The sequence below is a fragment of the Portibacter marinus genome, assembly GCF_021533195.1.
GTDB classification, from domain to species: domain Bacteria; phylum Bacteroidota; class Bacteroidia; order Chitinophagales; family Saprospiraceae; genus Portibacter; species Portibacter marinus.
In genome coordinates this window covers 57,672-115,342 of record NZ_JAJNKB010000006.1, presented here as the reverse complement: position 1 = coordinate 115,342, position 57,671 = coordinate 57,672, and the positions used below count along the sequence as shown (strand labels likewise).

General features: G+C 38.3%; 58 protein-coding genes and 2 tRNA genes (2 of these 60 cut by a window edge). 27 read left to right on the top strand and 33 right to left on the bottom strand.

Features of this window, described 5'->3' with window-relative positions; translation table 11 throughout:
• Positions 1-423, top strand: partial view of a recombinase RecA gene (gene recA, locus L2567_RS14465; RefSeq protein WP_235298510.1) — the 3' end only. It extends 612 nt beyond the left edge of the window; only the last 423 of its 1,035 coding nucleotides appear in the window; the start codon falls outside the window, past its left edge; it ends in the stop codon at positions 421-423.
• Positions 424-629: 206 nt separating this feature from the next.
• On the opposite strand, the gene L2567_RS14460 is transcribed toward recA, so the two are convergent.
• Positions 630-1,451 carry an endonuclease/exonuclease/phosphatase family protein gene (locus L2567_RS14460; RefSeq protein ID WP_235298509.1) on the bottom strand — a complete coding sequence of 274 codons (822 nt, stop codon included), beginning with the start codon at positions 1,449-1,451 and terminating at the stop codon, positions 630-632.
• Entirely contained in the window at positions 1,444-2,016 is a 573-nt protein-coding gene (locus tag L2567_RS14455) for a RidA family protein (protein ID WP_235298508.1), read from the bottom strand. Before L2567_RS14455 ends, L2567_RS14460 begins: the two co-directional genes overlap by 8 nt.
• A gap of 55 nt (positions 2,017-2,071) precedes the next feature.
• On the opposite strand from L2567_RS14455, the gene pdeM reads away from it, so the two are divergent.
• From pdeM to prfA, 4 genes are all read left to right on the top strand, one after another.
• Positions 2,072-2,731 carry a ligase-associated DNA damage response endonuclease PdeM gene (gene pdeM, locus L2567_RS14450; RefSeq protein WP_235298507.1) on the top strand — a complete coding sequence of 220 codons (660 nt, stop codon included), beginning with the start codon at positions 2,072-2,074 and terminating at the stop codon, positions 2,729-2,731.
• A gap of 249 nt (positions 2,732-2,980) precedes the next feature.
• Complete coding sequence (locus tag L2567_RS14445) at positions 2,981-3,574, top strand: sigma-70 family RNA polymerase sigma factor (protein ID WP_235298506.1); 594 nt, start codon at positions 2,981-2,983, stop codon at positions 3,572-3,574.
• Positions 3,575-3,681: 107 nt separating this feature from the next.
• Complete coding sequence (locus tag L2567_RS14440) at positions 3,682-3,921, top strand: hypothetical protein (RefSeq protein WP_235298505.1); 240 nt, start codon at positions 3,682-3,684, stop codon at positions 3,919-3,921.
• Positions 3,922-4,067: 146 nt separating this feature from the next.
• On the top strand, positions 4,068-5,138 hold the full coding sequence (prfA, locus tag L2567_RS14435) for a peptide chain release factor 1 (protein ID WP_235298504.1): 1,071 nt from the start codon (positions 4,068-4,070) through the stop codon (positions 5,136-5,138).
• A gap of 7 nt (positions 5,139-5,145) precedes the next feature.
• Here the strand turns inward: prfA and L2567_RS14430 are convergent, their stop codons facing one another.
• A complete protein-coding gene (locus tag L2567_RS14430) occupies positions 5,146-6,285 on the bottom strand; it encodes a CHAT domain-containing protein (RefSeq protein WP_235298503.1) in 1,140 nt (379 codons plus the stop codon).
• A gap of 190 nt (positions 6,286-6,475) precedes the next feature.
• Between L2567_RS14430 and L2567_RS14425 the strand changes: the two genes are divergently transcribed.
• Positions 6,476-9,445: a DNA polymerase III subunit alpha gene (locus tag L2567_RS14425; protein WP_235298502.1), complete on the top strand. Its 2,970-nt coding sequence runs from the start codon at positions 6,476-6,478 to the stop codon at positions 9,443-9,445.
• 460 nt (positions 9,446-9,905) lie between these two features.
• Here L2567_RS14425 and L2567_RS14420 read toward each other — a convergent pair.
• Positions 9,906-9,979, bottom strand: a tRNA-Met gene (locus L2567_RS14420).
• Positions 9,980-10,250: 271 nt separating this feature from the next.
• On the opposite strand from L2567_RS14420, the gene L2567_RS14415 reads away from it, so the two are divergent.
• A complete protein-coding gene (locus L2567_RS14415; RefSeq protein ID WP_235298501.1) occupies positions 10,251-10,589 on the top strand; it encodes a BlaI/MecI/CopY family transcriptional regulator in 339 nt (112 codons plus the stop codon).
• An 82-nt stretch (positions 10,590-10,671) separates the two neighbouring features.
• Here the strand turns inward: L2567_RS14415 and L2567_RS14410 are convergent, their stop codons facing one another.
• From L2567_RS14410 to L2567_RS14395, 4 genes are all read right to left on the bottom strand, one after another.
• Complete coding sequence (locus L2567_RS14410) at positions 10,672-11,274, bottom strand: ribonuclease HII (protein WP_235298500.1); 603 nt, start codon at positions 11,272-11,274, stop codon at positions 10,672-10,674.
• A 17-nt stretch (positions 11,275-11,291) separates the two neighbouring features.
• On the bottom strand, positions 11,292-12,386 hold the full coding sequence (locus L2567_RS14405; protein WP_235298499.1) for an OmpA family protein: 1,095 nt from the start codon (positions 12,384-12,386) through the stop codon (positions 11,292-11,294).
• Between the two features lie 107 nt (positions 12,387-12,493).
• Positions 12,494-12,877 carry a SnoaL-like domain-containing protein gene (locus L2567_RS14400; protein ID WP_235298498.1) on the bottom strand — a complete coding sequence of 128 codons (384 nt, stop codon included), beginning with the start codon at positions 12,875-12,877 and terminating at the stop codon, positions 12,494-12,496.
• 120 nt (positions 12,878-12,997) lie between these two features.
• Complete coding sequence (locus L2567_RS14395) at positions 12,998-14,479, bottom strand: tetratricopeptide repeat protein (RefSeq protein WP_235298497.1); 1,482 nt, start codon at positions 14,477-14,479, stop codon at positions 12,998-13,000.
• A 50-nt stretch (positions 14,480-14,529) separates the two neighbouring features.
• Between L2567_RS14395 and L2567_RS14390 the strand changes: the two genes are divergently transcribed.
• The gene (locus tag L2567_RS14390) at positions 14,530-16,263 is read left to right on the top strand and encodes an AMP-dependent synthetase/ligase (RefSeq protein WP_235298496.1); all 1,734 of its coding nucleotides are present in this window, start codon (positions 14,530-14,532) and stop codon (positions 16,261-16,263) included.
• A gap of 3 nt (positions 16,264-16,266) precedes the next feature.
• On the opposite strand, the gene L2567_RS14385 is transcribed toward L2567_RS14390, so the two are convergent.
• The 5 genes from L2567_RS14385 to L2567_RS14365 form a co-directional block, all read right to left on the bottom strand.
• Positions 16,267-16,641, bottom strand: coding sequence for a Dabb family protein (locus L2567_RS14385; protein WP_235298495.1), 375 nt, complete (start codon positions 16,639-16,641; stop codon positions 16,267-16,269).
• Positions 16,642-16,666: 25 nt separating this feature from the next.
• A complete protein-coding gene (locus L2567_RS14380) occupies positions 16,667-17,233 on the bottom strand; it encodes a 3-keto-disaccharide hydrolase (RefSeq protein WP_406626706.1) in 567 nt (188 codons plus the stop codon).
• A 242-nt stretch (positions 17,234-17,475) separates the two neighbouring features.
• Entirely contained in the window at positions 17,476-17,691 is a 216-nt protein-coding gene (locus L2567_RS14375; RefSeq protein WP_235298493.1) for a hypothetical protein, read from the bottom strand.
• A gap of 296 nt (positions 17,692-17,987) precedes the next feature.
• Positions 17,988-18,407, bottom strand: a complete 420-nt coding sequence (locus tag L2567_RS14370; protein ID WP_235298492.1) for a DUF2147 domain-containing protein — start codon at positions 18,405-18,407, stop codon at positions 17,988-17,990.
• A gap of 180 nt (positions 18,408-18,587) precedes the next feature.
• On the bottom strand, positions 18,588-18,917 hold the full coding sequence (locus L2567_RS14365) for an MGMT family protein (RefSeq protein ID WP_235298491.1): 330 nt from the start codon (positions 18,915-18,917) through the stop codon (positions 18,588-18,590).
• A 22-nt stretch (positions 18,918-18,939) separates the two neighbouring features.
• On the opposite strand from L2567_RS14365, the gene L2567_RS14360 reads away from it, so the two are divergent.
• Positions 18,940-19,506, top strand: a complete 567-nt coding sequence (locus L2567_RS14360) for a hypothetical protein (protein ID WP_235298490.1) — start codon at positions 18,940-18,942, stop codon at positions 19,504-19,506.
• Here L2567_RS14360 and L2567_RS14355 read toward each other — a convergent pair.
• Both L2567_RS14355 and rsmA read right to left on the bottom strand, forming a co-directional pair.
• Positions 19,503-19,952, bottom strand: a complete 450-nt coding sequence (locus L2567_RS14355) for a GatB/YqeY domain-containing protein (RefSeq protein WP_235298489.1) — start codon at positions 19,950-19,952, stop codon at positions 19,503-19,505. The two genes, L2567_RS14360 and L2567_RS14355, sit on opposite strands and share 4 nt — an antisense overlap.
• A complete protein-coding gene (gene rsmA / locus L2567_RS14350) occupies positions 19,942-20,715 on the bottom strand; it encodes a 16S rRNA (adenine(1518)-N(6)/adenine(1519)-N(6))-dimethyltransferase RsmA (protein WP_235298488.1) in 774 nt (257 codons plus the stop codon). Before rsmA ends, L2567_RS14355 begins: the two co-directional genes overlap by 11 nt.
• Before the next feature lie 166 nt (positions 20,716-20,881).
• On the opposite strand from rsmA, the gene pdxA reads away from it, so the two are divergent.
• Entirely contained in the window at positions 20,882-21,946 is a 1,065-nt protein-coding gene (pdxA, locus tag L2567_RS14345) for a 4-hydroxythreonine-4-phosphate dehydrogenase PdxA (protein ID WP_235298487.1), read from the top strand.
• Positions 21,947-22,023: 77 nt separating this feature from the next.
• Here the strand turns inward: pdxA and L2567_RS14340 are convergent, their stop codons facing one another.
• Complete coding sequence (locus L2567_RS14340) at positions 22,024-22,557, bottom strand: glycoside hydrolase family 73 protein (RefSeq protein WP_235298486.1); 534 nt, start codon at positions 22,555-22,557, stop codon at positions 22,024-22,026.
• A 160-nt stretch (positions 22,558-22,717) separates the two neighbouring features.
• Between L2567_RS14340 and L2567_RS14335 the strand changes: the two genes are divergently transcribed.
• The 4 genes from L2567_RS14335 to L2567_RS14320 are packed head-to-tail and all read left to right on the top strand — an operon-like array spanning position 22,718 to position 26,157.
• Positions 22,718-23,329: a DNA-3-methyladenine glycosylase family protein gene (locus L2567_RS14335; protein ID WP_235298485.1), complete on the top strand. Its 612-nt coding sequence runs from the start codon at positions 22,718-22,720 to the stop codon at positions 23,327-23,329.
• Positions 23,329-24,261, top strand: coding sequence for a M14 family metallopeptidase (locus L2567_RS14330; protein ID WP_235298484.1), 933 nt, complete (start codon positions 23,329-23,331; stop codon positions 24,259-24,261). The genes L2567_RS14335 and L2567_RS14330 overlap by 1 nt, the downstream gene beginning before the upstream one ends.
• Positions 24,248-24,721, top strand: coding sequence for a hypothetical protein (locus L2567_RS14325; RefSeq protein ID WP_235298483.1), 474 nt, complete (start codon positions 24,248-24,250; stop codon positions 24,719-24,721). The genes L2567_RS14330 and L2567_RS14325 overlap by 14 nt, the downstream gene beginning before the upstream one ends.
• Positions 24,722-24,753: 32 nt before the next feature.
• Positions 24,754-26,157, top strand: a complete 1,404-nt coding sequence (locus tag L2567_RS14320) for a hypothetical protein (RefSeq protein ID WP_235298482.1) — start codon at positions 24,754-24,756, stop codon at positions 26,155-26,157.
• Between the two features lie 129 nt (positions 26,158-26,286).
• Here the strand turns inward: L2567_RS14320 and L2567_RS14315 are convergent, their stop codons facing one another.
• A complete protein-coding gene (locus L2567_RS14315) occupies positions 26,287-27,579 on the bottom strand; it encodes an amidohydrolase (RefSeq protein WP_235298481.1) in 1,293 nt (430 codons plus the stop codon).
• Between the two features lie 238 nt (positions 27,580-27,817).
• Between L2567_RS14315 and L2567_RS14310 the strand changes: the two genes are divergently transcribed.
• The 4 genes from L2567_RS14310 to L2567_RS14295 all read left to right on the top strand — a co-directional run bounded on the left by L2567_RS14310 (position 27,818) and on the right by L2567_RS14295 (position 31,802).
• Positions 27,818-27,895, top strand: a tRNA-Val gene (locus L2567_RS14310).
• A 223-nt stretch (positions 27,896-28,118) separates the two neighbouring features.
• Entirely contained in the window at positions 28,119-28,679 is a 561-nt protein-coding gene (locus L2567_RS14305; RefSeq protein ID WP_235298480.1) for a tyrosine-type recombinase/integrase, read from the top strand.
• Between the two features lie 218 nt (positions 28,680-28,897).
• Positions 28,898-29,608 (top strand): hypothetical protein, encoded by a 711-nt coding sequence (locus L2567_RS14300; RefSeq protein WP_235298479.1) that lies wholly within the window; start codon positions 28,898-28,900, stop codon positions 29,606-29,608.
• A gap of 211 nt (positions 29,609-29,819) precedes the next feature.
• Positions 29,820-31,802 carry a T9SS type A sorting domain-containing protein gene (locus L2567_RS14295; protein ID WP_235298478.1) on the top strand — a complete coding sequence of 661 codons (1,983 nt, stop codon included), beginning with the start codon at positions 29,820-29,822 and terminating at the stop codon, positions 31,800-31,802.
• 227 nt (positions 31,803-32,029) lie between these two features.
• On the opposite strand, the gene L2567_RS14290 is transcribed toward L2567_RS14295, so the two are convergent.
• Positions 32,030-32,218, bottom strand: coding sequence for a hypothetical protein (locus tag L2567_RS14290; RefSeq protein ID WP_235298477.1), 189 nt, complete (start codon positions 32,216-32,218; stop codon positions 32,030-32,032).
• Between the two features lie 60 nt (positions 32,219-32,278).
• Here L2567_RS14290 and tnpA point away from each other — a divergent pair, with 60 nt between their 5' ends.
• From tnpA to istB, 5 genes are all read left to right on the top strand, one after another.
• The gene (tnpA, locus tag L2567_RS14285) at positions 32,279-32,515 is read left to right on the top strand and encodes an IS66 family insertion sequence element accessory protein TnpA (RefSeq protein ID WP_235298476.1); all 237 of its coding nucleotides are present in this window, start codon (positions 32,279-32,281) and stop codon (positions 32,513-32,515) included.
• Positions 32,512-32,862 carry an IS66 family insertion sequence element accessory protein TnpB gene (gene tnpB, locus L2567_RS14280; RefSeq protein ID WP_319942134.1) on the top strand — a complete coding sequence of 117 codons (351 nt, stop codon included), beginning with the start codon at positions 32,512-32,514 and terminating at the stop codon, positions 32,860-32,862. The genes tnpA and tnpB overlap by 4 nt, the downstream gene beginning before the upstream one ends.
• Before the next feature lie 40 nt (positions 32,863-32,902).
• Positions 32,903-34,339: an IS66 family transposase gene (gene tnpC / locus L2567_RS14275; RefSeq protein ID WP_235298474.1), complete on the top strand. Its 1,437-nt coding sequence runs from the start codon at positions 32,903-32,905 to the stop codon at positions 34,337-34,339.
• Between the two features lie 464 nt (positions 34,340-34,803).
• The gene (locus tag L2567_RS14270; RefSeq protein WP_235298473.1) at positions 34,804-35,082 is read left to right on the top strand and encodes a hypothetical protein; all 279 of its coding nucleotides are present in this window, start codon (positions 34,804-34,806) and stop codon (positions 35,080-35,082) included.
• A gap of 205 nt (positions 35,083-35,287) precedes the next feature.
• The gene (gene istB / locus L2567_RS14265) at positions 35,288-36,022 is read left to right on the top strand and encodes an IS21-like element helper ATPase IstB (RefSeq protein ID WP_235298472.1); all 735 of its coding nucleotides are present in this window, start codon (positions 35,288-35,290) and stop codon (positions 36,020-36,022) included.
• A 356-nt stretch (positions 36,023-36,378) separates the two neighbouring features.
• Here istB and L2567_RS14260 read toward each other — a convergent pair whose 3' ends face one another.
• The 6 genes from L2567_RS14260 to L2567_RS14235 form a co-directional block, all read right to left on the bottom strand.
• Complete coding sequence (locus L2567_RS14260) at positions 36,379-37,056, bottom strand: hypothetical protein (RefSeq protein ID WP_235298471.1); 678 nt, start codon at positions 37,054-37,056, stop codon at positions 36,379-36,381.
• Positions 37,057-37,164: 108 nt separating this feature from the next.
• The gene (locus L2567_RS14255; RefSeq protein ID WP_235298470.1) at positions 37,165-38,271 is read right to left on the bottom strand and encodes a hypothetical protein; all 1,107 of its coding nucleotides are present in this window, start codon (positions 38,269-38,271) and stop codon (positions 37,165-37,167) included.
• Positions 38,272-38,386: 115 nt separating this feature from the next.
• Complete coding sequence (locus L2567_RS14250; protein WP_406626705.1) at positions 38,387-38,815, bottom strand: tyrosine-type recombinase/integrase; 429 nt, start codon at positions 38,813-38,815, stop codon at positions 38,387-38,389.
• Positions 38,816-39,309: 494 nt separating this feature from the next.
• On the bottom strand, positions 39,310-41,532 hold the full coding sequence (locus L2567_RS14245) for a TonB-dependent receptor (protein WP_235298468.1): 2,223 nt from the start codon (positions 41,530-41,532) through the stop codon (positions 39,310-39,312).
• 26 nt (positions 41,533-41,558) lie between these two features.
• The gene (locus L2567_RS14240) at positions 41,559-41,906 is read right to left on the bottom strand and encodes a heavy-metal-associated domain-containing protein (protein ID WP_235298467.1); all 348 of its coding nucleotides are present in this window, start codon (positions 41,904-41,906) and stop codon (positions 41,559-41,561) included.
• 45 nt (positions 41,907-41,951) lie between these two features.
• Positions 41,952-42,293 (bottom strand): hypothetical protein, encoded by a 342-nt coding sequence (locus tag L2567_RS14235; protein WP_235298466.1) that lies wholly within the window; start codon positions 42,291-42,293, stop codon positions 41,952-41,954.
• A gap of 130 nt (positions 42,294-42,423) precedes the next feature.
• Here L2567_RS14235 and pyrE point away from each other — a divergent pair, with 130 nt between their 5' ends.
• The gene (gene pyrE, locus L2567_RS14230) at positions 42,424-43,074 is read left to right on the top strand and encodes an orotate phosphoribosyltransferase (RefSeq protein WP_235298465.1); all 651 of its coding nucleotides are present in this window, start codon (positions 42,424-42,426) and stop codon (positions 43,072-43,074) included.
• Between the two features lie 7 nt (positions 43,075-43,081).
• Here pyrE and L2567_RS14225 read toward each other — a convergent pair whose 3' ends face one another.
• The 8 genes from L2567_RS14225 to L2567_RS14190 form a co-directional block, all read right to left on the bottom strand.
• A complete protein-coding gene (locus tag L2567_RS14225; protein ID WP_235298464.1) occupies positions 43,082-45,370 on the bottom strand; it encodes a TonB-dependent receptor plug domain-containing protein in 2,289 nt (762 codons plus the stop codon).
• A 9-nt stretch (positions 45,371-45,379) separates the two neighbouring features.
• Positions 45,380-46,234 carry a hypothetical protein gene (locus L2567_RS14220; RefSeq protein WP_235298463.1) on the bottom strand — a complete coding sequence of 285 codons (855 nt, stop codon included), beginning with the start codon at positions 46,232-46,234 and terminating at the stop codon, positions 45,380-45,382.
• A gap of 87 nt (positions 46,235-46,321) precedes the next feature.
• Positions 46,322-47,173: a hypothetical protein gene (locus L2567_RS14215; RefSeq protein ID WP_235298462.1), complete on the bottom strand. Its 852-nt coding sequence runs from the start codon at positions 47,171-47,173 to the stop codon at positions 46,322-46,324.
• Between the two features lie 70 nt (positions 47,174-47,243).
• Positions 47,244-48,140: a hypothetical protein gene (locus L2567_RS14210; RefSeq protein ID WP_235298461.1), complete on the bottom strand. Its 897-nt coding sequence runs from the start codon at positions 48,138-48,140 to the stop codon at positions 47,244-47,246.
• A 49-nt stretch (positions 48,141-48,189) separates the two neighbouring features.
• Positions 48,190-49,263, bottom strand: coding sequence for a hypothetical protein (locus tag L2567_RS14205; RefSeq protein WP_235298460.1), 1,074 nt, complete (start codon positions 49,261-49,263; stop codon positions 48,190-48,192).
• 76 nt (positions 49,264-49,339) lie between these two features.
• The gene (locus L2567_RS14200) at positions 49,340-50,773 is read right to left on the bottom strand and encodes an O-antigen ligase family protein (RefSeq protein WP_235298459.1); all 1,434 of its coding nucleotides are present in this window, start codon (positions 50,771-50,773) and stop codon (positions 49,340-49,342) included.
• Complete coding sequence (locus L2567_RS14195) at positions 50,773-51,762, bottom strand: GumC domain-containing protein (RefSeq protein ID WP_235298458.1); 990 nt, start codon at positions 51,760-51,762, stop codon at positions 50,773-50,775. The genes L2567_RS14200 and L2567_RS14195 overlap by 1 nt, the downstream gene beginning before the upstream one ends.
• A gap of 43 nt (positions 51,763-51,805) precedes the next feature.
• The gene (locus L2567_RS14190; RefSeq protein WP_235298457.1) at positions 51,806-53,236 is read right to left on the bottom strand and encodes an oligosaccharide flippase family protein; all 1,431 of its coding nucleotides are present in this window, start codon (positions 53,234-53,236) and stop codon (positions 51,806-51,808) included.
• A 28-nt stretch (positions 53,237-53,264) separates the two neighbouring features.
• On the opposite strand from L2567_RS14190, the gene L2567_RS14185 reads away from it, so the two are divergent.
• Positions 53,265-54,356: a DUF2891 domain-containing protein gene (locus L2567_RS14185; protein WP_235298456.1), complete on the top strand. Its 1,092-nt coding sequence runs from the start codon at positions 53,265-53,267 to the stop codon at positions 54,354-54,356.
• A 21-nt stretch (positions 54,357-54,377) separates the two neighbouring features.
• Here L2567_RS14185 and L2567_RS14180 read toward each other — a convergent pair whose 3' ends face one another.
• Positions 54,378-55,820, bottom strand: coding sequence for an amidohydrolase family protein (locus L2567_RS14180; RefSeq protein ID WP_235298455.1), 1,443 nt, complete (start codon positions 55,818-55,820; stop codon positions 54,378-54,380).
• Positions 55,821-55,995: 175 nt separating this feature from the next.
• Between L2567_RS14180 and L2567_RS14175 the strand changes: the two genes are divergently transcribed.
• Together L2567_RS14175 and L2567_RS14170 are read left to right on the top strand one after the other, a co-directional pair.
• A complete protein-coding gene (locus L2567_RS14175; protein WP_235298454.1) occupies positions 55,996-57,423 on the top strand; it encodes a hypothetical protein in 1,428 nt (475 codons plus the stop codon).
• Positions 57,424-57,457: 34 nt separating this feature from the next.
• Positions 57,458-57,671 carry the beginning of a hypothetical protein gene (locus tag L2567_RS14170; protein ID WP_235298453.1) on the top strand. Its footprint extends 506 nt past the window's final position, so only the first 214 of its 720 coding nucleotides appear in the window; it begins with the start codon at positions 57,458-57,460; its stop codon lies beyond the right edge, outside the window.

Below are 57,671 nucleotides of genomic sequence, written 5' to 3'. Positions count from 1 at the left end.
AACCCTGAAACCACGACAGGTGGTAACGCACTTAAATTTTATGCATCCATGAGACTGGACATTCGACGCTCAGGTTCTGCTATAAAGGATAAGGAAGGGAATGTTGTTGGAAATCCGGTCAAAGTGAAGGTGGTAAAGAATAAATTAGCACCTCCATTTAAGATTGCTATGTTTGACATCATGTATGGTGAAGGTATTTCTAAAGTTGGTGAGATTGTTGATCTAGGTGTTGATGTAGAAGTAATACAGAAGTCGGGATCATGGTATAGCTATGATGGTACTAAGATTGCTCAGGGGCGTGAAGGTGCGAAACAATTTATGAGAGACAATCCCGAGTTGGCACTGGAAATCGAAAAGAAGATTAAAGCAAAATACAATGTTGGCGTAGAGAAGAAGGAAGCTGCTGCAGCACCTGCTTCATAAACGCGAACCGATCCTTTTTGAGAACAAGGAAAGCTGGGCTTTTTCGATTGGAAAAGCCCTATTTTTACATCCTCAAGTGAGATCTTAGTTTTTGTATTCAAAATATCACGGTGTATGTCGTTACAGTTTGTTCTGATTCTCGCACACTGACTGAAATACTAAAAACCTGGCTTGGCTTAAGGCTATTCAATGGCCATAACTAAGAACTACGGTAGAAGTTGAAATGTAACCAAGTAGGCACAGTGATCTGAAGCAAGCGTATCACAAATTATTCTTCGCTCTACGACGCTCCATTTTGTGGAAGGTTTAAACATGATGTAATCAATTTTTTTATGAGGTTTATCAGAAGGGTAAGTAGCTTGTGGTGAGGCGACATCGTATGTTGATGTCCACACGTTTTCAAGCAACTCAATTTCTTCTGATGCAGGCTCAGCGTTTAGATCACCTGCAAGAATTACCGGATATGAATAGCTTTGGTATACTGAAGCCAACTTTTTTGCCTGAATAATACGGCCTTGTGGACCTTCATGTGCAAAATGAGTGCCCACGATTGCAATGGTATCACCTGATGGTAGTTCGACCACAATTTCTATCGCAGCCCTTGGTTCCTGATTGCCTACTGCTGGGAGAGCAATGTTTCTGGTTGAAATAAAAGAGTATTTCGAAAGCATCCCTTCACCGTACTCTCCTCCATCATAATACATTGCTCTAGCAAAGATAGGGATCATGGATGTCCTAGATCCCAACTCCATCACCAAATCTCTTTTGCCCGAACGATTAACTCTAAAATCTACTTCTTGCATGGCCACAAAGTCAGGATCAGCCTCTTTGATCACATTGGCTACCAGATCCAAATCCATGCTTCCGTTCGTTGTTCTTCCACCTAAGATATTGAAGGTTAATACGCTTATTTGTACAGAACTATCAGAATACTGTTGACAGAAAAGTGGGTTGAAAATCAGTATAGCAATCAATAAGACAAAAGCTCTATCAATTAGCTTTACATTTTGAGATTTCTTTTTAGTCATAAACTTCGACGATCATTTCAATTTCTACACAAATGTTGCGAGGTAAAGAAGCCATGCCCACAGCTGCCCTGGCATGTTTTCCTCTTTCTCCAAAAACCTCTACCATCACATTGCTAAATCCATTGACCACCTCAGGCTGATTACCAAAATCATCCGTGCTATTCACCATGCCTAAAACTTTGACGACCCTCTTCACTCTATTCAAATCGCCCAAGTGATCTTTGAGTACTGAAAGTTGAGCACTTGCTACGAGCCTTGCTGCTTCATACCCCTGCTCAATGCTTAAGTCTTGCCCTACCTTACCAGTTACATAGTTCCCCTCAGAATCTTTAGGTCCTTTTCCCGCTAAAAACAAAAGGTTTCCTGTCTGAACAATATTTACATAATTCGCAACAGGTGGAGACACCTCAGCCAGCACAATACCCAAAGAGTCCAATTTGGATTCATAATCAATACCAGCCATTCTCTCTTTTGGAGCTTGCTCTTCATCATTGGTTGGGTCGGTTGAACCGGATGTTATGCAAGACAACATTGACATACACACTAAAACATAGAGAATTTTCATATATAATTTGATTTTACCTTCTTAAAACTATGAAATTCTATATTACCTTTGCACAATGCCACAAAGTTTATGCACACATTCTCAATTGGTGCTCGTCCAAAATGAAGAATTTGAATTGTTATGTGAACGTGCCATCTATTGGAAGAAGAAAAAAACCCTTCTTATAGCGGACTTACATATTGGAAAGGTGACACACTTTCGAAATAACAATATTCCTATTCCGCATCAAGCCGCTGAAAAAAACTTTCGAATTCTTGAGCATCTATTTTTGAAGTATCAACCTAAAACGGTCTATTTCTTAGGAGATTTGTTTCATAGTTATTACAATAAGGAATGGGATAGACTTTCCTTCTTACTTGCCAAATATCCCAAGATAAAGTTTGAATTGGTCACTGGTAATCATGATATTTTAAAAGATGAACACTATGTATTGGCAGGGATTTCATGTGTATCTGAAAAGGTAGTAGGTCCCTTTAAATTAACACATCATCCAGAGGAAGATTCATCCTACTATAATTTATGCGGTCATATTCATCCTGGAGTTAAAATGAGAGGTAGCGGCAGGCAGTATGTCAAGCTTCCGTGTTTTTACTTTGGAAAAAACCAGGGCATTCTTCCAGCTTTCGGAAATTTTACAGGAACGGCACCAGTTAAAATTCAGGAAGGTGATCGTATCTTCGCTTGTATCAAAGACCAGGTTTTATCAATAGTATAGAAAGTAAAAGCACTTCTCTACTAAGATCATTCACAACTACCATTTAAAATTTGAAGTTTTCATATGCTGAATCTTTGATGGAAGAGAGAATGTCACGAGGTAGACGCGATTTTCAATCCCTAATAAATTTCTATCTACGATTTTTTATCCTAATTTGTGAAGCCTTGGATCGGAACAATTATAAAATATAAAGGTTAGGTCTTCGAGAATTCATACAGAAAACATTGACCTTAAAAAGAAAAAAATAATTTGTCAGAAATAAAAGATAAAAATAACGTTTTCGAGAATGAGCTTCTTCCTCATATCGATTCCTTGAAAACCTTCGCCTTTCACCTTACCTACAATGAGAATGATGCCGATGATTTAGTGCAGGAAACCTATATGAAAGCCTATAGATTTATAGATAAGTACATCGAGGGAACTAATGCGAAGGCATGGCTGTTTAAGATTCTGAAGAACGCTTACATTAACGAATATCGTAAAAAAAGTAAGCGTCCTACAAAGGTAGATTTCGAAGATATTGTTAGCTATCACGATAGTGATGACAGTGGTTCGACAAGCTATTTGGACCTGAGAGAAGAAATCTTTCAGAATATGATGGGTGATGAAGTCACTATTGCAATCAATAGACTCCCCATAGACTTCAGAACCGTGATACTGTTGTGTGATGTAGAAGGATTCACATACGAAGAGATTTCCAAGATCATTAACGTTCCCATTGGAACGGTAAGATCTAGACTTTTTAGAGCAAGAAATATGCTCAAAGAAAAATTGAAAAGTTACGCTGAAAGCAAAGGTTATCGCGATGTTCGTGGAGCCAAAGCCGCAAGCCAGGAGGAATAAGTATTTAGGGATTGTTTGTGAAATTGCAGTCCCTGGTTCAAAATTTTTTTAATTTCTACTATTTATAGTAGAGCAGACTGTTATTATTTGTTATTAAATCTATACCAATGCAGAGCAGAACAAATGATCTTCAGGACTTCAGACAGCAAGTAGACTTGTATCTGGACAAAGCGCTTAATACTGAAGATGAAAGAGCGTTACTCGATAGAGTAAATCATGATCCGAATTATAGTCGGGTTCTTTCTAAAGAGCAAAATTTTAGGAAATTTATTAAGCAGAATGTCAAGCGCGCTGAAGCAAGCCCTGATTTCATTCAAGCCATTAAGAACAAAATTCGAATTGATTAGTTTTTAAGCCGATTTCGAATTTTAGACTTTATACCAAGAGCTACGCTGTTCTCTGGCATAGTACTTTACTTATTCAACAGTTATCTTCACTCCACTGTTAACTATTTGCTTATTTTTGCAGCCGCAAAAATAGAGAATACACAAATATGTTCGATAAATTAGAATCAATTCACCATCGCTTCAAAGGCCTGGAGGAACAAATGGCTGATCCTGAAATCATCAGCGATCAGAAACGCTTTATGAAAATCAATAAAGAATATAAAGACCTCAAGCCTATAGATGATGCCTACCATAGTTACAAGGAAATAAAAGAAGGCCTGGAAAGTGCGGAAGGATTATTAAATGACAAAGATCCTGAAATGAGAGAAATGGCCAAAATGGAATTGGAAAATCTCAAAGATCGTAAGGAGCAGTTGGATGAAGAAATTAAATTACTACTCATTCCTAAAGATCCAGATGACGATAAGAATGCGATCATGGAAATCAGGGCTGGAACCGGTGGTGACGAAGCTTCTATTTTTGCCGGAGACCTGCATCGAATGTATATGAAGTACTTCGAAACTATGGGCTGGAAGACGGAAACACTTTATGTCAATGAGGGCTCTGCAGGTGGGTTTAGCAAAATATCAGTTGAAGTAAAAGGTGAAGACGTATATGGCAAACTTAAGTTTGAATCCGGAGCTCATAGGGTGCAACGAGTTCCTAAAACAGAATCTCAAGGTAGGGTGCATACTTCTGCAGCTACCGTAGCAATAATGCCAATTTTCGAAATGGAAGACATTGACATCAATAAGGCAGATCTGAAGGTGGATACCTTTAGGGCCTCAGGAGCTGGTGGACAGCATGTCAATAAAACTGAATCCGGAGTTAGGTTTACTCACTTACCTACGGGAATTGTAGCAGAAAGTACAGATGGCCGGTCGCAAATCAAGAATAGAGAAATTGCCATGGGTCGCCTGTATCAAAAAATCCGAGAAGTTCAGCAGGCAGAATTTGACGACAAAGTGAGTTCTACCCGAAAGTCACTGGTAGGGTCAGGAGACCGGTCAGATAAAATCAGAACTTATAATTATCCTCAAAACAGAGTCACAGATCATAGGATAAATTTGACTTTATATAGCCTGGACAAGATCATTGAGGGCAGTATAGAAGAAATCATAGAGGCTTTGCAAGTTTACGAAAACACTGAAAAGATGAAAGAGGGGCTCACGATTTAATAGCGCTTTAGATTAAATTGTATTCTATTAATTTGCCTTTGATTTTCCTGCCAAAGTGAAAGCTTAACAGTGAAAAAGTTGTACACAGTGACAGGAAAATGGACATCAGTTTTCGAAAATCTACCTTACTAGAAGTTGTTACCGTTTGATCAGCACCATAATGTTGATAACCACCCCAATGAAAAGGATGATCTTCATTTTTTAATAAAACTTCATTCCTGTAGTTCAGTATTGCCTGTCTCAACGCTGCGCTGGTGCTACTTCCGGTGAGTAAACTTTCATAAAATTCATATGAAATAAATGAGGCTATTCGGTCATCTACTTGCCATAGATTAGCCACCGCAGAATTTACTCCGGCATCCAAAAAAGCTTGAACCACCTCCGCGCTATAGCAAGTATTGATAAAGGCCAATCTGGAATTAAGATCAAACTTTCTGATCTCTTCTGATCGCAGGATTTCCATATCATCATTAATCAATAGCCCTCCCGGTAAGCCATGGGAAGAAATATGTAAAATATCTGCCTCAGAATAGTTGCTACGGAAGTGATTAAATTGAAGCCTCAAATTTTCTTTTTCAAATTCACTATTGAGGGTTTTTAGACCTGTGAATTGAGGTGCGAAATGATATAATGACAACTCTTGTGGATCGATAAGTTCAAGCTTGGATCGGTTATGAAGCTTTCGGTCAGCAATAATCGATATTTGGTGATTCTCTATCAAATATTGTCCATGGTCATCTAGCAAAATATTCCAGGGAATTTGATGATGCAGTGCTCCTGGTATTAGGATTAAACGAGAGGTCAATGATTTTTCGATGGGTGAAATGAGCTGGTCATATAAATCTCTAAGTATCAACTGAAGCTGATCTGCATTGTGCCAGTAAGGATCTGTTTCAAACTCTAAATACTCCTTTCGAAGAAGGCCAATGGCAGAGTAAAGTTGACTGATATTCAGATCATAAACTTCTTTTTCTCTTTTGTTGACGAATTGGGCTGAGTCAAAAGTAAAAATGAGAATGGATTCCGTTGAATCCATTCCCGATAGAATCTCCGACAATTCTAACCTTGTTTCTCGGTTTTCAATGTGGTTAACGTTGGCGTGTGTGCTAATGGGTATCCATAGAAGCACGGTCAGTAGTCGGAGCATGTTTACAAAGGTTTTTTATCAAATACACTTCAAAAGTAATGTAGAGGTGGCCTACGGCTTTTTCTAATTACGAAGTTGACACATGTATATTTATCTAATATGTATAGGCGCGCAACATTTTTAACATGTTTGCTTGCAAAACTGTATATTTGTCGATATTTTAGTCATTTAATGTCGAATTTATCGTCTTATGTTTTTGAATTGCCACACCTATTATTCCCTGCGCTACGGCACCCTTAGCCCTCAGAAGCTGGTTCAAACCGCAGCTGAAATGAATCTAAAATCCTTAGTGTTGACTGATATTAACTCTGCCTCGGCTGCTTTTGCATTCGTCAGCGCCAGTCGGAAAGCGGGCATTAAGCCGATCCTGGGGATTGAATTTCGAAGTAATGAGCAGGGGGAGGTTCATACCAACTGTGCAGGGGCAAAATTCAGGTATGTTGGAATTGCCCGGAACCGTGAAGGCTTTAAGGAGCTTTGCGCATTGCTGACTCAGGCTTCCTTTAACAAAGGTGGATTACCGGAACAGCCACCTGTTTCCAAAAATGTAATTTACATCTATCGTAAACTCATCAAGCCTATTCAGCAATTCACCACCAATGAATACATAGGTGTCAGACCTGAGGAGGTCAACAGATTATATACCTCAGATCTAAAGGCCTATCAAGAAAAATTGGTGGTGTACAGTCCGGTGACCTTTCAGAGTGATGACGAGTTCAAAGCACATCGGATCCTGCGCTGTATCGATCTTAATATTGTCATAGGAAAACTAAAGGTCTCGGACTGCGCTAAATCATCTGAAAGACTGTTCAGTAGCAGTGAACTATTCGAACGTTTTCAAAATTTTCCTCAGATCATTCGCAATACCCAAATGATTTTGGAGGACTGTGAAGTTGAATTGGAAAGCACATACTTGAACAATAGAAGAAGTTTTACCAAAGATAAGCAAAGCGATTATACATTGCTTTGCAGACTGGCGGTTGAAGGGTGTTTTCAACGATATGGACGTGATCACGAGGGTGCATTGGACCGCACCTTGAGAGAACTAAAGGTGATCGACAATATGGGTTTTTCCTCTTATTTTCTGATCACGTGGGATATCATAAGGTATGCCCGAACCAGAGGCTATCATCATGTTGGAAGAGGTAGTGGCGCCAACTCCATTGTTGCTTACAACTTAATGATTACAGATGTAGATCCTCTGGAGCTGGATCTGTATTTTGAACGCTTTATTAATCCACACCGCAGTTCACCGCCAGATTTTGATATTGATTTTTCCTGGGATGAAAGAGATGATGTGACAGCGTATGTTTTTCGCAAATATGGACGACAACATACCGCCCTGCTTGCGACCTACAATACATACAAAGGAAAATCAATTGTTAGAGAACTCGGCAAAGTGCTAGGCTTGCCCAAAAGTGATATCGATTTGATTGTGGACCATCCCCTTGATAAGGAGAAGCACCATCCTTTCGCTGAACATATCTTTAAGTACGGAAAGATGATCGAGGGCTTTCCGAATTACCTTTCCATACATGCAGGAGGCATCATTATTAGCGAAGAGCCTATCAGTTATTTCACGCCCTTGCAACTCATGCCAAAAGGGTTTCCCATTACCCACTTCGATATGTATGGGGCAGAAGACCTGGGCTTTCATAAGTTTGACATTTTAAGTCAAAGAGGTCTGGGTCACATTAAGGATGCGGTGGACCTGATCTTCAAAAATAGGGGAGTGTCAGTGGATATTCACCAGATAGAAAGAATAAAGCGGGACCAAAAAGTTCGACAACAATTGCACAGCGGACAATGTATTGGTTGCTTTTACATTGAATCGCCGGCCATGCGAGGCTTACTCACCAAATTAAGGTGCGATAACTATGTACATCTGATCGCAGCCAGCTCCATTATCAGGCCTGGAGTGGCCAAGTCTGGTATGATGCGTGAATATATTCGCAGATTTCATAATCCCGATTCCTATGAACACATTCATCCGGTGTTTGAAAAACATCTGGGTGAAACCTACGGCGTGATGGTTTATCAGGAGGATGTCATGAAAATCATTCACCATTTTTCTGGGTTGGGCCTTGATGAGTCTGATGTTCTCCGTAAAATCATGACTGGTAAGAAAAAAAATTCGGCGACCTTTGAGCGGCTAAAGCAAAAGTACTTTAGGAATTGTTCTGATCGTGGATATCCAAAAGAATTAACAGCGGAGGTTTGGCGTCAGATTGAAAGTTTTAGTGGTTACTCTTTCTGCAAAGCACATTCTGCAAGTTTTGCAGTGGAATCCTTTCAAAGTCTGTATCTGAAAACTTATTATCCACTTGAATTTATGGTGGCTGTCATCAACAACTTCGGCGGTTTCTATTCTACAGAATTATATGTGCATGAAGCCAGGATGCAAGGTGCCGATATCGAGGCGCCCTGTATAAATCGTAGTGAGTACCTGACCAGCATCGATGGAATCACTATCTATATAGGTTTGGTACATATCTCAGACCTGGAAAAAAATCTTGCAGAGCATATTGTATCCGAACGAAATAGGAACGGTCACTTTAGTAGTCTACAAAACTTTGTACATAGAGTAGATGTAGACAAAAATCAATTGGAAATCTTAATCAGAATAGGCGCCTTTAGATTTACAGGACTTAACAAGTATCAGTTGATGTGGGAGAAAAACGCCGTGCATCAACCACAGAGAAAGCATATTGGAACGGGCTCCTTTTTCGAGCCACAGAAGGATACCTTTGAGCTACCCGTTCTTACTGAGGGTCCGTTTGAGCAGGCTTTTGATGAACTTGAACTATTAGGGTTTACTTTACGATCACCTTTCGATCTGTTGCAGACGGATTTTCGAGGTGAAATCATGACCAGGCATATGTCCCAATATGTTGGATCCACCGTTGATATGTTAGGCTATTTCGTCACGAGAAAGAATGTCACCACAGTCAATCGTAGATTGATGAATTTCGGAACCTGGATTGATTGTGAAGGGCAATTTTTTGACACTATCCATTTTCCACCATGCCTGGCAGAATATCCCTTTAAAGGCAAGGGATGCTACATTATAAGGGGAACCATCGTTGAAGACTTTGGTTTCCCCAGTTTAGAAGTAGAGAAAATGGATTTGTTGCCGTATGTAAAGGACACGCGGTATTGACTTGCAAAAGGATCTACTTCATGATTTCACTGGTCCTTTTAGTGTGATCTGTCTTTAATGGTCTAAAAAACTTGGCGCAATTTGTAGGATAGTCTTCTGTAAGGGTCGCCCACAGTTGTGGTTATATGGTATGGTCCAATGACTTAGTATTCAATTGAGTTTTCTCTGGTGTATTTCAATAAAATAAAAAAGGGATGCGGATTCTTTGTCAGTAGTACACCAAGAAATCTTTTACGAAATAGCTTTTGGGAAATTTATTCTAAATATTTCTGGTGGTCCTCCTCAATCAGTGGACAGCTATAAAATTCAGTATTGTAAGAGATGCAATCATAAAACTGAAGCTCCAGGGAACCTGAACTATAAATTGAACAGGGCCGGGAAAGGATGTCCGGGTTTTGGAAAGCTGCGGAAAAAAGAAACGGACTACCAGTTTATTCTGAAAGTCCGTTAAAGTTTGTTGTAGCGTGGGGGAGACTTGAACTCCCGACCTCAGGATTATGAATCCTGCGCTCTAACCAGCTGAGCTACCACGCCATTTTTTTATGTCACTTGTCTTCATCCTCGTGAAAACAAATAGTCGTCTTTTCATCGGCGACCCTTTGCTAAATTTCAAGGAAAAAGTTTCTTGGTGCTAATTGTAAGAAGCCAATCACTTCTGATTTAGCGGCTGCAAATATAATGGATTTTTCATTCTTGATTCAAACAATAGTGATATTTTCTTCGTTGGCTAATGACCTGGTGAATTAGTGTTGAACAATAGGATAAATGTCAGGGCATTTTCTATATTTAACTAAAACTTAGTTGAATGATTCGAAGATTTAATCCGAAAGAAGAAAAGGTCATGTATATTCTATGGAAACTAAAAAAAGCATTTGTTCAGGACATTTTAGATGAGTTTCCCGACCCCAAACCACACTACAATACTGTGTCATCCATAGTACGGAAGCTGAAAAGTGAGGGCTATATCGGTCACAGATCATACGGACGCTCACATAAATACTATGCAATTGCTAAGAAAAAAGCTTATAGGGCTGCCCTTTTCGAACACTTATACAAGGACTACTTTGGGTCCAAAAAGAAATTTGTGAGATACACTTGTGAGCAACTAGGCATTTCGAAAAGAGACTTGAAAAATATGATTTAGTAAAATAAGCGAAAGCTTAGCTAAGCTTTTAGTATAAGATTATGTGCTAAATCAAAAACATGGATCAACTTAAATATTCTCATTAAAACAATTGACCTTGCTCCCAGGAAGGGTGCAATCTGAAGGATTTCCGATGATGGATACATGGACCATTCTCTAAAACTGCTTTTCTATGACGCTCAGTCGGATAACCTTTATTATTTATCCAATCAAAATATGGATATCTCTTGTGAAAAGATTCCATATAAATATCCCTGTACGTTTTTGCCAAAATTGAGGCGGCGGCAATAGAATTATACTTACCATCACCTTTTATGATGCAGTTATAGGTGACCGACTGGTAGGGCTTAAAACGGTTACCATCGATCAACAAATGCTCTGGTCTACATGCTAACTTATCGATTGCCAAATGCATGGCTTTAAATGACGCATTAAGTATATTGATCTTATCTATCTCGGATGGGTTAACTTTAGCTACTGCCCAACTAACAGCCTCTTTCTCGATGACTGGTCTGAGCGCATCCCTCTGTTTGCGATTAATCTTCTTGGAATCATTGAGAAATTCGTGCCTAAAATCGGCTGGCAAAATGACTGCTGCAGCAAATACAGGACCGGCAATACATCCTCTGCCCGCCTCATCACATCCAGCTTCCAGGGCACCTTTTTTGAAGTAAGGTAATAACATGAAGACAAAGGTATAAATTACAATGCAGTGATCAGAATTTCAACCCTGCGATTAAGTTGTCGACCCTTTTCGTCTGCATTATTAGCAATAGGCATATTACTCCCGTATCCTTTAAAGTCAATTCTGTCTGACGAGACGCCATTGTTGATGAGGTATTTGGTAACTGATTTAGATCGTTGCAAGGAAAGCTCTTCATTATAATCCGATTCTCCTTGTATGTCTGTATGGCCATGAACTTCGATTCTCATATTCGGATGCTCTTTAAGAATCTGTCTTAATTTATTCAACTCCACATAACTTCTAGGGAGCAAATCACTTTTATCCAGATCAAAGTAGATGTTCTTTAATTGAATCTTTTTACCAACTTCCAATGATTGCAGGGTTATGTCATCTTCAGGAATTTCTTCCTCTATAAATGGAGGTTGCTTGTAAAGTGAAACTTTATCAATGTAGTAATAACTGAATTCATACTTCGCTTCATCTCTCAAAACGCTACATTGTTCATCACTGAAAAAGTTTCCTAAAGTGATATAATCATACGCCTCATCAGCCACAAATGTGTGTTTGATCTGAGCCCATTGACCCTTTATTGGCCTTACGATATCCGAGGAATAAATCTGTGGCTTTGCAGTTATGACCTGATCATCACTTTGACTTATATCCTGGTGCGTGAATACGGCCCCTAATCTGTCAATGTAGAGACTGCCTTCCAAATGGCTTACGTAGTAACTCAGCTCATATTTTTGACCCTTTACAAGAGGCTCACTCAACTGAATGTGTAAATATTCCCTGCAGTGCGGTTTTCCATCAGCACATCCAAAAACAGTAATGCCCACCATTGCACTTCCGTCAAATGGTTTGATGGCTCCGAAGCCTTTTTTCTGCCAATGTTTCGGAACGACAATCCCTGGACCGAATGCATCAGGAGAAGCAAGAGTAGGAGAAGACCAATATTTTACAAGCCTTGTAAATTGACCACCATTATAAAACCATCCAAGTGGAACACCACTAAATTCCTCAAAACTGGAATTAGGAACAATGTTATGCCTTTGGCCAGAGAGGCCCGACATGGTCATAAAAACCATCAGTAGTATTAGTGCATTGGTTTTCATAAAAATCTAACTATAAATCACTTAGATTATTGTTTGTAATTTCAATAACTTTCTATTACAATCAAAGGATTATCAGAGATTTATAGCCAGATGACGTCTAGTTTCCATTAACCCATTTGAGGAGGAGGACCCAATTGGTAGTAAAATTCTTCTTTCACAATTTGACCGTCGTCGTTCCAATGTTGGACGGCCACCTCTTCCATTTTCATTCTACCCTGACCCTTCATTGTCACATCTGTAGTTGACTGGACCATGGTAACTTTCGAATCTTCATCAGATGTAATCGCACCGATGGACCCACCATGATGTTCCTGTGTCATTTCAAACCAATCTTTAATGGCTTTTCTTTGCGCATCTTTCCCTTTTCTGACCTCGCCCGTCGGTTTCTCGATGATTTCACAATCTTCCGCATAATATTTCTCAAATGCTTCCATCACCTTTCCTTGTGCCATCATTTTATTCATTTCAGTAATTCTTTGCTTACAATTCATCCTATTTAGTTTTTAGTGTTAAACAATTCTGAAATTTAACTTAATTCTATTGAAATCACTTGAATTTTCGATCAGTAAATACGGCAAATAGACGATTGCCACACTTATCTCAAAATTGAATTAAAGGCGGTTTAATCCTGCTTTTGCTTTTTGATGGAGGCTACTTTTATATTCTGGGGGATCCAATTGCAGGCAATGCCTGAAATAATCTTCTGCCAGTCCATCCTGTTCTTTTGCTTCGTATAGTATGCCTAATTGAAGTGCAGAGCTGCAGCTATAATATTCATTCAATGCTTGGGCATTATTGACGCAATAACTAAAATGAACGATCGCCTGCTCCACTTGATTTATCTCTTGATAAATTCTGCCTTTTCGATAAGAGTGTTCCAGAACTTCTATTGAAGTGAGTGAATTAATATCAATATCTGAAAGGATTTTCAGTGCTCTGTCGAAATATCCTCCATCGAATAATATTCTGGCTTTTAAAAGAAAATGATTGGGAACCATCCCTGAATTTGCTTCTTCAGCTTCCTTGAGCGCAGACTTATCTTCGTCTATCCGATCCACTCCATTTTCTAAACACATGGTCATATACTGCTTATATAGGGATCTATTTTCAAGTACAACTAAGGCATGCCATGCCAATTTTCTATACGCGTCCTTGAAATAGTCCTGGCCTTCAAAATTTTGAATATAGGATTTCAGATATACATCAGCATCGGAATCCAACCGACTGAGTTTGGCGGAGCCCAACATTAAATCAAGGTAATAAAATGGAAAAAATCGCGGAGATCTGGTTCGTTTTCTTAAAATTTCAATAGCATGGTCATTCTTCTTGCAATTAATCGCTGCATTGGCCATTAAAAAAGTGGCCATCGGATTATCATCTCTTGCCAACTCAGAATGTACTAAGAAATTCCACGCTTTTTCTTTATCATTTTTGAGGTGTAGAGTAACCATGCCCTTAATTGCAATGGCTTCTTTACGAAAGAGATAGTTTTCATCAGTTTTTTCAAGTACCTCCGTAATTTCTCGAAGTCCCTGATCAATTGTTCCTGAAAAATTAGTCACCAGACTGATGATTCCTTTGTACTTGTCCGGTATAGTTCCTGCCACTGCATGCAGGATGCTAAGGCTTTTCTTATTAGATATAAAATCAGGAAACAACTCTTGATTTCTATTGAGCATGCCAATGGCCTTGTTCACCTCCCGAGCTGCAGTAAAATATTCCTGAAATTTAAGTCTTGTCATAGCCCATTGAAGATGAACTTCTGCCTGAGAGAACAAATAGTAAGGATCTGACGGGTCCCCCTGCTGAAGTTTTTTTAGTCTTAAATTTTTATTGGGCTCCTTTGCTCTAAATTCTTCCTCTTCTTCACTAATAAAGATGCTGATAAAATCAATGTAGTTTTCGATGTGATATACCAGTACATTTTCAGGTTGTTCTCTTTTAATCTTTGCGATCAGCTCCTTACCTTCCTCAAATCTCATTCCCACGATCAAGTCATAAGCTTCCTTATGATATGTTGTTATTTCAAAACCCGTCCGAGCCTGAAGGCTGAAAGTCATTGAAAATCCTATAAAGACTAAAACTGTTTTCATAGCTTTCTCAATATAAGCGATTTTTACATGCAATTTTTTACCTTAGGATTATGGAGCCATTAAAGTTCATCCACGATATTCCATTTTATCAAAAAGCAAAGTATCCTAACGAACGAGCTTTATGCACCTTTGAAAACGAAGAATGGGTAGAAATAAGTATTCATGAAATTTGCGACCAAATTTTAAGATTGAGTTATGGTTTGGCCAAAAAGTATAACAGAACAAATATTGGAATATTTGCAGGATATGGTTCACCGTATTGGAATATTGTAGATTTTGCCATCATGCATTCAGGAAACGTTTCCGTTCCTATTCATGGAAATGTATCTAAAGAAGACCTTGAGCATATCATTCAAGATGCACAATTGGAGGTCATTTTCGTTGGTGGAGATGAACAGCTATCCCAGCTAGACGAATCATTACTCACTTATAGTCTGGAAAGAATAGGAGGTAAAAAGCACTATTCTGCGTTGTTTTCGGAGGCTTCGGATACAGTTGCCCGACCTACTTCTGAAAATGACCTGGCTACCATTGTTTACAGCTCTGGTTCCACAGGACTTCCTAAGGGCGTGATGTTGTCGCACAATAACATCATCAGCAATATTAAATCTGTCATCTCACTGTTGCCGATTCACCATAGACATATCTCGGCAAGTTATCTACCACTTTCACATATCTTTGAAAGGACTGCAGTATTTACGTATATGACAGTGGGTGCTAGTGTTTATTTTATTAAAGACCCTAAAAATTTAGTAACCTCTGTTAAAGATATCAGACCTCATTATATGACTAGTGTGCCCAGGGTGCTTGAGAAGGTTTATACGCACATTTATCGTGGGATTAAGACTTCCGGTCCTGTTAAAAAACGAATCATCAAGTGGGCATTGAAAAGCAGCAAAAAAGGGAGAAAGCATAGTGCGAATCCTCTCAGAAGATTCGAGCTGCTCATATGCGACCTTTTAGTCTTCAGGCGCTGGAGAAAGGTGCTTGGTGGGCGACTGCAGGGAATTATTGTTGGCGCAGCTGCTATGCCCGCCCATATATCATACTTGTTCTATGATGCTGGAATTAAGATACGGGAAGGTTATGGATTAACTGAAACCTCGCCTATCGTTTCTTTTAATCGTTTTGAGGCTGGTGGAAACAAATTTGGCACTGTAGGAATACCCATCCCTTCTGTTGAGGTGTGTATAGAAAATCCGGATGAAACTGGAGCAGGTGAAATACTTGTCAAAGGTCCAAATGTAATGTTGGGCTATTACAATAATCAGGAATTAACTGATGAGAAAATTGATGAGCAGGGCTTTTTCCATACAGGAGATGTAGGCCGGTTTGTTAAAAAACGGTTTTTGCAAATTACAGATCGGCAAAAGAATATCTTTAAGACTTCAAGTGGACAATATGTTGCTCCTCAAGTTTTGGAAAACAACCTGAAGGTTATTGACCTGATCGATCAAGCTATGATCATTGGGTTTAACCGACCGTTCATCACTGCTTTAATCATTCCCAATTTCAAAGCTCTGGAAGATTGGTGTCAAGTTAACAATGTACATTGGACTGCTCCACAATACATGGTCTTACATCCAAAGGTGGTTGAAAAATATCTGGAACTAATAGATAGGGTCAATGCCAAACTAAAAAGACATGAGGCGATCAGAAGTTTTCATTTGCTGCACGAGGAATGGTCTGTAGACAGCGGAGAATATACACCAACTCTTAAATTGAAACGAAAAACAATTCTTGAAAAATTCGAGAAAGAAATAAACAGGATGTACGAAGTTTAATTCTTATTCCAGTATTGTATCATACACTTGTACCTTTGTCCAAAGATCACTTGATTCCTCAATAAATTTTACATGAATGGGGTCTTCTTGGTAAGCATCATGATCTTCTGTATTTGCGAATTCTACGATCCAGGCATAGGTATATGAATTATCAACAACATCACGAGGTGTACCTGCTGGTTTGCCCCATTTATAACTATGTATAGAAGGGGTCTGGCCAAGTTTCTCCATTCCCTCTTCGAAAAACTTAGCTTCCTCTTCGGTCAGATCATCTTTCATCCAAAAAAAGACAGTATGGACAAATGTGGGCTCTTCAACCTTTTGACTACAAGAAATCAAAAACAATAGTAAAGTGATGCAGGTAATTAATTTGCCCATTGTGTTTCGCATATTATTTTAAACATTATAGTTCTTTAATTTTAATATCCTTCCATTTTACTTTAATTCCACCCCCATCATGGATTTGCAAAGCTATTTGCCCTTGGGCATCACCTATTTTTTCGTCGGTGATAGATATCATTTCTGTACCATTTAGCCAGGTAGTGACTTGATCACCTATAGCTCGAATTTTCATTGTATTCCATTCTCCCATTTTTAAGGCAGAATCTTTAGCAGGGTCCGGCTTAATCAACCAACCTCTCCCATAGGATTCGTAAATCCCACCAGTATTCATACCGGGAGGAGCCACTTCAGCTTGCCAGCCTGTAATTTTGGTGCCCTCTATAGACGATCTTATAAAAATGCCGCTATTTCCTTCCGCCTCCTGTAAAAAGTCCACACTTAACTCAAAATCTTTAAAGGTTTCTTCTGTTCCTAAATAGCCATAAGCCTTATCCGGTCCACTTTCACACACCAGTTCACCTTCTTCATTAACATACCATAACTCTGTTCCATATTTAATCCAACCATCAAGGTTTTCACCATTAAATAAAGATTCCCATTCAGATGAGTGTGCATTCTTGCCAATCATTTCTCCTGAAATTGGTTTTTGTGTATTACATGCCAACAAAATGATTAATGCAAAGGCAGCTACCATAAATTTCATATCCTATTTTTTGCTAAAAATAGTAATTTTTATAGATCAATGCTAATTGATGAAATGCTTACATCATGCCGGATTGTATGAAAGGATAATATAGAAAATAAAAAGCCCTGAAACGTTATGTTTCAGGGCTTTCTTTACTACCCTTTTTCGGGCATTATTACGTTTTACTAAGCAACAGCATATCCTAAAATATTCTGAATGCTGATAGCGGATGGTTCGAATTTTACCTTCGGTAATTGATCTACTGTCGCTTTAAGGGCTTCGTAATCGTTGTGAAGGTTTGGATCTTCATTAATGGCGAAGTCCATTTCGAAGTATTCACATACCTCTACCTCTTTGTAAATAAAACGTAATAAATCTAGTTCGGTGTAAGATTGCATCATATAGTCTGGTTTGGTTTATATTATTCATTCCTATCTTAAACAGATCGAAAAAATATTTTATTGTGCGATACACGTGTGACAGACAAATAAAATTAATGATAATATATGGAGTAGTTTCAGAAGACAATCATGTTCGAAATTGACTTTTATAGACAATTAATCATTTCACCTACATAAAAAGGGAAAGATGATTGAAACCATCTTTCCCCATACGCTTATATACATCCCAAATTAATAGGAATTATATTCTATAAATATACGCTTAAATTGATAATTACGGTTTTTAATTTGGCAATTTATTCTACTCGGTACCAATTTTGATTCCTTCCAAGAACGGAAACTCCGACATATCCGCGTACCTTCAAAGTGTTGTCATCCTCTAACCATACACTGGCTTTATAAATCTTCCCCTTGGCCGGATCAATGATTGATCCATAACTCCAATAGTCTTTATATGGCTCTAAATCCCATAAAATATCCATATCAATCAAACTTTTGCCGGCTCTTTCTCCAGGGCATGGTCCACAAACCTCAGTAGTAGCTGCAGGAAGTAGTTTGACGACTTTCCCATAAAATTTTCCATCTTTTTCATAGATTTCTACATGTGATTTTGCGTCACCAGTCTCATCATCAATGGTTTTCCAAACGCCAACCGGGCTTTGTGCGGAAAGAGCCAGTACGAATAAGAAAGCAAATAAAAAACTTAATTTTTTCATTATTGTAATTTTAAATTTTGTTTTAATTCTATGCTGAATTGCTCAACATTTGTCCAAAGCTAAAAATATCAAATCTTAAAGAATAATTTCTCAAAACAACGCTTTAACACTATTTTAATCTACTCACAACTGGTTGTTTCCATCTTTGCTGAGAAAGGGTTCCACTGAAGTAGTCCATCTTCAATTGTAAATTTCTTGTGGGTGCCAAAATAGATCTTTGAAGTTAACAACCTTATTGTTTTCGACCTCTACGCCTTCTGACCGCAGTAGTTCTGCCATCATGTCCGGGTGCCCGAATGCATTTCTGCCACTCAATTCTCCTTTACTATTGACCACCCGGTGAGCAGGAACGATGTCTTCATATTTAAAACTATTCTTCATGGCCCATCCCACCATTCGAGCAGAACCCAAAGCAAGAAAGTCTGCGATTGCCCCATAGGTTGAAACGCGACCTTCTGGAATCAGCCTTGCAGTTTCTAAAACCTGATCAAAATAATGCGGTCTTTTCATAACAGTCATTTACATTTGCAACATGTTAAAAACAAAAGTAATTGCTTCTTCGATAAGCAACCTCACAGATGCCAGATATTTTGCAGCCTGGGATGTGGAAGCTATTGGATTTGATTTGCAGGAAATTTCGGTGATGCAGGTCAATGCTTTTAAAGAGTGGATCAGCGGACCTGTCATTATAGGCCAATTTTCCTCCATTCAAGACCCGGAATCTATTCAAAGTGTTGCAGACAACTTAGATCTTGATATCATACAACTGGACCATTTTTCAACATTAGATTGGTCTTTTAACAGGCCCGTATACAAAGAGGTGTTGATAGAGGAATGGCAACCCATAGAAGCCGATGCCCTAATTCTCAAATCGGGTAATCCCCATTTTTCAATCGAAAAAAATGAAGCGCTCCTTACTGACATCTGCGCAACATCTTCTTGTTACCTGGACCTTAACATAAGCGTCGAATCATTAGACCTTATTCTTACTGCTATTAAACCTATTGGCATTGTGTTAAGGGGCGGCGCAGAAGAGAAAGTCGGATTTAAATCCTATGATGAATTAGATGAAATCGTGGAAGCGTTGGAGATCAACTAATTGTTTAACTCTTCCTTCACTACACTGGCAATGGTCTTACCGTCTGCTTTTCCGGCTAATCTCTTGTTGGCCGCACCCATCACTTTGCCCATATCTTTCATTCCGGAGGCTCCTGTCTGTGCAATTACTTCTTTAACGTGAATCCTTATTTCTTCCTCTGACAATTGCGCGGGCAGATATTTTTCAATCACTTCTATTTCTTCCCTCTCTGTTTGAGCCAAATCATCCCTCCCCTGTTTTTCATAGATTTCTAAAGAATCCTTTCTTTGTTTAACTAATTTTTGGAGCAACTTAATCTCAGCAGCTTCATCTACTTCTTTTCCGCTACCATCGGTTTTCATTAATAATATGGCTGCTTTTATCGCTCTTATACTTCTAAGTGCAGGCTGATCCTTTGACTTCATGGCCGCTTTAAGGTCGGTCATCAACTTTGTTTCAAGACTCATGGTCTAAATTTTTTGTTAGATATATATAATCCTGAACTGATAATTGTTCCGGTCTTTTCATTAATAACTCATCATTTTGGAAATTGGTTTTTTGCACCATAGATTTCAGGGTATTTCTTAGCATCTTTCGTCTTTGATTGAATGCTGTTTTGACAATGTGCTTGAATAAGGATCTATTGTAGTCAAACTCTAAATTCTTTTTTCTGGTCAATTTGATGACTCCTGAATCCACTTTTGGAGGAGGATTAAAAACATTAGGGGGTACTTTAAAAAGTAATTCTCCTTCATAAATGGCTTGGGTTAAAACACTGATCACGCCATACTTCTTACTTCCGGGCTCACTGACGATCCTTTGAGCTACCTCCCATTGGAACATGCCCACCATTTCAGGAACCAGCTCAAAATATTTAATAATTCTGAAGACTATTTGAGAGGAGATGTTATAAGGAAAGTTACCGATAACAGCTAACGGTTCATGGTCGAATACTCTTCTAAGGTCAGCCTTTAGAAAATCAAAATGGATAATCTGACCCTCCATATCAGGAAACTTCTTATGCAAAACCGTAACCATATCCATGTCGGCCTCTATTAGCTTCAGGTTGATGCCTTTGCGCTTTAGCTTCTCAGTCAGTACACCTTGCCCGGGACCTACTTCTAAGACATTCATGCCGTCCGTATAAGTAAGTGCTTCTACGATCTGATCTGCGAGGTGCAAGTCTGTTAAGAAATGTTGGCCGTATGATTTTTTAGCCTTGTAACCCATTTACGATTTACGATTTACGATTTACGATTTACGATTAAGTAAATTGGCTTACAGTTGAATAGTTCATTCTTGTATTGTGAATTTCCCAATTTTTAAATTTGCAACGAAGATAAGAATTCATAAGGCTTTACATGTGAATTATAGAGAAATCGTTAAGTTTGCCGATATGGAGAATATCAAAGTAGGCATCAGCATAGGAGACATTAATGGCATCGGTCCTGAGGTCATCATAAAAGCGCTATCTCACCAAAACTTACTTAAAAACATAACCCCTATAGTATATGGCTCATCAAAGGTTATATCCTATTATAAGAACATTCTGAATTCTGACATTTCTTATTCCAATTGTTCAGATGTGGAAAGGGCTCAAGAAGAAAAGGTGAATATTATTAATTGTTGGCAGGACACTGTTCATATCAATCCAGGCCTACAGGAAGAAAATGGAGGCAAATACGCTTACATCGCCCTTGATAAAGCTGTCAAAGATTTGGTCGAAAGTAAAATCGATGCATTGGTTACCGCTCCGATCAATAAGAAAACGATGAAAATGGCAAACTTTCCTTATCCGGGCCACACCGAATATGTGACAGAAAGAGCCGGTGCTGAATCCTCACTAATGCTCATGGTTTCAGAATCTATGAGATTGGGCCTGGTCACCGCTCACATGCCTCTTGCTGAAGTAGCTGCATCCATCACACCAGAACTAGTCGAAGAAAAATTGATAGCACTCTATCACACATGTAGGAACGATTTTGGAATAACCAAACCTACTATTGCTGTTTTGGGACTTAATCCGCATGCGGGTGATGAAGGCTTATTGGGAGATGAAGAAGACAAAGTTATTAATCCTGTGCTCATCAAACTTAAGAAAAGTGGCCACTTGGTTTACGGGCCGTTTGCTGCGGATGGCTTTTTTGGTTCTGGAAAGTATAAAAAGTTTGATGCCATTTTGAGTATGTATCACGATCAGGGCTTAGTGGGGTTTAAAGCTTTATCCTTTGGTCAGGGTATCAATTACACAGCCGGTCTTAATGTCATCAGAACATCACCGGATCATGGAACAGGATATGAGATAGCCGGAAAATCGGAGGCCAATGAATCTTCTTTTGTAAATGCTTTAAAACTGGCTGTTGATATCGCCAGATACAGAAAAGAGTTTCAAGAACTAGAGGCCAATTCCCTGCACAAACAAAAACAGCAAAAGCGAACCGAAGAAGAAGAAAACAAATAAAATTTGCTCATCTAGGATAATTGCTCATCCTCAAGATTGGTTTATTGTCCTCCCCAGCCGCTTTGCTGCCGATCGAGTTAGTTAGCTCTTGAACTGACATTCCAGTTTCTTGGATCTTCCCAGGAATCATAGACTGCCAGATTATATTTTTCAATTATTCTTATCAATTTTTGCGTATACCGCTTGTCTGTAGCGTAACCACATTCCTTTAAACCGTTCGCCCAGCCAATGTGGTCATTTCTTTTAAGTTGAAACAACTTTTGATAGTGAGCGGAGTACTTTAAAAAGTTAGAGTGATCGATAAATGAATCCTCCACAAAATCATATGCTCTAAAGCACGATTCTATTAATTCACCACGATTGTTCCGGTCATCATCTACATGATAGTATGATCTACCTCTCCAGTAGGACTTGCACTTAATGCCAAAGTGATTATTAGAATTACTTGCCAGATTACTGGTTCCGCTTGCAGATTCATGGATGGCTTGAGCAAGTGTTATACTTGCAGGTACTCCTGTTCTATACATCTCTATAATCGCTAAATCTCTATAGGTATCGATGTAAGAATGAGTCACCGCATCTGTGACTTTAAAGCTGCAAATAGTTATCATTATTAACAGTAAACTAACTAACTTCATACTCTATCATGTTATGTTTACTTGAATTGCAAACCTTATGCCAAAATCTGTAAAGAGATGTAAGCATGCTTTTCATGCGGCACGGTAATCGTTGACTACCAATATGACTATTAGAGTATCAAAAAAAAAGATCATGGCTTCATTAGCACAAGCAAAGGAGGTTTTACAAAAAGATCCTGTCATGCGTAGGATCATCCACATTGAAATTGATGTACCCTTTTTCGATGGAGATGTGAACGCCTATCTTTACTCCTCGATCATATCTCAGCAGTTATCTACCAAAGCTGCCGATGCCATCTATAGCCGATTTTTAAATCATTTCGATGGTAATTCACCATCACCTGATCAATTATTAGCAGTTGATTTTGAAAGCCTCAGAAGCCTGGGGTTATCCAATGCCAAAGTCAGGTATATCAGTAATGTGGCGGAACATTTCAAAACCAATTCCGTAGAACCGCAGCATTGGCATAAGAAATCAAATGACCAAATTATTAAGGAGCTGACGGCTATCAAGGGTGTAGGAGTTTGGACCGTTCAAATGGTGCTCATTTTTTGCCTGGCCCGCAGAGATGTATTTCCTATACTTGATTTAGGTGTGCGGAACAGTGCTATTGATCTATATAATTTGACAGGAGAGAAACAGAAAATCAATCAGCAACTATTAGAAATAGCTGAAGCCTGGCGACCTTTCAGATCATTCGCTTCCTTATATTTGTGGCGCTGGAGAAATCTTGGAATGTCATAATGGAAAGAAAGATAGGGGAATATATCGGAGAAGATAGGGGACCACTGGTCATATGTATCGGTGGAATTCACGGAAACGAGGTGGCCGGTATCACTGCGCTTGAAAGGGTCTTGAAAATGTTAAGAAGAGAACCCATCAGAAATCCTGAATTCACCTATCGAGGCAAATTTGTGGCCATTCGCGGTAATTTGCAAGCAATAGAGGAAGGAAAAAGATTTATTGATAAAGATCTTAATAGAAATTTCCTGGGTGCACGATTAAATAAATTGGCGTTCCCTGAATTTGCCGAAGACAAAGAAGCCATCGAGATTATTCAGTTGGTAAAGAAAGAAATTACTGAATATCAACCAAATAAATTATTGATATTAGATTTACACACGACCTCCTCTCCAGGTGGGATTTTCACGATCGTACCAGAGCACAATAAAAGTCTTAAAGTAGCTTTGTCCATGCATGCCCCTATTATAAGGGGAATGGCCAAAAGGGTCAAGGGTACCACCATGCAATATTTTACTTCTGAAAAACTCGGCGTTCCTACCAAGGCTATTGTTTTTGAATCCGGACAACATGATGATCCCAATGCCGTTACGCTGGCAGTTGCAGCCGTGATTGCAGCCCTCAGATCACTTGGTTGTGTCAAGGATGACGATGTGGAAAGTCGACATGATCTACTCCTTAAAACCTTTTCTGAAGACCTGCCAGCCCTGGCAAGAATGGTGATGAAGCACTCCGTGAAACATGGGGATGGCTTTAGGATGAATCCGGGTTATGCTAATTTTCAGAGAGTTCAAAAGGGAGAAGTCGTCGCTACAGATGCGAACGGAGATATTATCATACCTGAGGATGGCTATATTCTTATGCCTTTATACCAAAGCCAGGGGGAAGACGGATTCTTTTTACTAAAAAAAATCGAAAGAAATGAAGTTCATTAGTGAAGACACCATCAATCCTGTGATCGATGAAATTTCTGATCAAAATGAGGTTTTCGAGGAAAAAATGCTCGAGTTTTCAGAAGCACAGCCTTTTCTACTTGCTTTTTTACTATCTGAGGGTTTTGACGTACTGGAAGAGCAGGAAAAAAGCATGCTCTTTTACCTTTCAATGATCATCTACCACAGCGTTACAAGGGAATATCCAGAAATCGATACCGTTACTTTAGAAGAAATTCAGGAAGTTGATGAGAAAAACTGGACCATCGTTGACCAAAATAAATTTAAGACCACTAAACAAATTGCAGACTTTTTCTTTGATGGTTACCCTCAGGAAGATTTACTCGCCTTTGTAGAAGATGCGTTGATGGAGGATGAAGAATACGAACTTTCCTCCATCGGCCGAAATGTGATTTTTGTTTCATTAAAATCATTTATCGACGTCCTTGACCAACAATATTAAGGGTTTCGACGTTTATTTTTTAACTTGATGATATGAAAGGCTTTTTTACATTTTGCTGCATTTTTGCTTTTTTTGGCTATGCCAATGGCCAAAGTGTAACCGTATCAGAAGATATCAGTTTAAGATCTGACTACTTATATGACATTCTAGGCAAGGTTGATGACAAAATCCTTTTATACAGAGACAAAGGTTTTAATCATGTTCTTCAAATCTTCGATGATAATCTGTGGCAAAAAGAAAGTGTTGAACTTCAATTCGAGAAAAAAAGAATTTCCGTTGTAGGGCTATTAAACAGTGATGACTACTTCACTTTTTACTATAGTTATAGACGCAAAGGGGATCAGGTCTTGGCTTGTAGAAAATTCGATGGAAATGGTGCTCTTTTGGACACCGCCACGATTAACGTTACCAATGCCTTACTAGACTTTCAAAAATATTATTTCACGGTTTCCAGGAATAAGCGGTATGCTGGGATATTTAGTTTTGACAACGATAATTCAATGAAAGTCCTAATATTTGATGCTGAAAACATGGAAGTCAAATGGGCAAATACGTATGCATTTGACTTTTCATATGTAAGACGTGATTTCAGAGAAATTCAGCTTTCGGATAATGGTGGCGGAGTAATGGTTTTTCAAAGAAACGAATTTACAGTTGGCAAGCCCAATGAAAGCATAGAGGCTTTTTATATGGATCCCAATAGTGGTGCAGTTACCCAATTAATCGTTCCTTTTGGTGATAAGTTTATCATTGACTACCAATTGGCCTATGATAATACCAACAGCCGATTAGTGTTGGCCGGGCTATATGGTGATAAGTTCCGGAGTAGGGCTGATGGTTATTTTATGTTGGTAGAGGGCGAATTAAAATTCAATGCATTTGGTCCTGATTTATTCAAAGAGTTAGAAAAGAACAGCAAGCGCAAAATCACCTTTTTAGAAGACTATGAGGTAGCAGATATTATCGTGAGAGAGGATGGTGGTATCTTGTTGGTTGCTGAAATGAGGCGTGAATTTTCCAGAAAATCAAATATGATTGAGGGTCGCAGACAGTCCTTTGATATCAGAGCCTATGTGGATTATTATCATGAAGATCTGGTTGTTTTTGCTATTAACCCCGATGGAAGTTTACATTGGCAGGAAGTTTTGCGGAAAAAACAATTCTCACAAGATGATGGTGGATTTTTTTCTTCTTATTTCGTTTTTAAGTCGCCAACGGAACTACGATTTATTTTTAATGATGAGATCAAGCAGGATAATACTGTCAGTGAATACATATTAAATCCTATTGGTGATAATGAAAGAAACATTGTCATGAATACAGAGTACCAGAAACTAAAGTTGCGTTTCCGCGAAGCAGTTCAAATTTCAACGAGGGATTTCATCGTTCCCAGTGAAAGAAATAGCAAGTTTAATCTAGTAAAGGTTAGTTTTTAGGTCAATTTTACATTCCAATATATCGCTGTAATTTTAGATTTGAAACCACAATAATATTTGAAGATTTTTTTAGCCCGTTGCTTTCTCTACTTAGATAAATCTTTACCTATTCCAATTAGTTTTAATTCATCAATTATTCATTTCGCCGTAATCCAATGCTAAATTGGTCAGTGTCTTCACACCTAAAATCAGACCTGATTCGTCAATAAAAAAATCGGGAGTATGATGTGGAAAAGCTTCATCTTCTCCAACATCGAGCGGTCTTCCTCCTACGAAGTAAAACAAGCTAGGCACTTTCTGAGCATAGAAAGCGAAGTCTTCGGCCCCTGTGATCGCTGGAATTACCCTCACATTTTCCTCACCTGCTGAGCGAAACAGGGTGGGGAGCATTTTCTGGGTTAGTTCTCTGTCGTTAAACGTCACAGGTGGGCCCTTGCTAATTTCTACTTCCACGGTCGCACCTTGACTTGCGGCAATATGCTCTGCAGTCGATTTTATTTTCTCATGTATTTTATCCTGCATATCGGTATCCAGTGTCCTTATGGTCCCCACGAGCTCTACTTGCTCAGGAATAATATTGTTTCGGACACCACCGGTGATCTTTCCTACGCTGATTACTGCAGCCTCTTTAGTGAGGTCTACTTGTCTGCTCACGATGGTCTGCAATCCTATAATGATCTGGGCAGCTGTAACTATCGGGTCCACTCCACTCCAAGGACGAGATCCATGCGTTTGCTTCCCATTCACTTTTATCACAAAGCGATCTGCTGCTGCCAAGATACCTGCAGGTTTATAATCGAGCTGGCCTACCGGCACACCAGAACTAATATGTTGACCGAACATCACTTCTATACCGTATTTTTCTATTAGTCCTTCTTTAACCATGAGCTTAGCTCCACCTTCTTCTCCCGGAGGTGCACCTTCTTCCGCAGGCTGGAAAACGAAGACTATTTTTCCTCTAATCTCATCCTTCATTTCAGTTAGGACTTTTGCTGTTCCGAGCAACATAGCTATGTGGGTATCGTGTCCACAGGCGTGCATGACGCCCACTTCGTTTCCGAGATATTCTGATTTCTCCTTACTTGCGAATGCAATAGGCGTGCGCTCTGTAACTGGAAGAGCATCGATATCCGCTCTCAAACCAATAGTTGGGCCCGGCTTTCCACCTTCCAGAACTGCTACTACCCCAGTTTTGGCGATTCCTGTATCTGGCTTCAAACCAAGTTTTCTTAGCTCTTCGGCAATACGTTCAGCAGTTTTGAATTCTCTATTTGATAGTTCAGGGTATTGGTGAAAGTGTCTTCTCAGTTCAATTACTTCGTTGTTGTATTTTTCGGCAAGTTGGTTTACTTTTTCATTGTCTTGAGCCGTCATCAGGGTGATGGTGGTCAATAAAAGGAGTACGTTGGTTAGAATACGCATAGTTTATCTTTTTATTTACCAATGTAACAAAAAGTTGACGACTTATGCGTCTAAGTTTTAGCTGTAATCATACCTTGATCATTGGTATGAAATTATCTGGATTACAGCTTTTGAATTCTTAAAATATTATTTGGTTAAGAAAAAAAGGAAGCCTATATTTGCAGTCGCTTAAGAAAAAGGGAAGCCTTTTTGATCAGCTTAAGTTGAAGTTTGGCTTCGTTTAAGCAATAGCAAATAAGGGAGATTAGCTCAGTTGGTTTAGAGCACCTGCCTTACAAGCAGGGGGTCACTGGTTCGAGTCCAGTATTTCCCACCATGGCTATAGGGGGTTTCAGCGTTTCGGCGTTGAGACCCCTTTTTCATTTTCAAACTATTTTCAAACAAAACATCGTATTGAATTGTAACACTATAAAGTATAGTGTTTCAACATCTCACAAATTCCTGACAGCTAAAAAAGAAAAAGAATGGGGTAGGGGGCTTGTTTTGAAACACTATTCATAAGTTTTGTTTCAATCGCTGTTTTCTGCTATATTTCGTCTATGGATTTATACACGGCCGACCGGCAAAAAAAATATCTGACTGCAGGTGAATGTGAGCAATTTAAAAAAGCTTGCGATAAGCTTGACGGGAAGAGTAGGGTGTTTGCCCTCATGCTTTATCATACCGGGTGCAGAATTAGCGAAGCTCTAAATTTGAGAAGAGGGGATATAGATCTGTCCTCCGGGTTCGTCCATTTTGAAACCCTCAAGCAACGAAAAAGCGGTAAAATCAGAAAAGTACCGCTTCCGCCGGCTTTTATTCGTTCCATAGATGACGTGTACGATATACGGTCCAGGAAAAACCTGAATACGCAACTCTATGGGCTTTCAAGAACCACAGGGTGGCGCATAATCGGTAAAGCCATGGAAAAAGCAGGCATTGAGGGCGCTCAAGCTTGCCCAAAAGGATTACGTCATGGCTTTGCGCTACGGTGTATCGAGAACAACATAAGTCTAACGATGATCCGGACGTGGATGGGACATGCTTCACTCGAGACAACAGCTATTTACCTAGACCTGCAGGAAAAAGAAGCTCGCGAGCTCATGGGGCGGATGTGGTGATAAAAGAATTTGTTATCCATAATTTGGTAAATGAGTTTTTTTTATTATTTTACAAAAACCATGAATTCCACAAATATCATTTCATTTTCTAGTAAATCTGTATTCTAGCCATTAGGCTATAAAGAATATCATCATAATAGTTTAAAACGACTTCTCATTAGTCAAGCTCTTGATGCTAAAGAGTTATTTCATTCATTTTTTCAGATAAACTTATTGATTTGAATACTTCTAGGAAAATATGCATTTTTCTTCTGCTAATAATTTCTAGCAATAGTATTGCACAAAAATTAATTGATGGTATTAAAATCGATTTTGCGCACTCAGAGTCGACAGTTGACACAAGGTTAACGCATTTAGAAAATAGATTTGGCCAGACAGTTTTAGAAATCATTCAAGAGAACGAGTTCACAAGAGACACAGAACTCTATTTAGGGGTATCTGCTCTGTTACGTATATATTCATTTTTAAGACTTGAGTCAGGGATAGGCTACTCCTTATTAAACCATGATTTTAAAATACCAATAAAAGCACAAGAATATTTTACTGTGGGGGATAAAAGGCTTTACCTTAATGAGTCCTATAATGACAATAGAATACAATTAAGTTTAGCACCTTATTTTTCGCATTCTTTTGGAAAATTCACGCCATTTATAAGCTTTAACTTCTTATACAATATCTCATTTCATAAGTCGATTAAGCCTTTAGGTATCCCAGAAAAAGTATCTAAAACTAAGATTAATTTATCTGGATATGAGCTTATTCCGGAGTTAGGTATTAAGTATGGTCGTATAAGCGTAAAATTTGGTTATCGATTACTAAATAGAGCCTTTAATGACCCTGCTATTTTTGATCCCGAAGTAGAAATAAGCAAGACCAACCCAACTAAATATAGAATGACAATGTCATTCTTTTTATATAATAAAAATTAATTATATGTTTAAATTTTCAACTTTCTTATTACTAATTCTTTTATTCCCAATCTCAAAGATTAAGAGCCAAGTCATCACCAAACAGGTCGCACAGTCAGAAAATATCCAAGACTATATCCCTTTCAACCTAGATTTGAGTGCTCCTAAATTCACGCAATCTCCAATTAATTTCACGAAGGTTCTGTTGGACGATATAAAAAATAATATAACATTGGAGCGAATTGCGGTCAAAGTAGAAACGGAATATCTAAATAATGACGGTCAATTCAAACAAAGTAGTAACGAACTCATTTGGAGCATCTACTTTGAAGCTCCACTTGCCAATTCCCTCAATATTACAATGAAGGATTTGAAGCTTCCTAAAGGAGCTTTGATGTACATATTTTCAATGAATACTGGTAAGAATATGGTACATGGTCCAGTAACAACCAATGATATATACGACGGTTACTATGCAACAGATATATTCAATGGACAGAATATTGGAGTGATAGTAAAAATGAATGTATCGCAAAGGGAGGAGTTCAGAATAAATATAAATAGTGTTAATCAAGGTATTCCAAATCAACAAAATAACCGAAACTATGGTAGTGCAGGAAGCTGTAATTATGATGTAAACTGTAGTATCGGATCTGGTTGGGAAGATGAAAGGGATGCCGTTGCACGCATGCTAATTGATGGATCTTTTACATGTTCAGGATCATTAATAAATAATGCAAATGAAGATTTCAAACCTTTCTTTTTAACAGCTAATCATTGTCTTGATAACAACCCTAACTTTAATACATTAGTTTTCAGATTTAAATATGAATCAGAAAATCCGAGATGTCCTGGAAAAAGTACCGGCGGTGAGGGTGATTGGTTCCAATTAACTGGATCTTATTTTAGAGCATCTCACGCACCCTCAGATTTTTCATTGGTAGAGTTGAAGCAACAAGTTAAAGGTATTGCAAGATTGTCAATGGCAGGTTGGAGTAGAAGCACAACACCGGCAACATCAGGTGTATCAATACATCATCCAAGAGGCGATGCGAAAAAAATTTCTGACTATAATACAACTGTCCAAAGTGATGATAATTACACTTTATCAAATGGAGGTAATGTTGTTGGAGATTTTCACTGGGTTGTTGACTGGAATATTGGTGTAACAGAGGGAGGATCTTCAGGGTCTCCATTATTTGATCAAAATCATAGAATTATTGGCCAGCTTGCGGGAGGAAATGCGGGATGTGGTTCATCGGTTCAAGACGATGGCTATGGCAGATTTCATAACTCGTGGACTGGAGGTGGAACAAATGCAACACGGTTAAGCAATTGGTTAGGTGGTTCATCTAATCCGATGACGACCAATACTGTAGAGGTTCCCTACATCGATCATGATCTCGGAGGTTCGATTTATTATTGTTCTGGTACAGAAGTTTTTACATTGATTAATACTCCACCAGGTCGAAGTGTATCTTGGTATGTGTCTCCTAGCAACTTATTCTCGACATCAGGAGGACATGCATCATCTGGAAGTGGAAATACTGCAACTATTGCTCCCGCCAACTCTAGTTCATCTGGCTTTAGTGCAATATATTTTACGTTATCAAAACCTGGATTTAATGATGTTGTATTATCAAGATTCTTTTGGTTAGGAAAGCCCAAAAGACCAATAACCTCACCTGTAAACAATTCAATTGAAGATCGCGATTTAGCATCAAGTTTTAACGTATCAATCAATACTTGCGAAGGTGTTGAAAATGGCGCCTGTAATGGTGTTTGGAGTGCTTCCGGTGCAATAAGTGAAAACAACCCATCCTATGTTGGACCGAGTCAATCTTACTATGCAGACTATCAAGGATTAGGCACGTGGTCTACTTATACAACAAATGTTTGTGGAAATTCTCCAACTGCGTCAGGTGATATAAATGTCAAGCCACCCTTTAATCCTGGACTTCAAGTGATAGACGTGAATAATCCAGTTCGTGATTTTGTTAATTTAAGTGTAACAAGTCAAAAGAAGAATGTTTCAGCGACATCTAAGTTCGACCTACAGATAATCGATCAAAACGGAAACATTCAATTAAGTAAATCTTACTTAATTGGACAAAATCATCAAATAAATGTGAGCAATTTGATATCAGGTATGTACTATTTGCGAGTGGCCAATGAAGGGCAAGTAACCACTACAAAAATCTTCATAACAAAATAATTATCGATGTCGATATAATGCTCTACGATATAAGCATTATATCGACATATTTTGATTTTATTTACAAGAGCTTCATTTTATCAAATTTACTCAATGAATCGCAAAAATACTAACTGGTAGGAATTTCTAGTTTTCCATACATCACGCCTATTGCGAAAAATGTGATAATATAGAATACGAAAAGTGATGTATAAAACTAGCGAGTAGGGCGCATAATTCTAAGAATGTTAATCCAAGATGTCTAATCGATTTTTGATTCTATCGACGTCGATCTCCACAGTGGCAAGAGCCTTTTCTTGTCTGAGAATATCGGATCTAAGTGAATGAACATCCTCTCTAACAGAAACAATATTCTCCATTACATCCTTAACCATGCGTTTTAATTCAGCGTTATCTTGCTGTAGCTTGGTATCCATCTCACTAACCCTATCTTGTCTATTTAGCTAGGAATAGAGAATTTGCGATTAAAAATAGTAATGGCAATAGACAGTGAAAAATTATATCGACAGTTTCAAGCTTCAGGAATGAGTAGGAAGGAGTTTGCACAGAAGGTTCGTATTCCAAAATCGACTTTAGATTACCATGTTTACAAAAACAGGAAGAAACAATCTGCACCTTCGCAGGCGGCATTTAAACCACTAAGAGTGGTTAATGAAAACAAAATCATTAAAATCACTCTGGCTAATGGTACATTGATTGAAATTCCATCGTGATTGGTCTCAGTGCGAAGCATCATTATTTTCTATACACCAAGCCTACTGATATGAGAAAAGGCTTTGATGGATTGAGTGGAATAGTATTAGAACACATGAATCGTAGTCCCTTGGATGGTAGTGTGTACATTTTCATCAATCGCAGGAAGAACAAAATGAAGATGCTTACTTATGAACCTGGTGGTTTTATGCTGTATTACAAGCGATTAGAGCAAGGCACTTTTGAGCTTCCGCTGGGAGATGATCATAGTCAAGAAGTAAGTCTTAGTTGGGAGTCCTTAATGCTCATTATCAGTGGCATCAGTCTTCAAAAAATAGTACGAAAAAAGCGATATAAAAGAGCCTAAAAACGATGATAAAGTCACACATTATTAGTATTTTTAATATGTGTTAAAGGATGAGATAATAGCTGAAAAAGATGCAAAGATTGCTAAGCTGGAACATGAGCTAGCAGAGATTAAACGACTCATCTATGGTTATAAAAAGGAACGCTTTATTCCTAATACTCCATCGGTAGAACAGCTCAATCTTTTTGGACAATCTGCTGAGGATGCCGCGGATGTTGATTCGGTAGTAAGCAATGAATCTTCTAATTCGACTAAACAGAATAAAAAGGTAAAGCATCCCGGCAGGAATCCTATTCCTGATCACTTTCCTTGTGAAGAAGAGACATTACATCCAGACGGCGATTTAGCTGATATGGTGGTTATTGGTCAGGATGTTACAGAAACGGTTGACTATACTCCGGCTAGTCTGGTTAAAAAGCGTATCGTCAGACCTAGATATATATCTAAAAATGGAGAACATGTGCTGATCGCTGCCTTACCAGATAGGCCAATGCCTAAATGCATAGCGGAGCCTAGCTTGATAGCGTGGATGCAAGTCAGAAAGTTTGTCGAACACATGCCTTACTACCGCCAGATCCAACAAATTAAGAGAGATTACCATTGGGAGTTATCTTCATCTACTGTAGGCAACTGGTTTGCTCAGTTATGCGAGCTGCTCACACCTTTGTACAATGAATTGAAAGCTCAGATACAAAACAGTACGTATTTACAAGTAGATGAGTCTCCTATTAAAGTTCTACAAAATGATAAAAAAGGGACTACTCACAGAGGCTATCAATGGGTTTATCATGATCCCGTAACGCGATTAGTATTATTCGATTATCGAAAAGGCCGAGGAAGGGCAGGTCCCAAAGAAATGCTGAATAATTATAAAGGAACTATTCAATGTGATATATGGCAAGTATATGATAACATTGCCAAATCAAATCCGGATATAGATCTGGCGGGCTGTTTAGCTCATGTACGAAGAAAGTTCTACGAAGCTAAGGACTCGAATAAGGAATTAGCAGAAGCGGCATTGAAGCAGATTCAAGAAATCTATGGTCAGGAGCGTTTATCCAGGCAGAGTCCAGATCGGAAACAATATCGAGATAAACATATCTTGCCACTGGTACAAAAACTTCGAGAATGGGTGGATGAGAAAAGCCTCGAGGTATTACCCAAAAGCCCAATTGGAAAAGCTATGACCTATTTGGTAAAACAATGGTCCAAAATCGAATTTATCTTCACAGATGCCAGGATCGAATTAGACAATAACTTCATAGAGAATAAGATTAGACCTTTGGCGCTAGGAAGAAAAAACTATCTGTTTGCCGGTTCCCATCAGAGTGCAAAACGAATAGCGATGATGTATTCCTTCTTTGGTACCTGCAAAGCCAATAAAGTCAATCCTTATGAGTGGTTAAAGTCCACAATCGAAGTCATCAATGAGACTAAAATGGATCAGCTAGAAGGTTTGCTACCAACGAAAGTGTAGTTGCTGGGATGGATACAGATAATCTAAAAAGTGCTGTGACTAAAGCAGGAAAATACCAGAGTGTTATTAACCTAAGCATTCAAGACATGGCTTTTCACTATGGGACGATCATAGACCCAACGTGTCGTTTTATACCGAAAGATAAAGCCATGGTAGAGGGAGCAGTGAAAATAGTTTACCCTTCGATATTCTATCGAGTAGAAAAGCACACGCATTTTACCATAGCGGATCTAAACTCCTCTATATTATCTGAGTTAACTAAGCTTAACAATAGGAAGCTCACTCATTGCGATTATAGTTGAGCTGAGCAATTCGAAAAAGAGAAGCCCTACCTAGCCGTACTTCCAAAATACGCTATCAGATAAAGCAGTACCGCAAGGCTAAAGTGCAAAAGATAGGTTACGTATTATGTCCTTGTTACAAGAGCTATTACAGTGTGCCATACAGATACATAGGTATAAGATGTGAAGCTTCGTTATGACCACAAGACATTCGAGGTATATTATAAATCTGACCGAATAGCTCTGCATCAAACTAGTATGGTCAAAGGCAAGTATGTAACGAATCCATCACACCTATCATCAAATAATCGTGCATGTACAGAGTGGAGTCCTGAGTTCTTTATCCAAAAGGCAGATAAGCATGGTGTACATGTAGAAAAATATGTTCAAGAACTGATGGATCAGAAAAACTATCCAGAACAATCATATCGGCAGATAATAGGAATATTAGCTCTTTCCTAAGGCTATAGTGCTGTTCGACTTAACAATGCTTGTGGGCTAGCTATGAGTAGCCCCAATTTCGGCTATCATATCATTAAGGCAATACTAGAAAATAATCGTGACCAATATATAATTCCGGATAATAGTCTAGATCAAGATACCATACCGCCTCATGATAATATCAGAGGGCCTGAGTGCTTTGAATAAACAATTAAAAACAATAAAAATGGAAGTACAGACAGTAGAAAAATTAATTCAAATGAACATTAAGGCTATGGCACATAGCTATCGTGAGGATATTGAAAATAGTGCCCTGAGCAATTATACGGTGAGTGAGTATCTGGCTAGAATCACAGATCTAGAATGGGATCATCGCCAGAATAGAAAGATTAGCAATCTTAAAAAAGCAGCTTCTTTCCGTCAACAAGCTCACCCATTACAAATTGATTATAAATCTGATCGATCCTTAGACAATCAAGTGATGCAGAGGATACTAAGACTTGACTTCATCAAAAGAGCAGAAAACATAATCATAACTGGACTGACCGGAACAGGTAAATCCTACTTAGCTCAAGCTATAGGTGTGCAAGCTTGTGAAATGCTATATAAAACGCTTTATTACCCGATGAGCATATTTTCTGATACGGTCCTTACCATGAATATACAGGGCACCTATATAAAATGGATGAAAGGGCTTAAAAATGTGCCACTGTTAATATTAGATGATTTTGGACTTACCAACTTCACATCCGAAACCAGAAAAGCGCTGATGGAGATAGTAGATTATAAATATGGAAGGAGTGCTGTCATTTTCGCATCACAAATACCAGTAAAAAAATGGCATGAGCTCCTAGGCGAGAGTACTATTGCAGATGCTATAATGGATCGCATAGTTCATAACTCTCATCGTATAAAACTAACAGGGGAATCCATGAGGAGGAAGAATAAATTAAAATCCTAGGGTGGGAGGTTGCTCCAGTCGCCCTACGGGCTCCTTACGCAACCTCCCACCCTAGGACAAACTTTTTCAAAGGAAAAAGACTATTTTTAACTTGAATTATTGGCTCTGAAAAAGTGGTACACTTTGGATGAGATTTAGTGGTACACATTCATGAGATTATGCACTAATACAGTTTATAATTTAATTACAATGTTTAGTTCAGCCCCTTATTGGGGTCTTTAACACCAATGATTCAGCTTTGACAGATTTTGCATCATCAAACACTATCGCTACATGAATATCTGATTGGAATGTTTTATTTTCATTCGGTAGTAGATTAGGTAGTCTAAAAGGTCAGTTGATGCGTAGCATGCAGTTTAAAGAGCAATTAATGGAATTCCAATAGCTAATCCTGTATAAAGGGCTCTCCATTTCATATTACGGCTAGTAAATTCTTTTCGATTTACAAAAGTATCATTGAGTCTTCTCAGTGACATATAATAGGAGCATTGTAATGCAAAAGTTATTTTTTTAGTAAAACCATAACTAATATGTACCTTAGGCAAGATTCCCGCATCGTATTTTGTAAATGTCATTATATCTTCCGATAAAATTCCATCAAAAAGAGAATGAATGCTTGGATCAAATAGCTCTTTAGTAACTGTAGTCTGCTTTCTATTTAAAAGCACTCCTAAAAAAGGACCTACACCTAATTTAACTTTCAGCCTACTACCAACCTTTAGCATTGGAATTAAGTGGACATGAAAGTATTTAAATCTCGGAAATGGAATACCATACAGTGAATTTTCAAAAAGCATATTTTGAGGATTTGTTGGCCATTTGCTTAATACAGTGGCCGTTACGTTTCCTGTACTATTTACTTGTTGGTACACAATAATTTCCAAGGGAGTTCTCTCTTGGTATGAGAGAAAAAGACTTATATCAACAAAATCATATACTTTACGATGAAGATCTACACTAGCTAAAAAAGAATGTCTAAATATACTGCTTTCGTTCCATGAACTTCTCTTGGAAATAAACTTAGAATAAATCATACCTCCCCCCGTGAATAATTCTTGGTCTTGTGACTTTAAATTTAAAGTGGGTACGACGAGGATAAGGAAGAATATTATTTCACTTTTACACAATATGATAAAGTTTTATTAATTACATTCAAGTCTTATGTAATCGCCCCCCATTCCTCTATGAGAAGAAGCCGTGCTTCCTGCGTGCGATGTGCCAGGTATCACAAAGTCGAGTGCTGCATAATGATATACCCAGTAATTCTGTGGAACACATTTACCGACAGGAAATAAGGCAGAGTATGTAAAGCTCGAACCCAAACCGTAAGTGGTATAATGATTATGATTCCAACCTGTTCCAGTGGGTTGTTGATTGATATACTTTTCAGCAAAGAGGTTCATTGAAACGTACATATCTGTAGTATACAGGAACCATGTCCAAAAACTTTTCTTTCTCGATTCAGTATCAATTGAAAAAAGAAAATCTAAATCAAAATAATTTCCTGGACAGGGAGTGATGATTCTCTCAAAGGAGAAAACAACATTAATTTTGCGATTTCCACTTGAGTTCTCTAATTCTAAAGATGAAGTATAAGGTGCATGTAACGGACAACTTTCTGACTCCAATAAATCTCTACTGTGTACTTGTTGAACGTCATTCTCGATTATGATGAAATCCTTGCTGTCTATTTCGTCACCTTTCTTATAGGATAAAAGATCTTCGAATTTATCTTGTGGTACCCAAATAACCTTATCCTCTAAATATCGACCAATAAATTCTCCAACCTGAAGCATTCCATCTCTGTTTAGAACACGCGAAAGACTTTTCGAAATACCAGAAAATTCTATCCTATGCTCGTTTTTTCTTAATAGAGAATTACCAATATTCAGGTTTTTTGGCATATCATCTGGAGGCATTTCATTGTATCTTGTATATAAACTAAAAAGAGAGGGAAAGTTTTTTGATTCAAAGAATGAAATAATGCTTTCTGAATTATAATTATCGAACTCTTGGATAGTTTTTATCAGATGAGAAGAACTATCAAATTTCATTATACCATTTTCAATATTAACCGAAGATAATTCAACATCCTTTATATAATCAATCTGAGCAATACCATCTACAAATTGAATACCATTTCTTACTTCTTCCGATAATTCAAAATAAGGTTCGTTGCTATCATCGAGTATATTTTTTTCACAAGAGTAGATAAAAAAAGTCAAAAAAAGAAGAAGTAAATTTTTCATAATGAAGTACTTGAATAAAATAATGTTACTGAAATTTACAAAAATACTTTTGATTTACAAAATTGTTAACTCTTTAACCCCCTAAAGAATTGGATTCGAAATTAATTTTCAAGCTTCATTCCCATAATTTCTCCGCCCATTTACGTTCTTCGATGCCGCTTACTTCCAAGTACAACGCGGTTGTGGTCATATAGGCATGCCCCATCCATTTCTTTACTTGGGTTAAAGGTACCTTCGTTACAGCATAAACGGCAAAACCATGACGCAATCCCAATGCACTTGCTCTTGCGCCCTCAATACCTATGTTTTCCATTAACGACGTAATAACCCTTGCTGCCGTTCGCCTAGAAAAGCTCCAAAGCTGATCGGTAGCTTCCTCGATCTCTTTCGTGGTTTGCTTATGCGTGATCATCGTTTTTAAATCAGCAAGAAGGTGGTCGGGAAGGGGCATCTGACGATAAATATCATTCCGTCGTCTTTTGAGTGTATTGATCGTTAACAATCTTTCACTAAAATTAATCTGACTAGCTCGAAGGGAATGGATTTCGCCTAAGCGTGCTCGGGGGTCACTGGTTCGAGTCCAGTATTTCCCACCATGGCTATAGGGGGTTTCAGCGTTTACGTTGGAACCCTCTTTTTTTTTTGCGCACCATTACTAAACAAAGATTTAATCCCTTCTTTTCGAATTATCATTATTATAATAGGATTTAATCGCATCACGCGCAAACGCGTGAGGGTCACTACTTCGATTCCATTATTTCCCAACATGGCTATATTTGAATTCTAGGCTAGAACTTGCGTTTATATCACCCTATTGGATTGTTTAGATTCAGTGTAGACGATATCACAGAATTAAGAAAACATTTCTCTTCTATTGAATAGAATAATGATAAGTGAGGTTGATAGAGCTTACTCTCTTTTCAGATAAACTGGACTTGCTGTAGGATGCCATGTCGGTCCCCCTCCTGATGGTTAACCTTCAATTATCATGGCGTCAAGTCGTTCTAATGTAAACTGATCACATCCAATGGTCCTTTTTTACTTTTCCCTCATATAATATCGCACCCCTATATAAAATTCCCTTCCCCTTGTCGGTCCCCACACAGAATTTGTGTCGAAATACAGGGAAAATGGATCTTGCCAGGAAATTATCGGTCGCTCTTGTCGAAAGTCAAAGAGGTTTTCACAACCGGAATATACCTCCAGTTTCTTAAAATTATAAGTAAACTGTGCATTAACCAATGAATAAGGCTTCGAAAAATCGGGACGCCTATGCGTTTCCGGATTGGAGCCCGTATTCGGTAGTCTTTGTTTTCCAAACCAATGTGCATTGACATCAAAAAAGAATTTGTTAGATGTCGGTCTGTAACTAAACACTGTTAAGAATCTATGTTTGGAATTAAAGGGAAGCATCATTTTCTCTTCTCCCTGCATTCGGAATACATCCAGATAGTTGTATCCCACCTTAAACTCATATTTTTCGTAAACCCTGACATTGGCCTCTGCCTGAAAACCATTGGCCACACTGGTTCCATAGAAATTACGAATAAACGCTTTCGTTGGATCTGTATCAAAGTCCGGAAAAATTTGATTCTGAAATTCCGTCCGATAAAAATCAGTGCTCAGATAACCGGATATGTTTCTAAAGTCAAACTTTTGAATCAAATTCATTCCATAATTCAATGCTTCTTCCGGATCCAGGTTTTCTTCAAAAATGATGTCTCTGGAACTGGCCAGCTGATTAATGTTTTCTGAGAATATATTAGCTGTCCGCCACCCTGTCCCTACATTGGCTCGCACCACAGTCTGTGACGATAGGTCAAATTTCAACAAAGTTCGTGGGGTGAAATTCCACCCAAATTGATTGTGGTGATCTATTCTTGCTCCGGCTATCCAAGTCAACCTATCGTCTAAAAACTGCATGGTGTTTTCTGCAAAGAGTCCAGGAATGACTTCTAATTTACTATATTTGCCAGCATAAGTTCTATCCAATATATTCCGGGTTAACTCAATGTTTTCATCTAAATTCAAATATCTGATGCTAGCACCTGTTTTTAATTGATGAGTTCTGTAATTTCTTTCATACTGGGCGTTGGCATAGAAATTGGTTTGTTTCGCCAAATAATTAACCGTTCCAAAAGTTGAATTCTGGTCATGATAAAAAGCGCTTGCATTAAAAGCCAGATTGTGATAGTCATCGAATCTAAATCCTGTCTTGGTCCAGATCTCAGGTTGAGTATATTGTACGACTTGACCATAATATTGAGTTCCACCACGGTGTTGATCTTCTTCGAATGCCAATTGACCTCCTACCCTCTTTTCATTGACATAACGAATACCAATGATGCTGTTCCAACCCCATTCAGCAGGATCTCTATACTTTGAAATATTGGAGAGGGTGTAACGGGTCAGCAGAGGTAAGTCCAGAAAAGTATCCCCATCTCTATCCACGCGTCCGGCCGGTTCTACCACATGAACCTTTGAAAGATTGCTCCAATATCCTTTGCGATAGGAAAAATTAGCATTGGCATGCTTCTCCAAAAAGCTATTTAAGTAAAGATTCAATAACAACTTGTCGGCATCATCTCCATTTTTAGTCTCGACATTAATTTGTCCACTAATGCTTTCAAAACCTTGCAAAACACTATTGGCACCTTTAGAGATGAAGATATTGTCGACCGCTGTGCCGGGAAAACTACTGATTCCATAGGTATATGATAATCCTTGAATCATAGGCAGACCATTAATCAGCACTTGATTATAAACACCGGAAAGACCTAAAATTCTCAACTCTTTCGAATTCGTAATCACATTGGTGGTATGTGGCTGTACAGATGCCTGAGTACCAAAACATCCTGCCAGATCGCAACAAGCAGCCTTCTTAAGCTCAGTTTGCGTAATCTGTTCCGTTTTTATAGGATTGATATTGGATACTATGATGCCATCTCGTTGGCCTTTGACGACCACCCCTTCAATGGCCAGATTTTCTTTAAGTCGAATAGATATGAATGATTGGTCAGTAATCCGTGTAGTATCAGCAAGAAATCCGACGTAACTCGTAATGAGCTGCTGATTATCTTTGTTTTTTTCGATTTCAAAATGTCCATCGATATCTGTTGTAACTCCCGTTTTCTGGCCTTGCCAATAAACAGAGGCTCCGATAAGTGGCTCATTTTTTCCATTGACTACCTCACCCAATAAAACCTGAGAAAAAAGATTTATGGGTAATAGGAAGCCAACAACGATTATATATTTGATCATTGTCATGCATTTTATAAGGTTAGCAATTAATGATCCTTTACTTTATATGGTCGATCATTCGGATTCTTACACCCGGGTGTATCTTCGATGGTTGCATAAATGCGTTCTTTCGACACCTTAGAAGGAAGGAGATAAACCTCAAACTTAGTAGTTGCCCCTTTTTTCAGGACTTTGCAGTTACTGACACCTTCAAGGTTTTCAACATTTTCTGAAATTGATTTAATATCGGCCGAACAGCCGACACCTTTTACTTTTACCTCTATGATTTCAACCTTTTCCAGTTTAGGCAATGTATTGGCAGTTTGCGCACTTGCTAATGGTACGGTAAAAAAAGTTGCACTTAATAAAATAAGGAATGCTTGTAAATGCTTCATGTTTGAATGTACTTGCTTAGTTAAAAAAATGGTTGTTGATGAAAACTAAGCGAGCTGTGGAGGTTGCCAAAAGTCTGTGGCAAATTGAGAAAGGTGATTAAATTGGTATGAAAAGTTGCTTTCGGTCGAAAATCCAGGGTTAGTCGAGGGCAAAGCTAATTTTTCAGCCGTAAATACAAAACTTGAACCACAAGATTGAAAAGGATTACATGAATTGCCATTACAGCCTTGATCAGCAGGTTTTTCATCATTGGTTGTCATGCTGAAAGGTTCACACGTGTCTGTGCAACATGCAATCTCTGTTTCACATTGAGACAGCAGTGTCATGCCCGGTTTAAAAGCCAGGAAAACTACTGTTATTGCCAATATGAATGCTACTAATCTCATTCAATCTTAAAGTTAAAGTTTTTCGTTCACAAACCTTGCCACGTTTGGACTAACGTATAGCTTAGACAAATAATTCTTTATTCGAGCAAAATTATGAGAAAATGGCATGTTCTTTATCTTTATCGTCCATATGAAAACTTCATTTATTCTAAATCACAGAATTGCGAGGAAAGTCGCAGCAGAATTGTTGAAAATCGAAGCTGTGAAATTGAGTATCGATGATCCCTTTACATGGGTGTCTGGAATCAGGTCACCGGTGTATTGCGATAATCGAAAAATCAATTCGCACGTTTCCAGTCGCCAGATTGTAGCTGACGCTTTCGTTAAAGTCATCAAGAATAATTTCGGTCAACTGGATTCTATCGCGGGTGTGGCTACTGGTGGAATCCCGATGGGTATATTGATCGCGGATAGGATGGATTTGCCTTTTATTTATGTGCGTCAGGAAGCGAAAAAATACGGATTGATGAAACAAGTCGAAGGTGATTATAAAGAGGGAGACAAAACAGTATTGATAGAAGACCTGGTTTCAACTGGAGGCAGCAGTCTTAAAGCATATAATGGTATTGTGAATGCCAATGTTGAAGTAGAATCTTTACTCAGCATTATGACGTACAACTTTAAATCGTCAAAATCAGTATTTTCGGATAACAACGTGAATTACAGCTCTTTAACTGATCTGGATGTACTGCTTGAAGTAGCCAAAGATGAAGGCAGACTAAGCGATGATGAAGTAAATGAAGTACTGAAATTTAGGGATGATCCGAAAAGCTGGAGGTAATGATATCTTAAAACTTAATGTTGTAATTAAAGCTTGGCAACAATGGGAAGACAGCAAGTTTATGCATGTAGTAATTCCCATCAATATCGTCTTTATTGATTACAACATCATTAGCAATCTTGTTAAAATAGGCATTATAGATAGCGAGCGTGAACTGCGCTTCTCGATTTCTTTTGGTCTTGTAACGCTTGATAAGAGCGAGATCCAGACGATGATAAATAGGTAACCTATAATTGTTTCGCTCTCCGAAAAAATAAATCGGCTCTTCACCTATTTCAACGATGGCAGTAGGCAATGTTGTGGGCGTTCCGCTATTTAGGGTGAAATTCATAAGGTAGGTCCAGTTTCGACTGGTCGTATAATTATAGATCAAATTCGTCTCGTGTGGACGATCCAGGGCATGAGGAAACCAAGTGTTGTTGTTGATCACTTCATATCTACGGATGGACCTAGAATAATGATAATTAAGCGTAATATTGTTTCTCGTATCGTCATAGGTAAACCCTAATTCTAAGCCAAACGCCTGACCTTTTCCGTTAGTTGCAAGGTATTGTTCATAATTTCTACCATAACTATTGGCAAGTCCAATCTCTTTATCGATGCCCGTAAGTTGATTTATATCTTTATAATAAAGGGATGTAATCATATTCACTTTGTTATTAAACATCTGATTTTGCACATAACTCAAACTCCATTGATGTGTAATAGGCGCGCGCACACGCTCTGAAAGCGGAAAGATGTATTCTACGGTGTAGTAACCGCTTCGAGTAGAGAATTGCACCCTATTCTGAGACAGTTTATTATAGGATGCTTCTAAAAAGCAATTATCATTTATCGACTTTCTTAGTCTGACTCTTGGTTCAATAACAAATTGCAGGTTATTTGTAGACATATAGCTATTGAGTCGAAGGCCATAGTTTAGATCAATGGATTCTGTAAGCTCGTAATCATTATCTATGTAAGCTCCAACACTCCCAGTATGAAACCAAGTAGAAGGCTGCGTGTAGGATTGTCCATTTTCTGAAAATTTAAAAACAGCCGGAGAGGAGTATATGTAATCCATTTGGACTCCATATCTAAGAAGATGCTTGCTACTAAGATTGTTGTTAATAGCCAAATAAGCATTTGTCAATCTATACGGAGACTTCCGAATTGATCTCATTCTATCTGGACTGTCTGTGTCTAGGTTTTCGACAATACTTGTTCTATGACTGGTTTTAAAAGAAGAAAGACTTATACCACTTTCGAGGAATCGCCCTTGGTTTAATTGTTTTTTATAGTTCAGCGAATAAATCTGATTTCTAAGCCCATATCTTGTGGATCCTTTTGATATGTTCTCCGCACGCCCTTTGCCTATAAAGTAGTCCTGGCTATCGTAAATATGGAAGGATAGTTTTTCTTTATTAGATAGTTGATAGTCCAACTTGAGATTATAGTCATAAAAAGTGAAGTTGGCATAGCCTTCATTTCTTCCGGCAAGATACGCGATGTATACTGGTAGTAACACCACTCCTATATATGCTGTTCTAGCACCAGCCATAAATGTGAGTTTTTCTGTAAGCGGGCCATCTATTAAGATACTGCTATTGGTCAAGCCCACATCGAGGTCATATCGAAGGGAATCTTGGTTTCCTTCTTTAATTTTGATATCAATAGCCGATGCACTGGCGTTACCAAATTGAGCGGGAATATGGTTTTTATAAAGCTTGATATCTTCTACAACTTTGGTATTAACCGTTGATAATACTCCCAATAAATGACTGGGATTAAGGACCAATGCATTATCAAGCAATATGGCATTTTGATAGATCTCACCTCCTCGAACGGAGAAGCCTGAATTACCGTCTCCTGCAGAAGAAACGCCTGGCAAGAGGGTAAGGGTATTGATCACATCAGCTGTTCCGGTTACACTTGGTATGGATTTCAGATCTTTGAGCTTTAGATCTTCGAGTTGATCAATTCTATCACGACTTTTGGCAAATATATCGATCACATCCAAGGTGCTGGATTCTAAAGTAACTTGAAGCGATTGGTTTTTCTCAAGATTGAAGTTGATCGTTTTCTCGTAGTAGCCAATATGAGTGAATATGGCTTGGTGTCGACCCTCTGCCAAAGCAATAGTTGCCTTTCCTTCCTCATTAGTATTGATTACGATTTTTTGGTCAATGATAATATGAGCAAAATCAACGGATTCTCCCTGGGAGTTGACTACCTCGAAGGTCACAATGTATTCTGCTTGCGAATAATTGAGGAGTGGTATGATCAATAATATGAAGAGTATTAAATAGTTTTTCATGGTGTGCATCTAAAAATATAGTGTGGTATCTACACAAGCTGTGTTTAAAATGATTTCGTAGTTGTCGCCTGATCTGGGGAAGTCGTCTTTAAGATTTAAGTGTGCTAAGAAATAAGGGTTGTAGTGAGCACCATCGTAGGAAATATTGTAAACCATTTGTCTAAATAAATTGATGGTAGGTTCATCTATATTGCAAATGGTAAAAGTTAGATCTCTTTTTTCTCTTACGTCTCCCTGCCCATTTAGAACAATCTTATTCTCTTCCAAACATGACAAATTCAATAATCTGAATTCTCCTGGAAACGCAAAAGCTGAACCTAATTCAGAGCACGTATTTTCTTGAAATGGGTCCCAGAACATAGTGGCGAACGTATCTCTGTCTCTTTCATATGCATATGTAGAATCCCAGACAATCTGATATATAAAATATGGATCCATTTCAACGGTTTTTTCAACTTGAAATGTGACAGTCTGATCATATCTGTTTTCATTATATTGATCCACTTTAACAGAATCATCAACAATAACCGAGGTGATCGTAGGGGTTTTCAAAGCTTTGATTTTAGAGCTCCGATAAACTGTAGTGTCTCCTTCTGTCAATAATTCTATTTCATAAACAGTTCCTTTTTCAGGAACAATCGTTGTGTTAAAGACTGAGTCAATTTTTTTACCCCTATATATCTGAACTCCGTTTCTATAAATAGTAGGAATAAGCCCTTCTTTATTTTCATTAGAGTTGCTAAAAACTCCAGATAACCACCAAAATTCACCTTCAATTGGCTTTCCAGGCTCTATAACGCTAATGACAAGAATTGAGGGCTCTACTTCACTTGTATATTCTGGTAATGAACAACTAATTATCATTAAAAGCATAATTCCTTTAGAAATCTTAAGACTTATTTTGAAATAACTAGTTCTCATCTTGAATTTGTTAAATATCTTTTTTTCAAATTAGAAGTTCAAGGTTGTATCCACACAAGCTGTGTTTAGTATAATTTCATAATTGTCTCCTGATCTGGGGAAGTCGTCTTTAAGGTTTAAGTGTGCTAAGAAATAAGGGTTGTAGTGAGCGCCATCGTAAGCTATATTATAGCTGCTTTGTCTATAGAAATTTATGGTGGCCTCATCGATATTGCAGATCGTAAACTTCGAAGATATAACTTCGTCATTTCCCGGATTTCTTCCGGTAAGTAGTATTCTTCCCTTATTTTCTTGACAAGAGGTATTATAAACTTTAAATCCTCCTTCTTGATTGATACTTTCTTCCAATTCGTAGCAAGAATTACCTCTTACTGGGTCCCATCTTCTTGTGTCAAAAGTATCTTGACCATCCGTCGTGTCCATATTTTGATCTAATCTGATAGCCTTGTAAAGATAATATGGATCTCTAATTGAAAGAGTGTCAATAAGAAACTCAATGTTATTATGAGGCCTTAAAAATTGTCCTAAAAAGTACTCTTCTATAGAAACTGAATTAATATTAGGTTTGTCTAGTGTCTTATAAACATTACTTCTATAGGTAAAGCTATTATCTTCAGAAGATAACATTACTTCATACTGTGAACCTGCCTTTGCGATTAACGGAGATCTAAAACTTTTAGAAACTGCATCTCCTTTATAAACTAATCTTCCATTTTCATAAATATAAGGTATGAGCAACTTTTTGGGATGATTAGTGTCAATCAATACACTTTCTAGCCACCAAAACTCTCCACTTATATTTTCACCAAGATTTATCTCACTTATAAATAATATTGATGGTTCTATTTCTTTTAAATAGTTTGACTTTGAACAACTAGTCACGATTGAAAGTATTAAGCATAAGTGGATTAACCTAAATTGATTCGTAAACATCTTTTATACTAAATATGATTTATAATATTAAGGTCGTATCGACGCAAGCTGTGTTTAATATGATTTCGTAATTGTCTTCAGATCTGGGAAAGTCGTCTTTAAGATTTAAGTGTGCTAAGAAATAGGGGTTGTAGTGAGCACCCTCGTATGATATATTATAAACCATTTGTCTAAATAAATTAATGGTATGATCATCTATATTGCAAAACTTAAATTTTATTAATGTCGGGTTATGTAACTTTGGTCCTTCCAAGGTTAGATTATTTTTATCTTCCAGGCAAGAAATATTGAGAATATCGAATCCTTCCATTATCAAACCCGGATTACCTATTTCATAACAATAGCTGCCCATTGGTGGTGTTCCCCATCTAAATCTAATTGTATCATCCTCTTCAATTGGATTTTGTCCTTCAAGAAGTGGTATTTCTGTTCTGTACATGAAATATGAACTTTGAGTTTCTTGATTGGAGAAGTAAAAATCTGTTATATGGTTTACATGATTGAATCTGCCAACTTCTACTTGATATATACCTAAAGAGTCTATTAATGGCCTTTCTAAAGTTCTATATTCTTTACTTGTGTAATAAAAATCATCCTTTTCTTTATTAACTAATTCTAGTCTATAGAAAGATCCCAATTTTGCCGCAACTGGAGTCTTAAATTGTGATGTGTGTAATTCACCTTCAAAAACTTTAACATTATCTTCATATAATACGGGCCTAAGAGATAATTGTTGCTCATTTTTTTCATCCTCAAAATTTTTAAGCCACCAAAAATCTCCTTCAATAAGCTTCCCAGGCTCTATAATGCTAAAGACAAGAATTGAAGGCTTTACTTCACTTGTATATTCCGGAAGCGAACAACTCACTAAATAAAGCAATAGTAAATATATAAGTGTGCTGCAATATTTATTCATCATCTTCGATTAAAGAAAATATCCTGTTCATGTAATTAATTAATGAATTCTATTGGCTCAATAGTAAAGGTTGTTCGATCTGCAAGTTTGTAATATCACAACCGTTCACAAATCTAGATAATCGATGATTCGAAGTTCCATCTGTATTCAACTGATATCCTGGATTATTTCCTGCAGGCACCGTCATTGACACCGTTCTTTCAATTAGTGGATCATCCTGCTCTACCGCCCAATTCAAGAAGAAACTTTCATATGTTGTTCCTTGATCTGTAGTAATGTCTGCATCAAAATCATAGGTGAGTCTGTTGTTGGCATCTGTCGAATACCAAATACCTCCTGATCTTCTAAATGATTTTGTTTCAAAGGTCCACTGTGGATTCAGAGTATTGCCACCCGGAACGAAGAATTCGTAATATATTCTACCACGAACCCTTATTCTCTTACAATACCACGGTCCTGGTGTTACCTCTCTAGTAGCTTCTTGCAAAACGGCAGGATTTCTTTGCTGAACCAGTTCTGCCAAATCATAAACCTCAGCTTGCTTTTCAAAATCACCGTATTCATCGCTATCTATTCTTTCCTTCAAAGAGTATAACAAACTTTGATCATATATGAACTGGCGGTGATCAGTCAAATGCATAATATCATCTCCAATTTTTATGATCCTGGAGTCTCCGACAAGCATTCTGGCATATTTGGTCGTGTGAACTAATAATGGTTCAACATCTGTAAAATCCTCTTCTACTTTTACAAAGTTAACCTTGTTTTCATTTTTCGTGAAGAAAAGCTCCAACTCTTCCTCCGTCTCTATTTGAGCATATTCTTCTATTACCCGGTAATAGTCTCCTTGAACAGATTGATATCCGATCTCCTGCTCAAATTGCAAGAAATCTTTTCGGCTAAGATCTTGTAATTGGTGTGCTAGGGATAAGAATTGATCTGAATTCTCAAACTCAAAGTAATTGCCATTAAACTTGAAATCCTTAGGATTTAATGGCTTGTCAATGGTGTTTTCAACTGTAATTTCATGGTGCTGTTCTTCAAGCATTCCTTTCTCACATGAGAATATACCCAGAATAAAAAAGAATAAAAAAGAATAAAAAAGAAAATTAATGTTTTTCATAATACTAAAGTTTTTCATGAACAGGATGCTTTAAATTATGAATCTTTATTCTGGCTCGCAAATCTATCTAAACATTTTATGTGGTGCGGACACTTCCTGCCCTTACTCCCTCTCTCACTATAATCGCTACTCCTATAAAAAACAATCCTCCTATTTTTAATGCCTCCAATAAGTCATTGATAAAGATCGTGATGGCGATCAACATTATGGAGATCGTTGCCGCCATGACCAATAACTTCAACTCACGATCCTCAAGCTGATGGTAGACCCTCTGCCCATAAATTAATATGGTAATAAGTAAGCCAAGAAAAACCAAAAGACCCGGTATCCCCTGTTCCACCAAAGTCATTAAGTAATAGTTATGAATTCCGGATTTGTCCGGATTGTCAGATACATAGGTCACAAAACTGCTGACCATGTAGTTTCGATAATTAAAGTAGAAGTTGCCAGGACCAAAACCTGTCCAAGGTCGTTCATGGATCATGTGCCCACCAGCTACCCAGCGATTTACACGTTCCATGGTCGAGATGTCTTCTAACTTTACTGTCGCTTCTATTAAATTGTCATAGTTCGTATGGGTAATCGTTCGTTCGTACTGAGGAGCAAAATCCAGATAGCGTGAACCATTGACAAAGAAAACCCCCAATAAGACCACCACAATGGAACCTGCCAGTACAAGAGAAATCAGCCATCGAAACCTAATGATAAAATAGCAAACCACTCCCAACAATACCGCAGCCTGTGCTGCTCTGGTGTATGTGAAGTAGATCGCTACCAACATCATTGTACCCAATCCCAATAATATGAGTCGCTCCACTGTTCCGCGCTCATACCAATGATAAAATGCCCATACATATGGTATGAATGCTACCATGAGCAGACCGTAGTTGACATGATTTCTGTAAATCGGACTTACTGAATAATTGACTTCAGAAAATGCAAAATCAACGGATGCATGCTTAATCAATACATAAATAATCGTAATTGCCAATGGTATCATCAAGGTCCAGAAAAAAGCGCGATAATTCTGTTTTGTTTTAAAAATGTAAAGACTTACAAAATAGAATGGAACGACATACCAGATCTTTGCCACTAAGAACTTAAGACCAACTACTTTTTCTTCAGCAAATACCGCGGCTATCAAAATCCACATCAGGTGAAACAGCAAAGCAATAGTAACCGGATGGTTGATATAAGCCGTCGCAGATTTCCTAAATTTAAGCAATAACAAGAAGGGGGACAGTGCTGTGATTGCGATCAGTATGGGTTCTCCGGGGAGATCGATTCCCAATCCATTTGGTAGATAAATTTCAATGGTCAATGGAATCACTAAAATGAGCAGATAATACAGCTTCGAGATATCCAACAGACTGATAAACCCTACCATTAAAGCGAAAGGGATTAATGCTAATACATACGTTTCTGTTAATAATGCTCCAAAGATGCAACCCAGGAATACAGCTGAAAGCAGCCCGAACAGTTTAACGGGATTTTCCAACAATACATTCATTACAATGCTTTCCAGTTAATACTTCTAACTTTTTCAACTACAACCGCTGCAAGGAGACAAAAGAACAGCGAAACCAAACCGGCAGCAATCACCAAGATCGATCGACGGGGCCGCGATTTCACCATTGGAATATCCGCAGATTCTATTAAATGTACGGCCTTGAAATCGGATTCTTTGGCACTTAACAACTGCTTATAGCGCTCTTTATCCAAACTTAATTGAAGTCCAAATTCTCTTTGCTCCTGTTCCATCACCACAACTTTGGAGACTCCTTTAGCAAATTCCGAAATCTTACCTTCGATGACTCTAATTTGATCCGGCGATCTGGCTTCAGCCAAGGCCTGTGTCAATGCTTCTCCCTGATTTCTCGAATCAAAAATTTCATACCTTTCTTTTACCCTCTCTATTTTGCTGGTTAAAGAATCCAGTTCAGTGGTCTTCCTATCAATATTTTTCTTGTACTTATCAATCTGCAACTGTTGAGAACTCTTGACGGTTCTCTGAGCAATTTCATTGACTAAATCCCTGGCCCTGTTGGCAATATCCCTGGCCTGCTCTGGATCTGTATCTTCCATTGAAATCTCTATGGCATCGTACTTATTTTTTTGAGCAGAATACAGCTTGTAGAATTTTTCCAGAACCCTATATTTCCCCTTTTGTGTTTCATTTTTGATCTCGTAGTGTTCAGCCAGCTTGTATTCATCAATTAATCTGGTGGCTACTTCACCAGAGTTGGCAATCGATAAGAGCCGATCTATGTCTTCATCTCTACCGTAATATTCGATGTCTATTTCCAATCCTCCTATGGGGGCGGGTTTTGCCAGATCAGAACTTGCCGCATAAAAAGTCGTAGAGGCTTTATAGTAATTGTCCATCATCAAAGAGATGATAATGGTTCCTACGACCGCAATCGAACAGACTATAAAAATGGCTCGGAACCACTTTTTAAATGTCTTTAATAATGACATTAAACTATCCTTACTATCCATGTCCTCTAGTTATTCCGCAAATGTATGAAAACTAGGCCATATCTCAGACCACCTTAAAGTCTGATCTCCTAATCAATCCAACAATAAACGCAAGTCCCAAGGAAAGTATTCCTACGATTAGAATTTTCGTGCCGAAGTGTATGTAGGTCAATGTTTCGAAATAGAAAAACAAAAGAACAGAAATTATACCGACCAGTATGATTTTACTCACTGCTTTTAATGGACTTTCAAGTTTAAAGTACTGGAAACAAAAATACATTTGAAAAATCAAAACAATGGTTTGTGTCACAGCGGTGGCACCGGCTGCGCCCTCCTTTCCGTATTTTGGAATCGCAACAAAATTGAAAACTATATTGATAATGAAACCGACTATGGCTATCCCATTAAGTGTCTTGATATTACCATTGGCCGTCAAAAGTGTTCCATATATATAATTGAGACTCAATGAAACACCTGCAATCATAAGCCATAAAAAGGTGTGCGAAACCCCCTCGTTTGCTGCATCATAAAAAAATGATAATATTTCCGTACCGTGAAAATATACCATGATGACACCGAAGAAACTGCTGAACAGCAATAGTCGGAACGCCCATAAAACCAGGGCATTGATATCTTCTCCTGCTTTAAGCATCCTCGAAAACATAGGCAAAAGCAATACAGCGAAAAGAAACATAAAATTATTAAAGGTGTCATAAAGCCTGAATGACCTGGCATATTCTCCAGCTTCTCTGGCGTTGTCGTCGAGTAATTGTTCTAACATGATTCCATCCAGTCTAGAATATCCGGCCATGAGGATAATGAGGGTGGCATATGGCAAACTTTCCCTCAGAAGTGAGCCAACGAAGCTCCAATCCAAATGAAGATGAATGGGAGAAAGCCTTTTATGAGTGTAAAACAAAACAAAAATCTCTGTAATCAATATGCTGTAGAATTGAACCTGGACAAAGTACGTAATGGTGACGTCCACAACATTGGGATTACCCCATATAACATAGCTCATCCAAATGATCAGGATCAACTTATCAAGAACCGAGAAGAAACTATCTGTGAAGTAGCGACCGGAACCTGAAACATTGGTTCTCAAATAAAGCAGCATTGACAAAGAAACCTGACTGCCTATTACCCAAATTAGAATGCTCTCCAAGTACTTTAAATACCCAAAAATCCAGGAAGTAAAAAGCGTGATCAACACAAAAGCAATCGAAAACAAAACTTTGGAGGCTAGTGTTTTGGGCAATACTTGGGGCAATTTCTCCGGGTTCTGCGATATGTCTCTGTTGTTGAAATTTTGAACACCTAAATCAGAGAAAATTTGTTGGATGTAAACGAAATTGAATATGGCCAGAAAAAGACCGTATTCTTCAGGTCCGACGATGTTTTGAACCGAAGTATCAATTGCCAATGCGTAAAATGGCTTGATAAGGATATTAATCCCAACTAAAAAAAGGATATTAGCCGTGAATTTCTGTTTCATCGACTTAAAACTAAGATATATTTCAAAAATGAGGTTGCTTTTAATCGTATCGCTGCTACTTGGGGTTTTAACAGGGAAGGGCCAGCAAGAAACATATTTGAAATTTAATGAAAATCGATCATTGGGTTTGACCCACGAAGGTGCTGATTTTCTTGCGCAACTTGCCATAAATTGCATTCATCAGGAATATCCTAACAAACTCAATCAGTTGCTACAGGACTCGAGTATGATAGCCAGTCCAAAAGTACTGCATCCTGCCTTTTATGGCTGTTACGACTGGCACTCCTCTGTTCACGGTCATTGGATGCTTGTTCATTTACTTAGAAACTTTCCATCTCTGGCTTCGAGAAATGTAGTGGTCGATAAACTAAATATTAGTTTGACACCTGAAAACATATTACAGGAAGTAGCGTATATGAAATCCGAAAGTAAATCCTGGGAGCGGATGTATGGTTGGTCCTGGTTGATGAAATTGGCAGAAGAGCTCTATAAGTGGGATCACCCCAATGCGAAGCGATGGTATACTAATCTGAAGCCATTGGTGGATCTTGTTATTCAGAAGTATGAAGAATTTCTTCTGATACAAACTTACCCTGTACGTACAGGTGTGCATCCCAACACGGCATTTGGTCTCAGCTTTGCCTATGACTATGCTGTTACAACAGGTCAGCAAGAGCTGGAATGGTATATCAAAAAAGCAGCACTGAAGTATTATCTGGATGACGAAGGTTGTCCTGCATCCTGGGAGCCGTCAGGTGAGGATTTTTTATCCGCATGCCTGGAAGAAGCTAATTTGATGCGAAGGGTGTTGGATCCCAATTCATTTAACAATTGGTTTGAGGATTTTTTAGATAAAAAAGATTTGAAAAGTTTGATGGAACCAGCAGATGTTTCGGATAGATCCGACCCAAAGATTGTTCATCTTGACGGATTAAACCTCAGCAGAGCTACTTGTTTTTTTGGTATCGCCGGAGTGATCTTTAACGATAAGTTGAGGGACCAACTGATTGATGCTGCAAATGAACATCTCGAAGCGACATTGCCGAATATTGCCAGCGAACATTATGAGGGCACACACTGGTTGGGAACTTTTGCTGTTTATGCCTTAAGTGCACGATAAGTAGATCTTTTGTGATCAGACTCACTTCATTCCTTCAAGCTTAGTTCTCAGGGCATCAAGATCTATTTCTTTTCCATTTTTGAACACCTTCTCAGTTTTACGAGTGTTGGAAATATTCTCTAAAGGATTTTCTGTTAGAAGAATTAAATCAGCGATATAATCCACTTTTATTCGACCTAACTTATGCTCTAAACCAAAATAAATCGCTGGATTGATAGTTGCTGTTTTCAGTACATCTTCATTATTCATTCCCGCATCCGCAAAAGCTAGCAGCTCCTCATGCAGACTCAGACCAGGTGTTAAGTAAGCAATGGGAGTATCGGTCCCGGCCATTATCGAAATGTCTTTTTCATATATCTTGTTGAACATACTTTTGTTCCATTCATCATAAGTCTTCCTAAAATCTGAAACTTCCATTTTTGCTAATTCGATTGAATTCTTATTCCATTCTTGCTCAATGCTATCCGGTAAATACTTGTAGTACTCCGTCCATGCATATTGATCAAAATACCTACGGCTAAAGAGCGTATTCAAGGTCAGTGTTGGAATTTGCCAGGTGTCATTTTTCTTGAGCGTTTGCAGAACCTGATCAGCGACATCTTCAGAATAATTCGATATGGCCTCTGGACGCTGCGTATTGTGAATATTGGTTCTTAGTATCGCACCATTTTTATCTTTCCCTTGTGCCAATAATTTTCTTCGATTTGAAAGCAGTTCCTCCCAATTCGAGGCACATGAAATTTCGAGGTTTCTCATGTGTTCCATGCTGTGCAGTCCCTCATTTGAAGCAGAAATAACATCCATGGTTAAAGGAATGTGTCCGGTCACTTTCAGGTCCTTTTCATTGGCGATCCTTATAATGGTAGAAAACTGCTCAGGAGTTAACATCTCATATGCTTTCAAAAGGTCTACCCCTATTGAATCTAATAAGTTTACCTGATCTATTACCGCAGCCTGGTCTTCGAGGCCGACAGAAAGCTCTGGATGTTGATCATCACTTCCATCATAAACATTCGGTTCCCCATCCAAAAGTGGCCCTGCGATCATGACCCTGGGTGTATGCTCAGGGTTTTGCTTTGAACGGTTCTGCCACTTTTTCACAAAACCAATCTTCCCTCCGGTGTCCCTAACACTTGTAATTCCATTGAGTAGAAAAAGGTCAAACATGGCAGGAGCAAGTTCTTCGATGTAGGCAAAGTGAACATGAGCATCCCAAAGACCGGGCATTACATAAAGACCTTCGCCTTCAATTATGAATATATTTTTAGGCACCACATCCTGTGAACTATTTTTTAGTTTATAAATAAGGTGGTCTTTTATATATAAATTTTGATTTTTAATCAATCCATTTTCCGGATCAACCAAGTTTACATTGCGGACACATATTGTGTTACTTGCACTATCTGATTTGGTATTACACTTAAAGAAAATAGCGAGTAGTAAGAGCAGGTAAATAAACTTCATTGGAAACGACTTAAGCATACTTGTTTGAAGATAGTATTATTCTAAGATTATATTGAATGAGATAAAAAGTAAAAAAGAACGTAAAGAATCGTAATCTAAGCCGTATATCACCCCTATGGGTGAATGATAATTTACAAAAAAAAAATAATTTGGCTCTTATTAATTTTAGAATACAATGAAAAGAATAACAATTGCAATTTTATTTATTCTGTGTCACTTAGGCACCAACGCTAATAACTTATCCATTTCTAGTGTATCCTTGAGTGGTAACTTTTTGACATTCACCGTTCAATGGGAAAACAGCTGGAGACAAGGGCTTGAATTTCACGATGCGGTCTGGATTTTCATAAAACAAGCACCTAATGGTGGACCATCCTGGACACATGGCAACATTTCCAGTGCGCAAGCTACTTCCGGATACGAAACAATTGTTTCTAGTGACAATGTAGGCTTTTTCGTAAGAAGATCGGCGGATGGAAATGGCACAAGTACTGTTCAACTTCAAGCACAGATTAGCAATCCCGAAGGTGCCTTTCAAGATTTCAAGGTCTTCGGCGTAGAGATGGTCTACATTCCTCAAGGAAACTTTTATGCCGGGGATGGTGTGTCAACAAGCCGGATTACACCTGGTGATGACATCAGTAAAAGCTATCTAATCACCAGTGAAGCCGGATTGTTTTGCGGTTCTGGTTCAACAAACATAGATATCGCAAGTGCTACTTCTACAGGTAGATGTGTAGATCTTGATCCAAACTTTCCGAAGGGCTTTGAAGCATTCTATTCTATGAAATACAGCATAACACAGGAGCAATATGTCGATTTTTTAAATTGTTTACCGAGAAACCAACAAGAGAATAATGTGCAGGCAGATATTTCTGGAACGTCGGTTACCAATACCTACGTTATGGCTGATCAACCAACTACTTTCAATGGTAATGTAATCCGATGTCCTTCTGACATTGGTAATGGAAACATTACTTTCTTTTGTGATCGCGATGGTGATGGTGTTCCTAACGAAAGCGACGACGGTCTAGGGCGGGCAATGAATTACATCTGTTCCCAGAATTGGGCTGCTTATCTGGATTGGGCAGGTTTGCGGCCGATGTCTTTTTTAGAGTATGAAAAAGCCAGTAGAGGGCCTTTGCCTGCTGTTCCCGGTGAATTTAGTTGGGGCTCTTCATTATTAGTATATGGATCCACTATTATTGATGAGGGAACTGCAACAGAGAAGTACACAGAATCGGGAACTACAGGAGGGGTTAGCACTTATGCTAATGATGTTTTGAGAGTAGGTTTCAATGCGATAGCGCCAAATCCCACAAGGGAACTTTCGAACGCTTCCTACTATGGTGTAATCGATTTGGGGAATAATCCCAGCGATTTTTATGTAGATTATGAAGAAGGCCTTACCTATACCGGTAATCACGGAGATGGAAAGCTTTCACTTGATGGTAATGCAAATGTTGTCAACTGGCCAGACACAGATTGCGCAGGTTTTCCCATTAAGCTTAGTATAGCAAATTCTTCTTCAGTTTCTGGTCAAGGACTATCACTTTCAGGAGCTAGTTCTAGTGGTGGCGGGAGAGGAGTAAGAAATCTTTAAATTGAAGTGCTTACATAATATATTAATTTTTATAGTGTTAGGCTGCGGTATATGTCATGCACAACCTGCTTTTATTTACGAGGGCGGAAGTGGAAACGGTTATCAGTCGATTACTATAAACTACAATGGATCTGAGTTCTTATTAAAGGGTGGACAAGGCAATGGGTATGCAAAAAAGAAACTAAGTGCTCAAGGCAACAATTACCTGGTTGCTGGAGGTCAAGGAAATGGTTATTCTTTTTCAGAAA

Bases quoted from the DNA above. Each gene is read 5' to 3' on its own strand.
- L2567_RS14455 (WP_235298508.1), bottom strand. From the start codon at position 2,016: ATGAAAATTCTCTATGTTTTAGTGTGTATGTCAATGTTGTCTTGCATA.
- prfA (WP_235298504.1), top strand. From the start codon at position 4,068: ATGTTCGATAAATTAGAATCAATTCACCATCGCTTCAAAGGCCTGGAG.
- L2567_RS14355 (WP_235298489.1), bottom strand. From the start codon at position 19,952: ATGAGTCTTGAAACAAAGTTGATGACCGACCTTAAAGCGGCCATGAAG.
- L2567_RS14440 (WP_235298505.1), top strand. From the start codon at position 3,682: ATGCAGAGCAGAACAAATGATCTTCAGGACTTCAGACAGCAAGTAGAC.
- tnpA (WP_235298476.1), top strand. From the start codon at position 32,279: ATGGCAATAGACAGTGAAAAATTATATCGACAGTTTCAAGCTTCAGGA.
- L2567_RS14320 (WP_235298482.1), top strand. From the start codon at position 24,754: ATGAAAGGCTTTTTTACATTTTGCTGCATTTTTGCTTTTTTTGGCTAT.
- L2567_RS14430 (WP_235298503.1), bottom strand. From the start codon at position 6,285: ATGCTCCGACTACTGACCGTGCTTCTATGGATACCCATTAGCACACAC.
- L2567_RS14175 (WP_235298454.1), top strand. From the start codon at position 55,996: ATGAAAAGAATAACAATTGCAATTTTATTTATTCTGTGTCACTTAGGC.
- L2567_RS14305 (WP_235298480.1), top strand. From the start codon at position 28,119: ATGGATTTATACACGGCCGACCGGCAAAAAAAATATCTGACTGCAGGT.
- L2567_RS14395 (WP_235298497.1), bottom strand. From the start codon at position 14,479: ATGAAAACAGTTTTAGTCTTTATAGGATTTTCAATGACTTTCAGCCTT.
- L2567_RS14390 (WP_235298496.1), top strand. From the start codon at position 14,530: ATGGAGCCATTAAAGTTCATCCACGATATTCCATTTTATCAAAAAGCA.
- L2567_RS14245 (WP_235298468.1), bottom strand. From the start codon at position 41,532: ATGATCAAATATATAATCGTTGTTGGCTTCCTATTACCCATAAATCTT.
- L2567_RS14255 (WP_235298470.1), bottom strand. From the start codon at position 38,271: ATGAAAAATTTACTTCTTCTTTTTTTGACTTTTTTTATCTACTCTTGT.
- rsmA (WP_235298488.1), bottom strand. From the start codon at position 20,715: ATGGGTTACAAGGCTAAAAAATCATACGGCCAACATTTCTTAACAGAC.
- pyrE (WP_235298465.1), top strand. From the start codon at position 42,424: ATGAAAACTTCATTTATTCTAAATCACAGAATTGCGAGGAAAGTCGCA.
- L2567_RS14340 (WP_235298486.1), bottom strand. From the start codon at position 22,557: ATGATAACTATTTGCAGCTTTAAAGTCACAGATGCGGTGACTCATTCT.
- L2567_RS14205 (WP_235298460.1), bottom strand. From the start codon at position 49,263: ATGAAAAACATTAATTTTCTTTTTTATTCTTTTTTATTCTTTTTTATT.
- istB (WP_235298472.1), top strand. From the start codon at position 35,288: ATGGAAGTACAGACAGTAGAAAAATTAATTCAAATGAACATTAAGGCT.
- L2567_RS14325 (WP_235298483.1), top strand. From the start codon at position 24,248: ATGAAGTTCATTAGTGAAGACACCATCAATCCTGTGATCGATGAAATT.
- L2567_RS14370 (WP_235298492.1), bottom strand. From the start codon at position 18,407: ATGAAAAAATTAAGTTTTTTATTTGCTTTCTTATTCGTACTGGCTCTT.
- L2567_RS14460 (WP_235298509.1), bottom strand. From the start codon at position 1,451: ATGACTAAAAAGAAATCTCAAAATGTAAAGCTAATTGATAGAGCTTTT.
- L2567_RS14365 (WP_235298491.1), bottom strand. From the start codon at position 18,917: ATGAAAAGACCGCATTATTTTGATCAGGTTTTAGAAACTGCAAGGCTG.
- L2567_RS14225 (WP_235298464.1), bottom strand. From the start codon at position 45,370: ATGAAAAACTATTTAATACTCTTCATATTATTGATCATACCACTCCTC.
- L2567_RS14315 (WP_235298481.1), bottom strand. From the start codon at position 27,579: ATGCGTATTCTAACCAACGTACTCCTTTTATTGACCACCATCACCCTG.
- L2567_RS14405 (WP_235298499.1), bottom strand. From the start codon at position 12,386: ATGAAAACCAATGCACTAATACTACTGATGGTTTTTATGACCATGTCG.
- L2567_RS14185 (WP_235298456.1), top strand. From the start codon at position 53,265: ATGAGGTTGCTTTTAATCGTATCGCTGCTACTTGGGGTTTTAACAGGG.
- L2567_RS14375 (WP_235298493.1), bottom strand. From the start codon at position 17,691: ATGATGCAATCTTACACCGAACTAGATTTATTACGTTTTATTTACAAA.
- L2567_RS14220 (WP_235298463.1), bottom strand. From the start codon at position 46,234: ATGATAATTAGTTGTTCATTACCAGAATATACAAGTGAAGTAGAGCCC.
- L2567_RS14210 (WP_235298461.1), bottom strand. From the start codon at position 48,140: ATGAATAAATATTGCAGCACACTTATATATTTACTATTGCTTTATTTA.
- pdeM (WP_235298507.1), top strand. From the start codon at position 2,072: ATGCCACAAAGTTTATGCACACATTCTCAATTGGTGCTCGTCCAAAAT.
- L2567_RS14200 (WP_235298459.1), bottom strand. From the start codon at position 50,773: ATGAATGTATTGTTGGAAAATCCCGTTAAACTGTTCGGGCTGCTTTCA.
- L2567_RS14335 (WP_235298485.1), top strand. From the start codon at position 22,718: ATGGCTTCATTAGCACAAGCAAAGGAGGTTTTACAAAAAGATCCTGTC.
- pdxA (WP_235298487.1), top strand. From the start codon at position 20,882: ATGGAGAATATCAAAGTAGGCATCAGCATAGGAGACATTAATGGCATC.
- L2567_RS14235 (WP_235298466.1), bottom strand. From the start codon at position 42,293: ATGAGATTAGTAGCATTCATATTGGCAATAACAGTAGTTTTCCTGGCT.
- L2567_RS14400 (WP_235298498.1), bottom strand. From the start codon at position 12,877: ATGAATTGTAAGCAAAGAATTACTGAAATGAATAAAATGATGGCACAA.
- L2567_RS14360 (WP_235298490.1), top strand. From the start codon at position 18,940: ATGTTAAAAACAAAAGTAATTGCTTCTTCGATAAGCAACCTCACAGAT.
- L2567_RS14385 (WP_235298495.1), bottom strand. From the start codon at position 16,641: ATGGGCAAATTAATTACCTGCATCACTTTACTATTGTTTTTGATTTCT.
- L2567_RS14240 (WP_235298467.1), bottom strand. From the start codon at position 41,906: ATGAAGCATTTACAAGCATTCCTTATTTTATTAAGTGCAACTTTTTTT.
- L2567_RS14415 (WP_235298501.1), top strand. From the start codon at position 10,251: ATGATTCGAAGATTTAATCCGAAAGAAGAAAAGGTCATGTATATTCTA.
- L2567_RS14190 (WP_235298457.1), bottom strand. From the start codon at position 53,236: ATGAAACAGAAATTCACGGCTAATATCCTTTTTTTAGTTGGGATTAAT.
- L2567_RS14290 (WP_235298477.1), bottom strand. From the start codon at position 32,218: ATGGATACCAAGCTACAGCAAGATAACGCTGAATTAAAACGCATGGTT.
- L2567_RS14260 (WP_235298471.1), bottom strand. From the start codon at position 37,056: ATGATTTATTCTAAGTTTATTTCCAAGAGAAGTTCATGGAACGAAAGC.
- L2567_RS14410 (WP_235298500.1), bottom strand. From the start codon at position 11,274: ATGTTATTACCTTACTTCAAAAAAGGTGCCCTGGAAGCTGGATGTGAT.
- L2567_RS14380 (WP_406626706.1), bottom strand. From the start codon at position 17,233: ATGATTGGCAAGAATGCACACTCATCTGAATGGGAATCTTTATTTAAT.
- L2567_RS14195 (WP_235298458.1), bottom strand. From the start codon at position 51,762: ATGGATAGTAAGGATAGTTTAATGTCATTATTAAAGACATTTAAAAAG.
- L2567_RS14425 (WP_235298502.1), top strand. From the start codon at position 6,476: ATGTTTTTGAATTGCCACACCTATTATTCCCTGCGCTACGGCACCCTT.
- L2567_RS14330 (WP_235298484.1), top strand. From the start codon at position 23,329: ATGGAAAGAAAGATAGGGGAATATATCGGAGAAGATAGGGGACCACTG.
- L2567_RS14180 (WP_235298455.1), bottom strand. From the start codon at position 55,820: ATGAAGTTTATTTACCTGCTCTTACTACTCGCTATTTTCTTTAAGTGT.